The 57,671-nt window shown below is 42.0% G+C and carries 58 protein-coding genes (1 of these 58 only partly in view); 5 read left to right on the forward strand and 53 right to left on the reverse strand.

All coding sequences use genetic code 11. The features are described 5' to 3' along the window. Positions 1-6: 6 nt before the first annotated feature. The 3 genes from QNH29_RS29205 to QNH29_RS29215 form a co-directional block, all read right to left on the reverse strand. Positions 7-726: a GntR family transcriptional regulator gene (locus tag QNH29_RS29205; protein ID WP_283862728.1), complete on the reverse strand. Its 720-nt coding sequence runs from the start codon at positions 724-726 to the stop codon at positions 7-9. Between the two features lie 111 nt (positions 727-837). Then, positions 838-1,122, reverse strand: a complete 285-nt coding sequence (locus tag QNH29_RS29210; RefSeq protein WP_283862729.1) for a sugar phosphate isomerase/epimerase family protein — start codon at positions 1,120-1,122, stop codon at positions 838-840. 5 nt (positions 1,123-1,127) lie between these two features. Then, entirely contained in the window at positions 1,128-1,673 is a 546-nt protein-coding gene (locus tag QNH29_RS29215) for a TIM barrel protein (protein ID WP_283862730.1), read from the reverse strand. Between the two features lie 200 nt (positions 1,674-1,873). Here QNH29_RS29215 and QNH29_RS29220 point away from each other — a divergent pair, with 200 nt between their 5' ends. Further along, positions 1,874-2,860 (forward strand): SIS domain-containing protein, encoded by a 987-nt coding sequence (locus QNH29_RS29220; protein WP_283862731.1) that lies wholly within the window; start codon positions 1,874-1,876, stop codon positions 2,858-2,860. 485 nt (positions 2,861-3,345) lie between these two features. Here QNH29_RS29220 and QNH29_RS29225 read toward each other — a convergent pair whose 3' ends face one another. From QNH29_RS29225 to QNH29_RS29350, 26 genes are all read right to left on the reverse strand, one after another. Continuing rightward, a complete protein-coding gene (locus QNH29_RS29225; RefSeq protein WP_283862732.1) occupies positions 3,346-4,188 on the reverse strand; it encodes a PfkB family carbohydrate kinase in 843 nt (280 codons plus the stop codon). Positions 4,189-4,254: 66 nt separating this feature from the next. Beyond that, on the reverse strand, positions 4,255-5,268 hold the full coding sequence (locus tag QNH29_RS29230; RefSeq protein WP_283862733.1) for an SIS domain-containing protein: 1,014 nt from the start codon (positions 5,266-5,268) through the stop codon (positions 4,255-4,257). Between the two features lie 115 nt (positions 5,269-5,383). Next, a complete protein-coding gene (locus tag QNH29_RS29235; protein ID WP_283862734.1) occupies positions 5,384-6,286 on the reverse strand; it encodes a carbohydrate ABC transporter permease in 903 nt (300 codons plus the stop codon). Positions 6,287-6,288: 2 nt separating this feature from the next. Continuing rightward, positions 6,289-7,164, reverse strand: a complete 876-nt coding sequence (locus tag QNH29_RS29240) for a carbohydrate ABC transporter permease (protein WP_283862735.1) — start codon at positions 7,162-7,164, stop codon at positions 6,289-6,291. Positions 7,165-7,257: 93 nt separating this feature from the next. Beyond that, a complete protein-coding gene (locus QNH29_RS29245) occupies positions 7,258-8,532 on the reverse strand; it encodes an ABC transporter substrate-binding protein (RefSeq protein ID WP_283862736.1) in 1,275 nt (424 codons plus the stop codon). Between the two features lie 392 nt (positions 8,533-8,924). Then, positions 8,925-9,089 carry a hypothetical protein gene (locus tag QNH29_RS29250; protein WP_283862737.1) on the reverse strand — a complete coding sequence of 55 codons (165 nt, stop codon included), beginning with the start codon at positions 9,087-9,089 and terminating at the stop codon, positions 8,925-8,927. A gap of 16 nt (positions 9,090-9,105) precedes the next feature. Continuing rightward, entirely contained in the window at positions 9,106-10,251 is a 1,146-nt protein-coding gene (locus QNH29_RS29255) for a Ger(x)C family spore germination protein (RefSeq protein ID WP_283862738.1), read from the reverse strand. Positions 10,252-10,431: 180 nt separating this feature from the next. Beyond that, entirely contained in the window at positions 10,432-11,994 is a 1,563-nt protein-coding gene (locus tag QNH29_RS29260; RefSeq protein ID WP_283862739.1) for a spore germination protein, read from the reverse strand. Between the two features lie 34 nt (positions 11,995-12,028). After that, positions 12,029-13,120: a GerAB/ArcD/ProY family transporter gene (locus QNH29_RS29265; RefSeq protein WP_283862740.1), complete on the reverse strand. Its 1,092-nt coding sequence runs from the start codon at positions 13,118-13,120 to the stop codon at positions 12,029-12,031. A 145-nt stretch (positions 13,121-13,265) separates the two neighbouring features. Further along, on the reverse strand, positions 13,266-13,676 hold the full coding sequence (locus QNH29_RS29270) for a F0F1 ATP synthase subunit epsilon (protein WP_283862741.1): 411 nt from the start codon (positions 13,674-13,676) through the stop codon (positions 13,266-13,268). A 21-nt stretch (positions 13,677-13,697) separates the two neighbouring features. Beyond that, positions 13,698-15,119: a F0F1 ATP synthase subunit beta gene (gene atpD, locus QNH29_RS29275; RefSeq protein WP_283862742.1), complete on the reverse strand. Its 1,422-nt coding sequence runs from the start codon at positions 15,117-15,119 to the stop codon at positions 13,698-13,700. Between the two features lie 151 nt (positions 15,120-15,270). Further along, positions 15,271-16,128, reverse strand: coding sequence for an ATP synthase F1 subunit gamma (gene atpG, locus QNH29_RS29280; protein ID WP_283862743.1), 858 nt, complete (start codon positions 16,126-16,128; stop codon positions 15,271-15,273). Between the two features lie 155 nt (positions 16,129-16,283). Further along, positions 16,284-17,792, reverse strand: coding sequence for a F0F1 ATP synthase subunit alpha (gene atpA / locus QNH29_RS29285; RefSeq protein ID WP_283862744.1), 1,509 nt, complete (start codon positions 17,790-17,792; stop codon positions 16,284-16,286). 24 nt (positions 17,793-17,816) lie between these two features. Beyond that, positions 17,817-18,353: a F0F1 ATP synthase subunit delta gene (locus tag QNH29_RS29290; RefSeq protein ID WP_283862745.1), complete on the reverse strand. Its 537-nt coding sequence runs from the start codon at positions 18,351-18,353 to the stop codon at positions 17,817-17,819. Beyond that, entirely contained in the window at positions 18,350-18,877 is a 528-nt protein-coding gene (locus tag QNH29_RS29295) for a F0F1 ATP synthase subunit B (protein WP_283862746.1), read from the reverse strand. The genes QNH29_RS29290 and QNH29_RS29295 overlap by 4 nt, the downstream gene beginning before the upstream one ends. Positions 18,878-19,038: 161 nt before the next feature. Beyond that, positions 19,039-19,251: a F0F1 ATP synthase subunit C gene (gene atpE / locus QNH29_RS29300; RefSeq protein WP_283862747.1), complete on the reverse strand. Its 213-nt coding sequence runs from the start codon at positions 19,249-19,251 to the stop codon at positions 19,039-19,041. A 75-nt stretch (positions 19,252-19,326) separates the two neighbouring features. Then, positions 19,327-20,037 carry a F0F1 ATP synthase subunit A gene (gene atpB / locus QNH29_RS29305; protein WP_283862748.1) on the reverse strand — a complete coding sequence of 237 codons (711 nt, stop codon included), beginning with the start codon at positions 20,035-20,037 and terminating at the stop codon, positions 19,327-19,329. A 23-nt stretch (positions 20,038-20,060) separates the two neighbouring features. After that, positions 20,061-20,435, reverse strand: a complete 375-nt coding sequence (locus QNH29_RS29310; protein ID WP_283862749.1) for an ATP synthase subunit I — start codon at positions 20,433-20,435, stop codon at positions 20,061-20,063. A gap of 7 nt (positions 20,436-20,442) precedes the next feature. Beyond that, entirely contained in the window at positions 20,443-20,664 is a 222-nt protein-coding gene (locus QNH29_RS29315; protein WP_283862750.1) for an AtpZ/AtpI family protein, read from the reverse strand. 327 nt (positions 20,665-20,991) lie between these two features. Continuing rightward, entirely contained in the window at positions 20,992-23,178 is a 2,187-nt protein-coding gene (locus tag QNH29_RS29320) for a S8 family serine peptidase (RefSeq protein ID WP_283862751.1), read from the reverse strand. Between the two features lie 559 nt (positions 23,179-23,737). Then, positions 23,738-24,367 (reverse strand): uracil phosphoribosyltransferase, encoded by a 630-nt coding sequence (gene upp / locus QNH29_RS29325; protein ID WP_283862752.1) that lies wholly within the window; start codon positions 24,365-24,367, stop codon positions 23,738-23,740. Positions 24,368-24,480: 113 nt separating this feature from the next. Continuing rightward, positions 24,481-25,722 carry a serine hydroxymethyltransferase gene (gene glyA / locus QNH29_RS29330; RefSeq protein ID WP_283862753.1) on the reverse strand — a complete coding sequence of 414 codons (1,242 nt, stop codon included), beginning with the start codon at positions 25,720-25,722 and terminating at the stop codon, positions 24,481-24,483. A 197-nt stretch (positions 25,723-25,919) separates the two neighbouring features. Continuing rightward, positions 25,920-26,486 (reverse strand): TIGR01440 family protein, encoded by a 567-nt coding sequence (locus QNH29_RS29335; protein WP_283862754.1) that lies wholly within the window; start codon positions 26,484-26,486, stop codon positions 25,920-25,922. A gap of 9 nt (positions 26,487-26,495) precedes the next feature. Next, a complete protein-coding gene (gene rpiB / locus QNH29_RS29340; protein WP_283865780.1) occupies positions 26,496-26,936 on the reverse strand; it encodes a ribose 5-phosphate isomerase B in 441 nt (146 codons plus the stop codon). A 117-nt stretch (positions 26,937-27,053) separates the two neighbouring features. After that, positions 27,054-27,500 carry a low molecular weight protein arginine phosphatase gene (locus QNH29_RS29345; RefSeq protein ID WP_283862755.1) on the reverse strand — a complete coding sequence of 149 codons (447 nt, stop codon included), beginning with the start codon at positions 27,498-27,500 and terminating at the stop codon, positions 27,054-27,056. Between the two features lie 86 nt (positions 27,501-27,586). After that, complete coding sequence (locus QNH29_RS29350; RefSeq protein WP_283862756.1) at positions 27,587-28,144, reverse strand: manganese efflux pump MntP; 558 nt, start codon at positions 28,142-28,144, stop codon at positions 27,587-27,589. Positions 28,145-28,361: 217 nt separating this feature from the next. Here QNH29_RS29350 and QNH29_RS29355 point away from each other — a divergent pair, with 217 nt between their 5' ends. After that, positions 28,362-29,321: a processed acidic surface protein gene (locus QNH29_RS29355; protein ID WP_283862757.1), complete on the forward strand. Its 960-nt coding sequence runs from the start codon at positions 28,362-28,364 to the stop codon at positions 29,319-29,321. Beyond that, positions 29,321-29,923 (forward strand): class D sortase, encoded by a 603-nt coding sequence (locus QNH29_RS29360; RefSeq protein WP_283862758.1) that lies wholly within the window; start codon positions 29,321-29,323, stop codon positions 29,921-29,923. The genes QNH29_RS29355 and QNH29_RS29360 overlap by 1 nt, the downstream gene beginning before the upstream one ends. A gap of 12 nt (positions 29,924-29,935) precedes the next feature. Here QNH29_RS29360 and QNH29_RS29365 read toward each other — a convergent pair whose 3' ends face one another. The 4 genes from QNH29_RS29365 to QNH29_RS29380 form a co-directional block, all read right to left on the reverse strand. Then, entirely contained in the window at positions 29,936-30,979 is a 1,044-nt protein-coding gene (locus QNH29_RS29365) for an L-threonylcarbamoyladenylate synthase (protein ID WP_283862759.1), read from the reverse strand. A gap of 174 nt (positions 30,980-31,153) precedes the next feature. Beyond that, the gene (locus QNH29_RS29370; RefSeq protein WP_283862760.1) at positions 31,154-31,600 is read right to left on the reverse strand and encodes a GNAT family N-acetyltransferase; all 447 of its coding nucleotides are present in this window, start codon (positions 31,598-31,600) and stop codon (positions 31,154-31,156) included. 217 nt (positions 31,601-31,817) lie between these two features. After that, positions 31,818-32,696 (reverse strand): stage II sporulation protein R, encoded by an 879-nt coding sequence (spoIIR, locus tag QNH29_RS29375; RefSeq protein WP_283862761.1) that lies wholly within the window; start codon positions 32,694-32,696, stop codon positions 31,818-31,820. A gap of 138 nt (positions 32,697-32,834) precedes the next feature. Next, the gene (locus QNH29_RS29380) at positions 32,835-33,038 is read right to left on the reverse strand and encodes an alpha/beta-type small acid-soluble spore protein (protein ID WP_063254584.1); all 204 of its coding nucleotides are present in this window, start codon (positions 33,036-33,038) and stop codon (positions 32,835-32,837) included. Positions 33,039-33,201: 163 nt separating this feature from the next. On the opposite strand from QNH29_RS29380, the gene QNH29_RS29385 reads away from it, so the two are divergent. Continuing rightward, positions 33,202-33,327, forward strand: a complete 126-nt coding sequence (locus tag QNH29_RS29385; RefSeq protein ID WP_257029233.1) for a hypothetical protein — start codon at positions 33,202-33,204, stop codon at positions 33,325-33,327. 284 nt (positions 33,328-33,611) lie between these two features. Here the strand turns inward: QNH29_RS29385 and prmC are convergent, their stop codons facing one another. From prmC to QNH29_RS29435, 10 genes are all read right to left on the reverse strand, one after another. Beyond that, on the reverse strand, positions 33,612-34,457 hold the full coding sequence (prmC, locus tag QNH29_RS29390; RefSeq protein WP_283862762.1) for a peptide chain release factor N(5)-glutamine methyltransferase: 846 nt from the start codon (positions 34,455-34,457) through the stop codon (positions 33,612-33,614). Next, entirely contained in the window at positions 34,450-35,523 is a 1,074-nt protein-coding gene (prfA, locus tag QNH29_RS29395; RefSeq protein WP_283862763.1) for a peptide chain release factor 1, read from the reverse strand. The genes prmC and prfA overlap by 8 nt, the downstream gene beginning before the upstream one ends. A gap of 146 nt (positions 35,524-35,669) precedes the next feature. Next, positions 35,670-36,005 carry a hypothetical protein gene (locus tag QNH29_RS29400; protein ID WP_283862764.1) on the reverse strand — a complete coding sequence of 112 codons (336 nt, stop codon included), beginning with the start codon at positions 36,003-36,005 and terminating at the stop codon, positions 35,670-35,672. Between the two features lie 222 nt (positions 36,006-36,227). Beyond that, entirely contained in the window at positions 36,228-36,839 is a 612-nt protein-coding gene (locus QNH29_RS29405; RefSeq protein WP_283862765.1) for a thymidine kinase, read from the reverse strand. A gap of 118 nt (positions 36,840-36,957) precedes the next feature. Beyond that, positions 36,958-37,170, reverse strand: a complete 213-nt coding sequence (gene rpmE, locus QNH29_RS29410) for a 50S ribosomal protein L31 (protein WP_283862766.1) — start codon at positions 37,168-37,170, stop codon at positions 36,958-36,960. A gap of 460 nt (positions 37,171-37,630) precedes the next feature. Next, positions 37,631-38,896 carry a transcription termination factor Rho gene (gene rho, locus QNH29_RS29415; RefSeq protein WP_283862767.1) on the reverse strand — a complete coding sequence of 422 codons (1,266 nt, stop codon included), beginning with the start codon at positions 38,894-38,896 and terminating at the stop codon, positions 37,631-37,633. Positions 38,897-39,155: 259 nt separating this feature from the next. Next, positions 39,156-40,118: a class II fructose-bisphosphatase gene (glpX, locus tag QNH29_RS29420; protein WP_283862768.1), complete on the reverse strand. Its 963-nt coding sequence runs from the start codon at positions 40,116-40,118 to the stop codon at positions 39,156-39,158. Between the two features lie 80 nt (positions 40,119-40,198). Then, positions 40,199-41,488: a UDP-N-acetylglucosamine 1-carboxyvinyltransferase gene (locus QNH29_RS29425; protein ID WP_283862769.1), complete on the reverse strand. Its 1,290-nt coding sequence runs from the start codon at positions 41,486-41,488 to the stop codon at positions 40,199-40,201. A gap of 315 nt (positions 41,489-41,803) precedes the next feature. After that, positions 41,804-42,661, reverse strand: coding sequence for a class II fructose-bisphosphate aldolase (locus QNH29_RS29430; protein ID WP_283862770.1), 858 nt, complete (start codon positions 42,659-42,661; stop codon positions 41,804-41,806). A gap of 231 nt (positions 42,662-42,892) precedes the next feature. Beyond that, positions 42,893-43,264 (reverse strand): response regulator, encoded by a 372-nt coding sequence (locus tag QNH29_RS29435; RefSeq protein WP_283862771.1) that lies wholly within the window; start codon positions 43,262-43,264, stop codon positions 42,893-42,895. Positions 43,265-43,430: 166 nt separating this feature from the next. On the opposite strand from QNH29_RS29435, the gene QNH29_RS29440 reads away from it, so the two are divergent. Further along, a complete protein-coding gene (locus QNH29_RS29440) occupies positions 43,431-43,928 on the forward strand; it encodes a DUF2529 domain-containing protein (protein ID WP_283862772.1) in 498 nt (165 codons plus the stop codon). A 111-nt stretch (positions 43,929-44,039) separates the two neighbouring features. Here the strand turns inward: QNH29_RS29440 and QNH29_RS29445 are convergent, their stop codons facing one another. The 10 genes from QNH29_RS29445 to QNH29_RS29490 all read right to left on the reverse strand — a co-directional run. Further along, positions 44,040-45,635 (reverse strand): CTP synthase, encoded by a 1,596-nt coding sequence (locus tag QNH29_RS29445; protein WP_283862773.1) that lies wholly within the window; start codon positions 45,633-45,635, stop codon positions 44,040-44,042. A gap of 244 nt (positions 45,636-45,879) precedes the next feature. Beyond that, positions 45,880-46,464 carry a DNA-directed RNA polymerase subunit delta gene (gene rpoE / locus QNH29_RS29450; RefSeq protein ID WP_283862774.1) on the reverse strand — a complete coding sequence of 195 codons (585 nt, stop codon included), beginning with the start codon at positions 46,462-46,464 and terminating at the stop codon, positions 45,880-45,882. 173 nt (positions 46,465-46,637) lie between these two features. After that, complete coding sequence (locus QNH29_RS29455) at positions 46,638-46,931, reverse strand: hypothetical protein (RefSeq protein WP_283862775.1); 294 nt, start codon at positions 46,929-46,931, stop codon at positions 46,638-46,640. A gap of 298 nt (positions 46,932-47,229) precedes the next feature. Then, the gene (icmF, locus tag QNH29_RS29460) at positions 47,230-50,496 is read right to left on the reverse strand and encodes a fused isobutyryl-CoA mutase/GTPase IcmF (RefSeq protein WP_283862776.1); all 3,267 of its coding nucleotides are present in this window, start codon (positions 50,494-50,496) and stop codon (positions 47,230-47,232) included. A 27-nt stretch (positions 50,497-50,523) separates the two neighbouring features. Then, the gene (locus QNH29_RS29465; protein WP_283862777.1) at positions 50,524-51,180 is read right to left on the reverse strand and encodes a TetR/AcrR family transcriptional regulator; all 657 of its coding nucleotides are present in this window, start codon (positions 51,178-51,180) and stop codon (positions 50,524-50,526) included. Positions 51,181-51,240: 60 nt separating this feature from the next. Further along, the gene (locus tag QNH29_RS29470; protein ID WP_283862778.1) at positions 51,241-52,380 is read right to left on the reverse strand and encodes an acyl-CoA dehydrogenase; all 1,140 of its coding nucleotides are present in this window, start codon (positions 52,378-52,380) and stop codon (positions 51,241-51,243) included. 276 nt (positions 52,381-52,656) lie between these two features. Continuing rightward, the gene (locus tag QNH29_RS29475; protein WP_283862779.1) at positions 52,657-53,787 is read right to left on the reverse strand and encodes an acyl-CoA dehydrogenase; all 1,131 of its coding nucleotides are present in this window, start codon (positions 53,785-53,787) and stop codon (positions 52,657-52,659) included. A gap of 14 nt (positions 53,788-53,801) precedes the next feature. Beyond that, on the reverse strand, positions 53,802-54,653 hold the full coding sequence (locus QNH29_RS29480) for a 3-hydroxybutyryl-CoA dehydrogenase (protein WP_283862780.1): 852 nt from the start codon (positions 54,651-54,653) through the stop codon (positions 53,802-53,804). A gap of 159 nt (positions 54,654-54,812) precedes the next feature. After that, entirely contained in the window at positions 54,813-56,000 is a 1,188-nt protein-coding gene (locus QNH29_RS29485; protein WP_283862781.1) for an acetyl-CoA C-acetyltransferase, read from the reverse strand. 317 nt (positions 56,001-56,317) lie between these two features. Then, positions 56,318-57,671, reverse strand: partial view of a (Fe-S)-binding protein gene (locus tag QNH29_RS29490; RefSeq protein WP_283862782.1) — the 3' portion only. The gene runs 746 nt beyond the window's last position; 1,354 of the gene's 2,100 nt are visible here — the last part of the coding sequence; its start codon lies beyond the right edge, outside the window; it ends in the stop codon at positions 56,318-56,320.

Consider the following 57,671-nt stretch of genomic DNA (forward strand, 5'->3'; position numbering starts at 1 on the left):
ACCGTCCTATTGCTTTAAAATAAATTTATAACTATCGCCAACGATATACTGCTTTCCGATGTGAACCGGCTTGCCGTTTTCGTCATGTACCAAGGTTGCCATATAAAACAGCGGTTCACCGCTCGCAACGTTTAGCAATTGGACTTCTTCTTCACCAGCCCTGACAATCTCCAAGGAAGTTTCACTGGCACCCGTAGGTTTTACATTCAACTTTTCTTCCAAAACTTGATAGACCGATGCGTCCAAATCTTCATTTAATAAAGCATGAAACTCTTTATATGAAAAATAATTATTCTCGAGCATAATCGGTGAATCGCTGGCATATCTGACCCGTTGAATAAATAGAAGAGCGTCACCATCATCAAGTTGAAGCAGCTTTTGATCCCTTGGGGTTGGCTGGATAATTTCTCTTTTAATTACTTTACTGCTTGGTATCAGGCCATTTGCCTTGCAAGCGTCACTAAAGCTTAAGAAGTGAACAATCTTTCTCTCAATTTTTCGCTTGTTTACAAACGTACCCTTGCCTTGTTTTTTGACAAGATAGCCTTCTTCTACCAACTCAAGAATCGCTTTTCTGACCGTAATTCTACTAATTTTATACTCTTCGCTTAACTCTAATTCAGTCGGAATCTTATCTCCGAATTTTAATTGACCATTAACAATCGAGCTGCGAATCGATTCTTTCAATTGGATGTATAAAGGAATTTGGTCATCCTGTTTTAACATTATTATCACCTGCCTAATATTTGATAAAGTAAAGGCTTACATAGGTATTCAATTTACTTTATCCTTCGTACTACTAAGTATATAGTTTTTATTTCACACTATCAATTTGTTTCAACCATCTATCACACTTGAAAGAATCCTCAAAGACCGTTCCATCGCTTCATCCGGATTTTGAACATATTGATAGGAAGTATATTCCAAAGTTAGAAAGCCTTTATATCCAATTCCGTTTAATTGATGGATGTATTTTTCCAGAGGTAAAACGCCGTCTCCCCAAACCAAATGACCTTCTGGCTTACCGTCGATAAAATGAATATGAACTAAGTCATCACCTACTATACGATAGTAGTCCTCAAAGTCCTCACCCGCCAGCGCCATCGGAATCGTATCGATCATTCCTTTTAGATTTGGGTATTCACTTCATCTAACATCCTTTTTAAGGACTTAGCATTAAAAACTAAATTGGATTCCACTCTTGTTAAAGGTTCAAATGCAAGGGTTAGGTCTAAGTCGGCTGCCACTGTCGATAACCTCTCTAACGAATCCTTGGTTCTTTTCCAAGCTTCGTCCGGTTCTTCATTTTCATAGCCCCAGCCCGGGGTAACTAAAAGCATTGGTGCACCTAGCTCCTTAGCTGCCTCCGCTGACTTAATAAAGTACTGTATACTTTTCTCACGCAGCCTATCTTCTTTGGCAGCCAGATTGATTGGGTAAACACATTGCTCAGGTGTAAAGCAGACCACAGATAAGTCTCTTCTATTAATCTCTTTTTTTATATTTTGAATCTCGTGGAGACTCAAATCATCCACATAAAAATGAGGAGCCGCACCCCATAATTCAATATTTCTACATTCATAGCGAACCATAGCATCTAGAAAGTACTCCAAAGGGTAGTGCTTATAATGAAAATTCATCCCAGCTACCTGATCCATCGTAATTTTAGCCATCACTCCAACCCTTCCCCTTAAAAAAGCAAAATATTAGAGTAAATATAACATTATATTACGTTATATGTCAATGTGGTATAATTTAATAAATTAAATGTTCGAAAAAGATTGACAATTAAAAGGGTGTGAATTAATATAATGTTATATAATGTTATATTATATTTTAAACCTTTCAAAATGAATTTAAGGAGGAAACATGAATGGTAAATTCACAAGTAGTTGTAGATCCACAAGTTCAAAATGTATTAGAGGCTCTGAAAGGACGCACCATTAACCACGTATATTTTGTAGCTTGCGGTGGCTCTTCTGCGATTATGTACCCAAACAAGTACATACTTGACCGCGAGGCAAAAAATCTTACATCAGACGTTTATAGTTCCAATGAATTCATTCATCGTAATCCTAGAAAACTTGGCGAAAACTCACTTGTTGTCCTATGCTCAATGTCTGGTACAACACCTGAAACAGTCGCTGCAGCAACATTTGCCCGCCAAAAAGGCGCTTTAACCGTTGGATATACAAACCAGCCAACCTCACCTTTAGCTCAAGAAAGTGAGTTTGTTGTAAAATACGAATGGGGTACTGAATCTGTTGCCTTTAACACCAACTTAGGCCTGCTTTATCAATTAACATTCGGTGTCCTAAACGTGTTAGAAGGAAATGACAAGTTTGATAAGGTAATTAACAGCTTAACGAACCTCCAAGCTGTTTTTGATAAATCAGATGTACAATATAAAGACCAAGCATACCAATTCGGCCAGCAATACAAGGACGAAAAAGTTATTTACACAATGGCAAGCGGAGCAAACTACGGAATTGCTTATTCCTATGCGATTTGTATCCTAATGGAAATGCAGTGGATCCACTCCAATGCTGTTCACGCTGGTGAATACTTCCATGGACCATTCGAAATCATTGATAAAGATGTACCTTTCATTATCCTGCTTGGCCTAGATGAAACACGCCCGCTAGATGAAAGAGCTTTAGACTTCTCGAAAAAGTACGGCGAGAAATTGGTTGTACTAGATGCCAAGGATCTTGATCTAACTGGTGTCGACGAAGAGTTAAAGGGCTACATTGCACCGCTCGTATTAAACAACGTACTGCGCCGATACGCAGAACAATTAGCAGATGCCCGCAACCACCCGCTCTCAAAAAGACGTTACATGTGGAAAGTAGAATACTAAAAGCAAGAGCTCCTCGAGTTTCGACTCAGGAGCTTTTTTTTTAGAATCCAAACCTGAAAAGCCAGGCGAATGCCTGACTCTCGTCATTGTCTTAATCTTTTTGTTGTTTACCTTTTCATAGTGACCTAAACACTTCATCAATCACATTTACGATCATTATAAACCCTCTATAGTTACCCAAACCTCTTCTCTATCTCCACTTCGGTCACTATAAACCATCTATAGTTACCCAAACTGCTCACCTACCTCCACTTCGGTCACTATAAACCCTCTATAGTTACCCAAGCCGCTCACCTTCCACCACTTCGGTCACTATAAACCCTCTATAGTTACCCAAACCGCTCACCTACCTCCACTTCGGTCACTATAAACCCCCTATAGCTACCCAAACCGCTCACCTTCCACCACTTCGGTCACTATAACTTCAAAATTTCAACAACAAAAAAACCTGCTCTCTACTAGAACAGGTCCCTTCGATATAAATACTAACAAAGCACAATCTTCCTAGCTCTCTTCTTCCCGTGGCCAAAGGCGCCATATCGCTGGCAGGTTTCAGCTGCCGCTGCAGCTCCTTTTGCCATCGCTTCCTGCGCATCATGATTTACGATGAATTCCTTTAAGAACACAGCAACAAAGGTATCTCCGGCTCCGAGTGTATCAATAACCTCCGTTTCGACAATCCCTTGTTTAAACAACTGGTTACCATCGGAAAATAACGATCCTTCAGAGCCTCTCGTCACAATCACATTTGGTGTTCCCGCCTCATGTACCTTTTTAATAAAAGCCTCACATTCCGCTGCCGATAAATCTCCACCAGAGAAGATCGCAAACTTCACATGCGGACAGACAAGCTGCAAATAGTCGTCATCTCGGTTAGTTGAAAAGTCAAACGAGATATTAATGTACTTTTTTAATACGGGCAGTTCTTTTTCGATATGGCTAAATACGCTCGTATGGAGCAGTGAATAGGTGCCAATACTCTCTAGTTCTTCTTTTGTAAAATTAAGTTTTAGGTGCTTTTGAATGCCGCCTTTATTAGAGCCGACAAAGATCCGATCGCCATGCTCGTCCAAAGACACAACCGCCTCCCCAGATGGTCCAAACGCACGGCGGACCTGGGAAACATCGATATCCTCTTCCTGCAGGGAGTTGATAATATGCTCGCCTTCTTCATCGTTCCCAATGATGCCTACGTAAGAAACCTCCTCCATACCATAGCGTTTCCAGAAGACTGCTACATTTAATGCGTTTCCGCCCGGGAACATCTCCTGGCGATCATCGTAATAATCCACTACATTATCTCCAACCGCTATCAGCCTCATCCTCAAAACCCTCCCAATAAATGAATAAGAGAAAGATACAATAAGTTTATTGTATCTTTCCAAGTTTCTTTTTTAATAAGCCACTGTTCGATAGTATCTTCTAATCTCTAAATTATGATTTCGCTTATCTTCTAAGTGAACGCTCAATCTTTGCAGTAAAGTGGACGTGACAATCGGTGATAGATATTTTCTAAACTCTTCACTGATACCTTCTAACTCATAATCGGCAGTATCGATCACGGTTAATTTCTTTGTATAATTTTCAGCAAAGCGCTCAACACGCTCCATCAGCGGTCGCGTATCATCCTGACCCTTTAGTAATAACATGCTCGTATCTTCTTCGACAATCTCCAATGTCCCATGGAAAAATTCCGCTGCATGGATGGATTTTGTCTTAATCCATTGCATTTCCTCTAAAACACACATCGCGTAGGAGTAAGCGCGGCCCCAAGTTGTGCCGGAACCCACTACCAAATGATAAGGCTCATCTTTGTAAGTAACTGCAAAGTTCTCTGCTTTAGGCTCGAACTGTTCCTTTGCCTGTATTAACTTCTCAGGTAAAATTTCTAATTGAGCCGCAAACTCCTCATAGCGAGGGAAATCACCATTTTTATTCATCAGTTTAAAAATGAGGTGAAATAGCACTAATTGGTTAGAATCGCTGGCAAAGTCATTTTCTGCAAAATTAACCAAAGGATAATCAACTGTATCTGCAAGCGGCTGATTGTACTCTCCCGTTAAACCAATTGTTGTTGCCCCAAGCTGTTTACAATATTTGGCCGCTGCTACTGTCTCTTCTGTTGTACCTGACAACGAAGATAAGATGACTAGTGATTCGTCACTTAATTGCTTGTGATTTTGCAAAACAAGCTCTGCGGCAATTTCAGCGTAAGCTGGAATCGTTGATGTTGAGTTAATCATGTATTCGAACGGATAAAAGGTTGCTACTGCTCCGCCTGATCCAATTAGAAAAATATTTTTAAAGCCCTTCTCAAAAACTTTGTCTGCAACTTTTTCAATTTCTTCTCGTAATCCTATCGCTCCACCGGTTACTTTCAAATACTTTTCCCTGCTAAAATTCAACATCGATTCCACTCCTTTTTAATAATACATTATATAACGTTATATCAATAATAGAATGATTATCCAATTTAGTCAATATAAGTAATTAATTTTTAAAGAAGGGGGAGAACCCCCACTATTAGCCTTTCACACTGCCCTCCGCTAAACCGCGGACAAAGTATTTCTGCATTAACATAAAGACCACTATCAATGGCAGCGCTGAAATTACCAAGCCAGCCATTAATACTCCCCAATTCGTATTAAGCGCATCTTTAAACACTAACAACCCAGACGTGATTGGCTTAATCTCTTCTGTTTGAATAAAGATCAGTGAGAATAAAAACTCATTCCAAGCGTAATAAGCCGTTAAAATCACACCTGTGAAAAGAATTGGTTTACTCATCGGTAAAAATATTCTTCCAAATACATCTAAACTTGTTGCTCCGTCCAGATACGCTGACTCTTCCAGCTCCTTAGGAATTGATAGGAAAAAGGAGCGGATTAACAAGACGGTTAACGGAATTCGGTACGCGGTAAAGGTTAAAATCAACGCCCAATGCGTATCAAAAATCCCCATTTGCTGAATTAATTCATAAAGCGGAATTAAACTGCTCTGCGGTGAAAACATCAAACCTGCTGAAACAAATAGCAACAGAAATTTTCCGCCTTTGATTTGAAAGCGCGTCAACCCAAACGCACACAATGCACTAATTAACACCGTTAACAAACAGGTTCCTACCGTAATAATCACGCTATTAACAAAGTAGCTCGAAACACCCTGTTCCCATGCGGTTGCATAATTGGAAAACAACCATTCCTTCGGCAGTCCCCAGCTGTCATTAAAAATGTCTGCCGTGTTTTTAAAAGAATTGATTACCATCCAAAATAACGGATAGGCAATCGCTATAAAATAAAGGAGGAGGAAAACAAAGATTAGTCCGACCACAACTGGTGTGCCTGGTTTACGTACTTTTGACTTCAACCTGATATTTGCTAGCTTTACATCCGGGCTGCTCGCAGCCTCTGACTCTACCGGCTTCATTTTTACTCCTCCCCCGTTTTTAAGACCTTATTCTGAACAAAATAAAAGATTAGCGTAATCCCCAAGATCACATTGGCAATCGCTGAGGCAAATCCTGGTTCACTATCAATAAACGCTTTCTGATAGAGATATGTACTAAAGACTTGTGATGAGTTAGCAGGACCACCACTCGTTAATACATATACTTCACTAAACACTAAAAACGATCCTGTAACCGTATAGATTAATAACACAAAGGTCATTTCTTTTACCTGCGGCACCGTTATGTTAAAAAAGGTTCGAAGTTTCCCAGCTCCATCAATCGTAGCTGCTTCATATAACTCGCCAGGAACTTTTTGGACGGCCAACACAAACAACATGACGGCATATCCGATACTTTGCCACTGCGATACAAATATGACGGCGAAGATTGCTGTTTTTGGATTTCCGAGCCAGCCTTCTGCCCATTCTCCTAAACCGATGGCCCGTAGAAAACTATTAAGTAAACCTACTTCTGGGTTATAGATAAAACTAAAGAGAATCCCAATGACCGTCATCGAAATCAAAACCGGAATAAAAAAGGTTGTCCGGAAGAAAGTGGAAAATCTCCTAAATATTTTATCTTCCAAGATGGCAGCAATCACTAAACCAAGCCCAACTTGAAGAATGACGGAGATCACGGCATAAAATAGATTGTTCTTGAGCACCGTGAAAAAGACGGGATCTTTAAAGAGGCGTGTGTAATTTTCGATTGATACAAAGCTTCTATCTAAAGTAAATGGATTCCACTCATAAAAACCATTTACTAAATTTCGAACTAATGGATAATACACAAATAAGGACAGCATAATTAAAGCTGGTGCAATATACAGTATTGGGATGATTCTTGTTCTGCGCATTTTATACCCCTCCCATCAAACATCTATTAAAAGCCGGTTTATAGTAAACTATTTATCTAATAAACCGACCTTTTAATAGACTTCATCTTTCCGCTATTTTTTCACTTGTTTTGCAGCTTCTTGAACACTCTTCATTACTTCTTCTGGTGTCATCGTACCGCCTAGCATTGCTTGAACACCGTCGCCATATGGTTTAAACACTCGGCTGTCTAATGCGCTATCGGCCCAGATTAACATATCTCCTGCTTCAATAATCATATCCATTGCCTTCACTTCTTGTTCACTAGCTGTATTTTCATTTACTGCACCATTAACGGTACTAGCAAAACCAGTATCCTTGATTAGTTTTTCACCATTTTCTTTTGAAGTTAAAAACTTCAAGAATTTCATTGCCTCTTCAGGATGTGCTGATTTCTTTGTTACCATAAATCCTTCAGGTGCACCAATAATTCCTTCTTGGTCACCCTTAGCTCCCTCAATCGTTGGAACTTTGAATGAACTCCATTCAAACGGAGCATCATCTAAGAAAGAAATTTCAAGCGTTTCTAAGAAGATTACTCCTGCTTTACCGCCAATAAATAAGTTTCTTGTTTCATCATGTGCAGACGCATTTGGATTTTCATTTAAATAAGGTTTTAATTCGTTCAGTTTCTCTAATGCTTCCACATAACCAGGATCTGTAAACTCTGCGCCTTGATAACTAAAATCTTTATCCAATACTTCACCAGGCACCGTTCTTTGGTTTAGTGCAGTTACATAGTGTGCAGCTGCCCAAGGAGATTTATTACCTAGAATTAATGGAGTTGTACCACTTTTCTTTAGTGTTTCAAGAACTGTGATGAACTCCTCCCAAGTCGTTGGAGCCTTAAGATTTAACTTATCAAAAACCTCTTTGTTGTAGAAAAATAACTTACTGTCCGTAAAAAGTGGTACACCGTATACTTTTCCATCCTTTTTGAAATGCTCCACTTGTGACTCGATTAACTGGCTAGACCACTCAGTATCGGCTGCATAGTATTCGGATAGATCTAACGCTACACCATCACGGATAAACTTCTCGCCATATTCGCCTACCCAGCTGAAGAAAATATCTGGTGGATTCTTACTGCCAAGGATGACATTCGCTTTTTGCTTGTAATCATCATTTAACGCCGTTACTTCTTCAATATTAATATCAGGATTCTGTTTTTCAAACTCTGCAATAATTTGTTTGTAATAAGACTTATACGGCTCATTTGGCCAACGGTGGAAAAAGGTTATCGTTGTTTTCCCATTTTCTGATTTTGAATTAGAGCTCTTCGATGAACATCCTATTAATAATGACATTACTACTAAAATACTGATTGCTAGAGTAAACCATCGTTTCATAAACATACCCCCCAATATTTCTTCTGTTTTGATAGAAAATTGTAAAGCGCTTACAAGTCAATATTGTACCTATCAACCTCCAGACTGTTCTTAAGGATGTAATCTTAGATGTGATGTTGTATTATAATATGATATTACATTATATAACCTTTGGAGTCAATATCAAAATTGGGGGAACTTTCAAACAATTTTTGTTATACTTAGATAAACACCCGGATGTCCCACACTCTTTTCTATATAGGTATTCTACAATAATTCATTATTAGCCTAAAATACCATAAATTCTATCATTGGAACAGATGAAATATTATCTATTTAATAATTTTATTTTAAGAAACAAAAAACCCCCGCCAGTCCGTAGACCAGCAGGGGGTTGATTGATAAAATATTACCTAAATAAACGACCGTATCACCATCAAAATACTTAACGCCAATCCGATTAGGGCTAGAAGTGAAAACACCACTAATTCTTTCATTTCTCTTTTTCTTACTAACTGTGGAATTTCCCCTGCAAAAATTATCCCGAAAATGAGGGTCATAAATATAATCTTAAGCATTTTTCACTCCTCTTTGTCATTTCACTAAACCAATTCTTCTTACCAAGGCTTTAGAATGGATGGTAACCTTTGTTTGTGGAAATTCCTTTTCCCAAATCTCCTTATACTGTGTATTCCATACCTTTGGATATTTCTTGTAGATTGATTGTCCAAAACCCAAAATGTCCGAACCGAACCCCTTTTGTGCCTTATCTACGGTCAGCTCAACCTTTTTTCTGATTTTCTCCTCAGCATATTTTTGAATCTCCTCGATGGATTTTGTTTCGAAGAGTTGTAATTTGGAATCATTTTCAATCACATTCAATTCTGTGACCACATCCACATCTAGTGTGACTTTGCCTCCTTTTAGTATGGGAACAATCTTCGTTTCTGTTCGCACAATCTCCATACTAATGGTACCCCCACCTTTTTCACGAGGGATTTTGATACTAATTACACCCTCTTTGACTTCATTACGGAGCCATAATAGGCCCCTGGTTTCCCTCCCATCCAGCCAGCCTGCCAGCTTGTCTCCTTTAAACACAGCAATTCCATTTATTGCCTGAGTTTCCCCTGGTTTATTTGAATATACCTCTAATGGTTCCAAGGTAAACTGAGAGGCAAATGGTTCTAACCCATCCGTCAGAAGCATATTCATAAAATCCCTGACATACACTTTTATCCCCACGCTCATTTTGGCTAACTCTCTCGTTTCCTCCGCCGAAATATTTTCAAAGTTTGGCATACTATTGATGATTTTAGAGGCTTTGCCCTTCGTAAACATAATAAAACTGTTGATCCGGGGCTCCGAGTACCGTGTATGGAAATCAACAACATGAAAAATTCCCTTTTTAGCTAAATCCTCTCCAATTAAGAGAACACGGCTTTGAGAAAAAAATATTCGCCTTGGCAGCTTACCTTGGATATTACGGTAAGCTTCTGAAACTGTTGCACCTGTTTCCGAAATCATAAGGGTACTTTTCCCTCCGCTGCCGCCTGTACCTCCGGTAACTAACTTTGAGGGAATAGCCACTTGAAGGGTTAAGCGGAGTTGATCTTCCTCGACAAGATCTAAGCCAATGGCTGTCACAATGGCAATATCGTTTATTTCAACTCGGTTCCAACAACCTGATAAAAAAATCAGAGTGATTCCCCAAATTAAAAGCAATCTCAGCATTTTCATTATGACCATCCTGTCCTGTTTAAAGGGCTTTTTTTCATATATTGTTGTTAAAATCTTAAAGCCGATTTTAACGTGGAAATATCTATTTTGTTCTTTAGAATTTAGTTTACTGGCTCTTTTCTTAATAAATTTTTGTTCTTAAGAAGCAGCAAAGTTTAAGAAAAGAGCCTTTACAGCGAACTAATACTTTCGATTTCGCGAGTTTAACCGTTTCAAATTCCCTTTTCCGGTTTCGTGTGGTCGTTCATTAATCTTCCACCATGGAACCCGAATAAATAGATCTTTAAGATTATTAAAATGAAAGGGAGCAATTGGAGACAAATAGGGCACACCAAATGACCGAAGTTGAACGAGGTGAACCAGTATAAAGAAAATCCCAAGCAGGATACCATAAAACCCTAGCGTTGCCGCTAAAAAAATCATAAAAAAGCGAAGGAGGCGAATCGCACCGGTTAAAGGGTAGTTCGGAAACATAAAAGAAGCAATCCCTGTCGTTGCGACCACAATGACCAATGGAGCCGAAACAATACCAGCCTCAACTGCTGCCTGCCCTACCACCAAGGCACCCACAATACTGACGGTTGAACCAATTGGTCTGGGCAATCTGAGCCCTGCTTCACGCAGCGCCTCAAAGGTAATTTCCATTAACAAGGCTTCTATCACCGCGGGAAAAGGCACCTTTTCTCTTGAGGCCGCGACACTAAATATTAGATTGGTTGGAAGTAATTCATGGTGAAAGGTGGTCACCGCAATATAAATGGCTGGAAACAATAAAGCAACCGCTAAGAATAAATAGCGGATACACCGAATAAACGAAGTCATGATAAACCTTCCATAGTAGTCCTCAGGTGAATTCATCATGGCGAAAAACGTCACCGGAACAAGAAGAGCAAATGGGCTGTTTGCCACCAAAATCCCGACCTTTCCTTCGAGAAGATTACCCACCACTCGGTCCGGCCGTTCCGTCTGCAGCACCTGAGGAAACAGTGAAAAGGGCTGGTCCTCAATAAATTCGACAATGTAGCCACTATCCTCAATGGCGTCAATTTCAATTCGTTTTAATCGGCTCCGAACTTCCTCTACAATCGAAGGCTGGGCAATATCTTCAAGATAGGTAATCATCACTTCCGTTTGAGAAAGGCTACCGAGCTTCATATATTCAAACTTTAGTTTTGTCGTTTTTAGCCGTCTGCGAATCATACTTCCATTCGTTCGGATATTTTCCGTAAAACCTTCTCTCGGACCTAAGACAACCGCTTCCGAAACGGGTTCATCAACCGAGCGCTGCTCCCATGACTGCTCGCTAATGAATAGTGCGCGTTTAGAACCATTCATGAGCAAAATCGTTCCGCCTGCTAAAATTTGATCAATCACCTCTTGGAAAGTTGCCCCTTGACTTATTTGTGCTGAACTAAGAATGCCTTTCAAGTCATCTACAGTGATATCAACATGTTTCGGTAATTTCTCGTTAGCCTGTACTAATGGATGAAAGACATGTATTTCTAATCTTTCCATACTGACTAACCCGTTAAGGTATGAAATAATCACCGAATAATTATTATTAATCTTAATTTCCCGATAGGAAAAATCAGCTGCTCCTTCAAAAAGCTGTTTGAGCCGGTGGAAGTCATTCTCCAGGCTGCCCGTTAATTCCTCATTGTTACCCTGCTCTTGAACGCTTCCGTCCAGCAAATAAGATTTCGTTTTAGCAGTTAATCTTTTTATCTGCCGAAAAATTTTCAATGGAAGCACCACCTATCGTTAAATGAACCTACAGTTAAGTTAATTTTTTTTGAATAAAAGCAATGCACAGGAAAAGAATAGGCAAAATGATTTGTAAAATAGTATGTACATAAGGAACATAAAACTTAAATCCAAATTCGATATGTTCTACATAACTGGAAGCAGATACGAGTGCCAGCGGGGGGATGATGGTCCCCAGCCCAAGAAGTACTGAGCGATATTGTTTTAACTTCATTAATTGGGAAATACCAACGGCTGCAGCAAAGGTAAACACCCCTACTTTAAAAAACACTCCTGCAACCATCATTAAAATGACAAGTGCATCAAAGCGCTCGAGAAAATCGGCAACCGAAACCATCTGCGTAGCAGCTAGGAGGGAGAAAACATCCCTGCTATAAAATTCCGGTCCTAATACAGAAATCATCATAATCGAATTCACCGTTAATAGCAGACCGCCGATGAGAATCATTGACATTCCTATCCTTCTCGTATACCTTTTATTGTTCAAAAAAGGAAACAACATCATGATAGCCACAGTTTCACCAAAGGGAAAATTAATCGCATTAGGAATAGCCGCTTTTAAAACGGGTGTTACTCCCATTCCAAGAATAGGCGTAAGATTTTTGATACTAAATTGATCTACACTTAAGAGTAGGATCCAAATTAGAATGAGAGAAAAAATATAAACAGGGAATACGATTTCCGCCATGCGGGCGAACGTTTCCACTCCACCTCGCAGGCAATAGATCATCAGCACCATAAAGCTTGCAATTACTACTAATATGGGAGTTTCAGATAATATCGTAGTTACAATAAGATCACCCAATTCCCTGCTAGCTCTGGCCGCAGAATAAGTGAAATGGGAAATATATAGCAAAATGACAGGATAGGATAGGAACTTCCCGATAACTTTAGGAAGTAACTCAACCAATGAATCCCCTGGATAATAAATCGCTAATTGGGTAAAAACAGCCACTATGACTAAACTGCCTGACATACCAACTAATATAAAAATCCATGCATCCTGCTTTGTTTCTAAGCCTAACCCTAAAATAATTGCCGTCCCTAAAACATAACCAGTCATTAAATAAAAAAGTTGGAGTCCACTTATATTTTCCGTCTTCATCCGTATTCATCCTCGAAGCAGGCTGACCTATAATTTGGTAAAAAACCTTCCAACACTTACTATTTTCAATTAGGTGGAAATTTATGCATACGACACAAAAACCCCCGCTAGTCTCGTGGACCAGCAGGGGTTTCAATGATATCTATTATTGTTTTCCTGTAACCGTTAAACGGTTGATGGCGCGCTGCAGGGCTAGTTCAGCACGACGGAAGTCGATGTCTTCCGCTTTCTGATCTCGTATACGCTGCTCGGCACGTTCTTTTGCTCGCAGTGCACGTTCCACGTCGATATCCTCTGATTTTTCAGCGGCTTGGGCAAGGATTGTTACTTTGTCAGGACGAACTTCTAAAAAGCCGCCGCTTACTGCAACAAGTTCCTCTTCTTTGCTGCCGGGCTTTATCAGGCGAACAACGCCAATTTCAAGAGGAGCAACCGTTGGAATATGTCCAGCTAAAATACCTAATTCACCACTTTGAGCCTTGGTAATAACCATTTCCACATCTGACTCATACACCGGGCCATCGGGAGTAACAACACTGACTTTAAACGTCTCCATTTTTTACCCTCCTGGTCGGTATTAGGCCTCTACACCCATACGTTTTGCATTTTCCACTACGTCCTCAATACGGCCGACTAAGCGGAATGCATCTTCTGGAAGGTGGTCATACTTACCTTCAAGGACTTCTTTGAAACCACGAACCGTTTCTTTTACAGGTACATATGATCCTGGCTGTCCAGTAAACTGTTCAGCAACGTGGAAATTCTGTGATAAGAAGTTCTGGATACGACGCGCACGAAGTACCACTAGCTTATCATCATCAGAAAGTTCATCCATACCTAGGATGGCAATGATATCCTGTAATTCACGGTAACGTTGTAATGTTGATTGTACTTGACGAGCTACATTGTAGTGCTCTTCACCAACGATTTCAGGTGACAATGCACGAGAAGTTGATGCAAGTGGATCCACCGCAGGGTAGATACCCATCTCAGAAAGCTTACGCTCAAGGTTTGTTGTCGCATCTAAGTGAGCGAATGTTGTAGCAGGAGCCGGATCCGTATAGTCATCGGCTGGTACATAAATCGCTTGGATTGATGTTACAGAACCTTTATTTGTAGATGTAATACGTTCTTGTAATTTACCCATCTCAGTAGCAAGCGTTGGCTGGTAACCTACGGCAGAAGGCATACGGCCTAATAGTGCAGAAACCTCAGAACCTGCTTGCGTGAAACGGAAGATGTTATCCATGAAGAAAAGAACGTCCTGTCCTTGCTCATCACGGAAATATTCAGCCATTGTCAAACCAGTCAGTGCAACACGCATACGTGCTCCTGGCGGCTCGTTCATTTGTCCGAATACCATCGCTGTTTGCTTGATAACGCCTGAATCCGTCATTTCATGGAAAAGGTCATTACCTTCACGTGTACGCTCACCAACACCAGCGAATACCGAAATACCGCTGTGCTCTTGCGCGATGTTATTGATTAATTCCTGGATTAATACGGTTTTACCTACACCGGCACCACCGAATAGACCGATCTTACCACCCTTGATATAAGGAGCAAGTAAGTCTACTACTTTAATACCAGTCTCAAGAATTTCTACTTCCGTAGAAAGGTTTTCAAATGTTGGAGCTTCGCGGTGAATCGAATCACGGCGCTCACTCGCTGGAATTTCCTCGTTAAGGTCAATTACTTCACCTAGTACGTTAAATACACGGCCTAGAGTTACGTTCCCAACCGGTACAGAAATAGGTGCTCCTGTATCAACAACTTCCATTCCACGCATTACACCATCAGTAGAAGCCATTGCAATTGTACGAACAGTATCATCACCTAAATGAAGGGCTACTTCAAGAGTTAAGTGAATGTCAACTTCAGATTGATTTTGCGCTTTATATTCGATTCTTAAAGCATTATAAATCTCAGGAAGCTGACCGTTTTCGAACTTAACGTCGATAACCGGACCCAAAATCTGAAGAACGCGTCCTTTGTTCATTTTTTTCCCTCCTATCTTACTTTTTCACAACCTTCTCTTAAAAAAAGAACGATGTGAATCACACTTTACTAGTTATCGTCCTGAACGATGAATTCATTTCCACAGACAGGACTTATCAAGACCCCCAAACGGGGTTTATTTTAATAAAAATTTATTCTAATGCTGCCGCTCCGCCGACAATTTCCGCAATTTCTTGTGTAATCGCTGCTTGACGTGCACGGTTGTAGATTAGTGAATAATTCTTGATCATTTCTTTCGCATTATCAGTAGCGTTTCTCATTGCAGTCATCCGGGCTGCATGCTCACTCGCTTTACTGTCTAAAAGAGCACCGTAAATTAAGCTCTCAGCATATTGAGGCAGGAGAACGTCTAAAATTTCTTCTGCAGATGGCTCAAATTCATAAGAGGTAAGCTCTGAAGAAGTTGATAAATCCGTAAGCGGAAGCAATTTCTTCTCGGTTACTTCTTGAGTAATGGCACTTTTATAATGAGTGTAATATAAGTAAAGTTCATCGAAGGTTCCATCGGAGAACATACCTACTGTACTACTAGTAATGTCTTTCACGCTTTCGAAGCTCGGTTGATCGGAAAGTCCAATAATTTCGAGATCAACATTGATACCGCGTTTCGCAAAAAAGTCACGGGCTACACGACCGATTGCAATGATCGAATATTCATCTTTCGATTTGTGACGACTTTGGATTGTTTGAAATACACGACGGATCACGTTACTGTTAAAAGCACCTGCTAGACCACGATCGGATGTCATAACAATATAGCCAGTTTTCTTGACAGGACGAGATTCAAGCATTGGATGATTTACTCCGTTACTGCCCATTGCGACAGCTACCGTAACTTCCTGGATTTTCTCCATGTAAGGAACAAATGCCTTTGCATTCATAACTCCACGGTTCCATTTAGCAGCGGAAGTCATCTCCATTGCTTTTGTAATCTGACTCATCTTTTTAGTCGAATTAATACTATTTTTTATATCGCGTAATGATGCCATAGGTTCTCACCACCCTCTTACAAAGAATGTTTGATTAGGTTAGTTAGGTTAAGGGGTAGCAGTAGAGGGTGACAGGCACGGTTTTGTAGTGCCTGTTTCCCTTTACTGCCCTTAACCATCCCTTTCCTAACCCTTTACAAATTGTCAGACCCTACTTATTCGGAAACTGCGAACGTCTTTTTGAAGGCGTTAAGTGCAGCAGCCATATCGTCATCAGAAGGAAGATCCTTCGTTTTTGTAATATGGTCTAACAAGTCTTTGCGATTGTGGTCTAACCAATTAAGGAATTCTGATTCAAAACGACGGACGTCTTCTAATGGAATATCATCAAGGAATCCGCGTGTTAATGCATAAAGGATTGCTACTTGCTTTTCAACAGAAAGCGGTCTGTGAAGATCTTGTTTAAGAACTTCAACGGTGCGGGCACCGCGGTTAAGCTTCGCTTGTGTAGCTTTATCTAAGTCAGAACCGAACTGAGCAAATGCTTCTAGCTCACGGTATGAAGCAAGGTCAAGACGCAGTGTACCTGCTACCTTCTTCATCGCTTTGATTTGCGCGGATCCACCTACACGAGATACGGATAGACCAGCGTTGATCGCAGGACGAACACCGGAGAAGAATAGGTCTGATTGTAAGAAAATTTGTCCATCAGTGATGGAGATAACGTTTGTTGGGATATAAGCAGAAACGTCACCGGCTTGTGTTTCGATAAATGGCAATGCAGTGATCGAACCAGCACCAAGTGTGTCGTTCAATTTCGCTGCACGCTCTAATAAACGGCTGTGCAAGTAGAATACATCCCCTGGATATGCTTCACGACCTGGAGGACGGCGAAGTAATAGGGAAAGCTCACGGTATGCAGCCGCTTGTTTTGATAAATCATCATATACGATTAAGACGTGCTTGCCAGCATACATAAATTCTTCCGCCATCGCAACACCTGCATATGGAGCTAAGAATAACAATGGAGCTGGTTGTGAAGCAGATGCAGTTACAACGATTGAGTAATCTAACGCACCATGCTTACGAAGGGTTTCAACGGCACCACGTACTGTTGATTCCTTTTGACCGATTGCAACGTAGATACAAATCATATCTTGACCTTTTTGGTTCAAGATTGTATCGATTGCAACAGATGTTTTACCTGTTTGACGGTCCCCGATAATTAACTCACGCTGACCGCGGCCGATTGGCACAAGCGCGTCAATCGCTTTAATACCTGTTTGTAATGGCTCATGAACGGATTTACGAGCCATAACGCCTGAAGCTACTGCTTCAATCGGGCGAGTTTTTGTTGTATTGATTGGACCCATACCATCAACTGGCTGTCCTAAAGAGTTAACAACACGACCAATTAGTTCCTCACCTACTGGAACCTCCATGATGCGTCCTGTACGACGAACCTCGTCACCTTCTTTAATGTCAGTGAAAGGTCCAAGAATGATAATACCAACGTTATTAGCCTCAAGGTTTTGAGCCATACCCATAACGCCATTTGAAAATTCAACAAGTTCTCCAGCCATGACATTGTCGAGGCCATGAACACGTGCGATACCGTCACCTACGGAGATAACTGTACCTACATCACTCACTTGAATTTCTGCCTGATAGTTTTCAATTTGCTGTTTTATCAGGGCACTAATTTCTTCAGCTTTGATGCTCATGAGTTTCACCCCTATCTACGAATCTTAGCTTAACAATTTACGTTCTAAACGGTCTAGCTTTCCGCGCAAAGAGCCGTCGTATATACGGTTTCCGATTCGGAGCTTAACGCCGCCGAGCAATTCGGAATCCACGATATTTTCAATTCTTAATGACTTCTTGCCAACCTTCGCCGCAAATGTTGCAGAGATTGCTTCACGTTCTGCTTCTGTAAGCTCACGCGTGCTGTAAACTTCAGCCTCAGCAACTCCCTTTTCATCATTTGCCAGTTCAAAGAATTGGTTAGCTACTTCAACGATCTCGTCTTCGCGGTGGCGATCAATCAAGATCAATAGTGTATTCAGTACATATGGATTTACCGTTGAAAAAGCTGCTCTTAAAATCTCTTTTTTCTTATCAAGTGTAAGTTTTAAAGACTTTAAAACTGCTTTTAAGTCAGTATTGTAAACCATAACTTCCTTTACTACACGAAGTTCTTCTTCTATTACTTCAAGAAGCTGTTGTTCTTTTGCGATTTGAAAAAGAGCCAACGCGTAGCGTTTTGCTACCATGGAGTTGCTCATCGCTTTTCTCCTGCCTCATGAATATATTCGTTAATCAGTTTATCTTGGTCTGCTGCATTCAATTCTTTTTCAATTACTTTAGAAGCAATTAATACAGACAAGGAAGCAACTTGTTCACGAATAGCGGCAACCGCTTTTTCTTTCTGCTGCTCAATTTCAAGCTTCGCAGATTCTTTCATGCGGTCAGCTTCAGTACGAGCGACAGCAATGATTTCTTCGCGCTGAATATCGCCTTGCTTTTTCGCATTTTCAATTAAAACTTGTGCTTCTGAACGAGCTTCTTTTAAAAGAGAACGCTGCTCTTCTAATAGTTTCTTTGCTTCAACGCGGCTTTGCTCTGCTGCTGTAATTTCTCCAGCTACATGCTCTTCACGTTGTTTCATAATGCCCATTAAAGGACCCCAAGCAAATTTCTTCAACAGCGCCATTAGTACGATAAACATAGCAAGCTGGAAAATAATATCTCCCCAGTTTACACCAGAATGGGCTGCTGCTGCTCCTAATACAAAACTATTTGTTAACACCTGCGATTCACTCCCTTCAAGGTCTTTCCTTAAAACAACCTATATATCAGTCGAAATAATTGTCGAAATCAATCGTTTATGTATACGAATGAACATAAACGAATGGCGAAGGTTCTCACGAATGATCTTCGCCATTTATATGAACACTTTTAGGTGTTCGATTATTGACCTTGAACCATGAACGCGATAACAACCGCGATGATAGGAATCGCCTCAACTAACGCAACCCCGATGAACATTGTAGTTTGAAGCATACCACGAGCTTGTGGCTGACGAGCCATACCTTCTACTGTTTTTGAAACGATAAGACCGTTACCAATACCAGCACCTAGTGCTGCTAAACCAATTGCGATTGCTGCTGCTAAAAGACCCATTTGAATATTTCCTCCTTTAATGTATAAAAAAATGAATTCTTATTTTTTGTTCTTATGATAAGAACGGTTTTTATGCTAATGGTCGCTGCTCACTTTGTGAGCTAAGTACACCATTGTTAACATACAGAAAATAAATGATTGGATGGCACCGACAAAGATTGAGAATCCTTGCCATACTAACATCGGCAGTGCAGCGGCGATTGTTCCGCCTACACCGGTTGCTAAACCAGCTGCGAGTAAGCTTAATAAAATTTCCCCCGCATAAATGTTTCCGTAAAGACGGAGACCGAGAGTCAGAGTATTTGCAAACTCTTCAATAATTTTGATTGGGAACATAAACCAGAAAGGTTTAAAGAATTCCTTCCCATATGCTCCAGCGCCTTTCATCTTGACACCGTAGTAGTGAGATAATCCCACAACCAATGTGGCTAATGTCAACGTAACAGCCGGATCTGCTGTTGGTGATTTCCACCAAAGTTGTCCGTCCACCACGACTGAGAATGGAAGTCCAAGCATATTGGATACAAAGATATACATGATGATGGTAATTCCAAAAATGTGGAATCGTCCGCCATCTTTCCAATCCATCGTACTGTTAATTATGTTTTTAACAAAATCCATGACCCATTCCATAAAATTTTGCATTCCGGTCGGTTTCATGGCCAGTCTACGAGTAGATAGGACGGCTAACAAAAAGACAACTGCACTTGCGATGGTAATCATCAAAATGTTCGCCAGATTAAATTGGAGCCCAAGAAACGTAACTATTGGAGCTTCGTGATGCAACAGTATTCACCTCGCTTCCCCCGCTATTTATGTAAAAATAAATTTTGCGTAAAAAAATCTATCATAATGACAATGTAGGATGTCATTAATCCTATAACCACACTAATGAGATGAAATTGCTCGGGATATCTCATTGTGATGACAATCGCAAGAGCACCGGTTGCCATTCGTGAAAATGATCCAAGTGAACGAACCGTTCTTCCTTCAGCTGCCGCTTGTCCAAATTTGTCGATTTTACGAGCCATCAACCACAAATTAAAGAGGCTCAAACTTGTCCCAAGAATCAATCCCAGAAAGATTGATTGATGCGCAGTGAACCCCCAGCCAAGCACATAAAAAGACAATAAAAAAAACATCCACTTTCGCTGTCGGGCAAACATTGTTTGAAATTCTGGCATGGTTGGTTTAATCTCCTGAATAGAACTTGCGAATTGAAATGAGCATTGAGTAAATACCGGCCGCTAAACCTATAAACAGTCCAATTATTAAGAAAATTGGCTCTGTACCCCATTGTTTATCGAGCCATCTCCCTGCAAAAATACCGATTAGAATAGATCCAACCAGGGATGCCAAAATTGCTGACATTAGGGCATAAGCTTTAAATGGATTGCGGTTTTCCTTACGCATACTATCGCATCCTCACTATAAGAGAATACATCAAAAATCGAGGCTTATGTACAAAAGGCAGATAGGTAGAATTCCTGAGAATTCTGTCGAATTATATGAAAACCCTCTCATTCTACATCCTTTGTTAGCATACCTCAGCCTTTTTCCAATGTCAATGGATTTAGGTGAATTAATACACAAACTATTATGCGTAATTTCTTCCATTTGGAAGTTTTAGTTAACACTATAATTGTAGTGTAATTACCCCTTATTTTTGTGTCGTAATTGTGTCTATTTTGTGAACATATTTGACAAAGAGTGGGTCCGTATGTCCCACTCCCATTTGTACTATCGAACTACCGCTCCGATTACCAGCATCGTTTCTATAAAGTCTTCTTTTCCAGCCTTTTTGGCGAAGACTTTAGCAAGATAAACTCCATCTGGCGGAAGATTTTCTTCTGTTATTAGTTTGCTGACCAAACCTTTCTTCACATTCTGATTGGTGTCTAAGAAGCCGACAAACCGGAAATCATCGGGATTAAAAAGAGCTATACCAAATTCTTCGGCGCCGCCAGGCAGGTAAACCTCATATCTGTAGGTTCCCTGCTGATCGCCGTCCTTAAAGTCAAACCCCATGACTCTTGGGTAATTCGGTTCCTCAAGAACATAGATATAAGGAATTTGAATCGGATTGGCCCCTGCATGGATGGTAAGAAAACCATCATGAATTTTCCCCTTCAGTTCTGCTGGATTAACTTCCAATTCAACCTTGACATCCTTAGACGCACCCGGCTGCAGTGTAAAGGCAAGCGGGAATCGCCAGTTCAGTCCGTCCGCCTGTTTCGGTATGTCGAACGTGTAGCGCACAGGTTTATCACTTAAGTTCTCAACATGTAAAAAGGCCTTGTGGTTATCCCCTTGACTCTCAAATTTTCCGAACCGCAGTGAACTTGGACTAACAAGTGAGGAAGCCTGCACTGCTTCATTCACCTGAATTCTCCCTGCTCCCTGCTCGTAGGTCCTGTACAGTTTCCCGTTTTTAACCAACGGCTTGGCTGTATTCATTAAGGCTGCCTTAATTTGCTCCGGTGTCCACTCTGGATGTGCCTGTTTAATAAGAGCACACGCCCCCGCAACATGCGGTGCCGCCATACTCGTACCCTGCAGAGTAAGATAGCCGCCTGGAATGGTAGAGTTAATCGCTACACCAGGTGCTACAATATCAGGCTTTACCTCCCATGTGTCTGTGACCGGGCCCCTCGAACTGAAGTCAGCAAGCAAATCCTTCTCTTGGATGATCTCTACTCTCGCTAATGAGTTGGCTTTCCTTTTTAAACGTTCCCCATCTTTCTTTGAAAGTGAACCAACCGGGATGTCCAACCCCTCTTCAAGATTTCCCAAAAAGCCGCCGCTTAAGTTATTGTAGATGATCACTGCCTTAGCGCCCGCCTCACGAGCATTTTTTGCTTTTTCCGTGAAGGTTAATTTTCCTCGTTTAATGAGAACGATTTTGCCCGTAACCTCTTTTAACTCTGCTTTCGTTCCAATACCGCCATCTACAATAGGAAAGGAACGATCCAGGCCCCAATTCGCAGACCCCTCCAGCGGTTGAATCCGTAATTTTTCCCGCATTCCTTCTATTAATAGAAACGGAACCTCGATCGTTGGGGTGGAAGCCCCAACCGATATCGCCTTTGAGGCTGTTCCAGGTGATCCCACCGTCCAAACATTCGGCCCAGAATTCCCCGAAGCTGCTATGGCGACAATTCCCTTATCGACAGCTCTGTTCAATGCGAGGCTGATCGGCAAGTCTGGTCCGTTGATATCATTTCCCAGTGAGAGGTTCATAATATCGACTTTATCCTTAATTGCCTGCTCAATCGCTGACAGGACATTTTCGGTCGTCCCCCCGCCGCCTGGTCCAAGGGCACGATACGCAAGAATTTTGGCATCCGGTGCCACACCCTTTAATTTTCCGTTCGCAGCGATAATCCCAGCAACATGAGTGCCATGAACGGTTGCTCTTCCTAAGGTTTTTGTTTCCATCGGGTCAGTGTCATTATCAACAAGATCACGCCCGCCGGCGTAATTTCTTTTCAGGTCAGGATGGGTGTAATCGACACCCGTATCAATTACTCCGACTGTTATACCTTTCCCCGTCAAGCGGCGGTTTTTTTTATCAAAGAGCCCTCGAATCTCTTCGCCGCCGATAATCTTAACGTTCTCCTCGGCTTGAGCTTTATATTGGTTTACTGGTGAGACGCTAATGATTTGCTTGCTGTTTTGCGCAAGTTTCTCTATTGATTCAGGGTTTCCTTCGACAGAGAAACCATAAATCGCTTCTTGAAAAACACGCCTTAATTGGATGTCTTTAAAGGGTTTGATAAGCTGTTGAATATCCTGCGGGGATTGCGGCTGATCAAGAACCACAATGGCAATCCGTTCTCTTGGCATTGGAGGTGTCTCAAGTGAACGAGCAGAAGTCGTCGTTTGGAGGGAGAAAACAATTACGAATAAAAGTGTCCATTTCTTCATGTGAAAAATTCCCCTTTTTTCATATCGTTTTCATTTAACGGGGAAAGTATGCAGTTTTTTGGGAGATAGTATTTGGTGCTGCGATTTTTGCTGGTGAGTGGTAGGTTTGTTCGGCTCAATATCCCCCTTGTGGAGGGAAAATTCCCCCTTCTCAATCCTGTGTTTTGTCCTCACGATGTCTTATTGAAGATAAATCTATCTTCCTTCTCCATGGGATTTGTCCCCAAGACCCCCTATTGAAGACTAATCTCTCTTCCTCTTCCTTGCGATTTGTCCTCAAGACCCCCTATTGAAGACTAATCTCTCTTACCCTTCCTTGCGATTTGTCCTCAAGACCCCCTATTGAAGACTAATCTCTCTTCCTCTTCCTTGCGATTTGTCCTCAAGACCTCCTATTAAGGACAAATCTCTCTTACCCTTCCTTGCAATTTGTCCTCAAGACCCCTTATTGAAGACAAATCTCTCTTCCTCTTCCATGCGTTTTGTCCTCAAGACCCCCTATTTAAATACAAAAACAAAAAAACTGAGCAGAAAAATTATCTGCTCAGCTCTAAATATCTTATTTCGTCCCAAACAATCTATCCCCAGCGTCCCCTAATCCAGGTACGATATATCCATGATCATTCAACTTCTCATCTAACGCCGCAATGTAGATATCCACATCCGGGTGTGCAGCCTTAACAGCGTCCACGCCCTCAGGTGCCGCAATTAAACACATAAATTTAATATGCTTAGCGCCGCGCTTTTTCAAGCTATCGATTGCTACATTTGCTGAACCGCCTGTTGCGAGCATTGGGTCAACGACGATGAATTCACGCTCTTCCACGTCACTTGGCAGCTTGATGTAGTATTCCACAGGCATTAATGTTTCTGGGTCACGGTATAACCCGACATGGCCAACCTTTGCAGCCGGAATTAATTTCAAGATCCCATCAACCATACCAATCCCCGCACGCAAAATCGGTACGATCCCGATTTTCTTACCAGACAATACCTTTGATTTCGCCGGGCAGACTGGCGTTTCAATTTCAATATCTTCAAGCGACATATCTCTTGTGATTTCAAATGCCATGAGTGTTGCGACTTCGTCTACCAACTCACGAAACTCTTTTGTTCCTGTATTTTTATCACGAATGTATGTAAGTTTATGCTGAATAAGTGGATGGTCGAAGACGTATACCTTTGCCACAATGATCGCCCCTTTAATAAAATTTAACTCCGTCTCATTTTACAGAAAAATAATATAGAGAGCAAATAAAATCAAAAAGAAATCGACCCATTTCGAGCCGATTTCACAGTTGTTTAATATTCAGGATAAAGTGTGAATTTACCTGTTAAAGCTTCAACACGAGCAGCAGCCTCTTTCAGCTTTGCTTCGTCTTCATGATTCTTTAAGGTAAACGCGATAATTGACGCGATTTCATCCATTTCTTCTAAACCAAAGCCGCGGCTCGTAACAGCAGCTGTACCAATACGGATACCGCTCGTTACAAATGGGCTTTGCGGGTCAAATGGAATCGTATTTTTGTTAACAGTGATACCAACTTCATCAAGAACCTTTTCAGCAACTTTACCAGTTAAACCAAGTGTCTGCATATCTAATAACAGCAAGTGGTTGTCTGTACCGCCAGAAACAAGTCTGATGCCTTCTTTTTGCAAACCATCTGCTAAACGCTGTGCGTTTGCAATAATCTGTCCTGCATACTCTTTAAAGCTGTCTTGAAGAGCTTCTCCAAACGCTACCGCTTTTGCAGAGATTACGTGCATTAATGGACCGCCTTGAATTCCTGGGAAGATTGATTTATCAATCTTCTTACCCCATTCTTCCTTAGTGAGGATCATTCCGCCGCGAGGTCCGCGAAGTGTTTTATGTGTAGTTGTTGTAACAAAGTCAGCGTAAGGAACTGGATTTTGATGAAGTCCAGCTGCTACTAACCCGGCAATATGAGCCATATCAACCATTAAGTATGCGCCCACTTCATCTGCGATTTCACGGAACTTTGCAAAATCGATCTCACGTGGATATGCACTTGCTCCAGCAACGATCATCTTTGGCTTGTGCTCACGTGCTTTTGCTAAAACATCATCATAATTAATGCGATGCGTGGTTTCATCTACACCATATTCTACGAAGTTATATTGAACACCACTAAAGTTTACCGGGCTTCCGTGTGTTAAGTGACCGCCATGTGAAAGGTTCATACCAAGCACTGTGTCGCCTTGTTCAAGGACCGTAAAGTAAACGGCCATGTTTGCCTGCGCGCCAGAATGCGGCTGTACGTTTACATACTCAGCACCAAAAATCTCTTTCGCACGATTGCGAGCAAGGTCTTCAACAATATCCACGTATTCACAACCGCCATAATAACGGCGGCCTGGATAGCCTTCTGCATATTTGTTGGTTAACACAGATCCCTGTGCTTCCATTACCGCTTCACTTACAAAGTTTTCTGAGGCAATTAATTCGATTTTTCCGCGCTGGCGTCCTAATTCCTGTTGAATCGCTTCAAATACCTGCTTGTCCTGATTAGACAAATGCTTCATGGTAATCCCCCCTGTATATATGAACCTGAATTAATCTTTTGAAAATTCCTTCTATATAATAGCACGTTTCTCTCTAAAAGAGAAATGGGGATTCGTAAAATCCCCGTTTTTTTTATTTTACACTATTAAAATGATAAAGAAAACAACCTATACACGAACGTTAAATAAAATTAATCGGATAATGTTCGTGATTTTACTCAAGTACAACTAGCGTTCCCCGCTGTTTTTTCATACACCGCTCTGGCCCCGCCAATTAGTTTCGGACGTGTTTTCGCCAACGTTACAGGTGCGTGTCCTACTTTTTTCTGCGTTACCCTTATTGGTACAGCAACATGTTTCAAGTGCATGCCAATTAAGGTTTGGCCAATATCAATTCCAGCATCACCTTTTAAAAATTCAACAACAACACCATCCGAAAATGCTTCAAATGCATATGTAGCCATCGCTCCGCCAGCGGTTCTAACAGGAACAACCGATACTTCTTCCAACCCGCGTTTAACAGCTTCCGAACGTTCAATCACCAATGCCCGATTTAGGTGCTCACAGCATTGGAACGCCAGCGCAGCACCTGTTTCCTCTGCAAACTGACTTAACTGACGGAAAATCATCTCAGCCACTTCACTTGTACCAGCTGTTCCGATTTTCTCACCAACTACCTCACTCGTACTGCAGCCAACAACCACCAGCTGCCCCGGCTTTAAGGAAGACTGGTTTCGAAATTCCAAAAGAATGGTTTCAAGTTCTTTTTCCCACTGTTGAATCATTGTCTCATCCTACTTATTTTCATATTCGCTGATTTTTCCAACGCGAGTGGCATGACGGCCGCCTTCAAATTCCTCTGTCAGCCAGATTTTTGCAATATCACGGGCAAGGCCAGGGCCAATCACACGTTCCCCCATCGTAAGCATATTGGTATCATTGTGGGCGCGTGTTGCCTTTGCACTAAATGTATCGTGAACAAGCGCACAGCGAATTCCCTTTACCTTATTTGCAGCAATGCTCATCCCAATTCCTGTACCACAAATTAAAATTCCTCTATCAAACTCACCGCTAGCAACCTTTTCAGCGACAGGCAAAGCATAATCCGGATAATCTACAGACCCTTCACACTCACAGCCGAAATCTTGGTACTCAATGCCAAGCTCATCCATCAAACTAGCGATTTCCCTGCGGATATTAACCCCGCCATGATCTGACGCTAATGCTACTTTCATCATAAAAACCTCCCTATTATCTTACTATTACTGTCCAGCTCCAGCCGCCGATCAACAGGCGCCTTCTGCTTTTCTGATTTAATATTGACATACCCGTAAAAAAATATAAAGCCCCCATCACTGGGAGCTTTGTATTTTTTCGATTGCTTTCGCAATCAATTTGTCCAGTTCTCGATACGTTTCTTGATAGATGGCTAAGTTGCCGCCAAATGGATCGACTACATCAACATCAAATTCCTCACCTGTAAACTCCTTTAAGGTGAAAACTTTACCCGTTGTTTCAGGATACTGTTGAAGAATCGCACTTTTGTGAGAAAACGTCATTGTTAAAATTAAATCTGCCCAATGAACAGATTCGAACGTCAGCATATTGGATAAATGATTATGTTCAATACGATTATCATCCATGACTTTTTTGGCATGAGCAGATGCCTCACTTCCCGTTGCTGCATAAATTCCCGCAGACTTCACTTCAAGACCGTCAATCTTTTTACTTTTTAAAATCGCTTCAGCCATAGGGCTCCTGCAAGTATTACCCGTACAAACAAATAAAATGCGCTTCATGCGGCATGCCCTCCTTTTTATTTATGTATATAGTATCATTTCTCCATCAGCAATGAAAAAACCTTTCACCGTTATAAGGAAAGGTTTTATAAAAAAGGATAAAGTAATTTAATCCCAAATGCGAGCAGGATGCTTCCGCCAAGTGCTTCGCTATAAGAGCCAATCCAGCCTTGAACTTTTCTTCCAAGCAGCAAGCCAGCCCAAGTTAATAGCGTTGCCACAACCCCAAAGCAAATAATCACCAAAACCGTTTTTGCTCCATATATCCCTAACGTAAGCCCAAGCGAAAAACTATCAAGGCTCACACTTGTTGCAAAGATTAACAATCCAAAACCGACCGGCGTCATCACTGATTCCTCACCCTTGCGGAGGCTTGACCAAATCATTTGCACTCCGAGCACAATCAGCAGCAATCCACCGATAACCGATGCAAAGGTTCCAAATTTTTCGGATAAAAATTTGCCTGCCAGCATGCCCACAAGCGGCATCCATACATGAAATAACCCAATTGTAATTCCAATTTTAAAAATTTGCCTCATCCTTAGCTTGAACATGCCCATCCCCAAACCAACAGAAAAGGCATCCATTCCTAGTGCAAACGCCATTAAAACAAGCGTCACCAGTTCCCCAATCAACCCATACACCTAACTCAACCCCCTCGGACTTGCCCTGATTTAACATATGCACGTCCAAATGCTTTTAGAAGTCAGAAGAATGGACAGAAATTATTTATGGATAAACCTCCCTATACGGAATAAAATTTCCAGTCAGAAAAATAATATCTTTGGACCCTGCTATTCGTTGCGAAAATTCAACTTTTATCAGGTGAGGCTTTTAACTTATTTTATAGGAGGAATACCCTTGAAGATCCTTATGCATTCAATCCTTGCCATTTTACTTTTGCTCACAGTTTCCCCCCCTATGGTTTCAGCTGCAGTGCAACAGGAAGAAATTGACCAGCTATTAGCTGAAATGAACTGGAGTATGGAGGAATTACAAGATTACTTAGCTTACTATGAAACAACAGTAGCAGATTTCGAAACGATTGAAGATTTAAGAGGGATGCTCGGTACCCCAATCACAGATGAAAACCTCAATGATCTACTTCAAAAGTATGATCTAACGAAAGAAGGTCTCGAAGCTTTGTTAGGGGAATTCGGTGAAAGTATTGAGGATTATCATTTTATTGAAGATTTAGATGTAACGGTAGACTTTTATTCCAACCACGATCAGGAAATGCTGGAGTCGGAACAATTCCTTGCTCAAATCGGTTTACTGGAAGAAGAGGTTGATAAGCTCTTCACTCATTTAATGTCTCTTGACGAACTCGTTTTAGAACAAGAAATGGAACGAATAATGGCTCAACTTGAACCATTTATGGAGATTGAAGACCCCTCACAGCTTACAGAAGCCCAGCAGCAACAATTACTAACTATTTGGGCTGAAATGTTGAATGCCTTCCACGTGAAAGCAAACTTTTTCTTAGTGGATAAAGCGAAAACAGCGATTAGTTTTCCGGAGTTGATGAAACTAGAGACGTTAGATGGCCGCAGTCTTCTAGTTGAACTTACCGATTTGCAAGGAAATTTACTGGCTGATTTTCAAGTTTCAGAGGAAATGCTTGGATCAGAATTCATCTTGCAAACTGGCGAAAATTTAATCGATGTTGGTGATATCGCCGGTGAATTAACCAAAGAATTACATGAACACAAATTACCAAATACCGCTTCTCCTTTCTCTTTAAATATTATCCTAGGTATACTGTTAACCTTTGCAGGGCTTGCTTTTTACCGTTACTCTAGGAAAATCGAGAATGTATAATGTGGAGAAAGATAATATCTGTTGTTCTGATCTTTGCTGGTGTTACGATTACGAGCTATAATCTATACTGGCTGAATAAAGGATTTTCGGCTTCTTCGCAGCCAGACATTCGTCCCAGTGACTTTAAAGTATCAGTCGAAACAATCCAAACAGAGGAAATAGACAAAGGTAAACCTGTACTAGGTGAAAAAATCGGGGTCCTAACCATTCCAAAGTTAAATCGGTCGCTTCCCATCTTTGAAGGAACGAATGCTGAGATACTAAAACAGGGAGTTGGGCATTTTACACACAGCGCACTTCCTGGTGAAAAGAACAATTCCGTATTATCAGGGCATCGGGATACGGTTTTTCGAGGACTAGGAAATGTAGGAATCAACGATAATTTAATTGTCACAACAGATGATGGTGAATATCTATATAAAATAAGAAAAGTCAGGATTGTTGATCAACATGACCGGACGGTACTAGTACCGAAACCGAAAAGCACACTAACCGTGACCACTTGTTATCCATTTGGTTTCATCGGAAACGCTCCAAAACGGTATATTCTTGTCGCTGACTTACTATCACAGCAGCAGCCAAAAAAGCACCAGGCCCATTAAGGGAACTGGTGCTTATTGATGTATAATTTTATTCCCAGCTGCTTTTTGCAGACGATTCATGATCGCATGTCCAACACCGGTATTCGGGAACATCTCACTAAAAATGATATCCACTTTTTCTAGATTAAAGGCCCGCAATGTTTCATAAAGCGCAGTCGCAACTGTTTCCAGCTCGGCCCTTCTTCCACAAGCAATTGCAACATCACATTGATAGGATTCCACACTTTCCTCGGTTGCCAGCACCCCAACACGAAGCCCTTCCTGCTGCTTCTCTTCTATTAAATCTTGCAAGAATGACTGACTGCCATTCACTAAATAGAGCGGGGCATTCGGCGCATAATGCTGATATTTCATTCCCGGCGCCTTCGGCTTTGCAGCTTCATCAAGCAGCGCAGAATCAAGTTTAACCTCACCAATAACAGCCGCTATCTGCTCCTTCGTGACGCCGCCCGGCCGTAAAATAACAGGAACTTCCTCCGTACAATCCAATACCGTTGATTCTACCCCAACACCCGTAGATCCGCCATCTAGTACACCGGCAATTTTTCCATTCAAATCCTCAATAACATGCTGAGCATTTGTCGGACTTGGCTTCCCTGAGCTATTTGCACTAGGTGCTGCAATCGGCAGCTGACATATTTTCAAAAGCGCCAATGCTACAGGATGATCCGGCATTCTAACAGCGACCGTCTCTAAGCCGGCGGTCGCCTTATCTGAAAGAACACCGTCTTTCTTTTTAAAAATAAGCGTCAACGGTCCTGGCCAGAATCTTTCCATTAGTATTTCTGCTTTTTCCGGAATTTCCATAACAAACGCATTGAGCTGCTTTTTCTCCGCAATGTGGATAATCAGTGGATTATCACTCGGTCTGCCTTTTGCAGCAAAAATCTTTTCCACAGCTGCATCACTTTCTGCATTTCCCCCCAAGCCATAAACCGTTTCCGTAGGAAGTGCCACCACTTCATTTTGTTGTAAAAATCGTGCCGCATCCACAACTTGTGGATTATTTTCAAGGTTATCCACATACTTATCCACTTTCCAAACTTTTGTGTTCATAATTATCCACCTTTATGAATTACGCAAATGATATCGAAATTTGCCGAATTTAGGCTCTTTGCCTCATATTCCATTTGAAAGTATAGTAGAAGGTGGGGATAAACACAACCCTTTGTCCACAATTTGTGTATAACTATTCTGAAAAAGTGGATAACTTTGTGGATTAATCCACAATTATAGCGAAAATTTCAAAAATAATGAGTTATCCACATTCAATACATGTCGAATATGCTCTAAGTTATACATTTCAGCAGGTAATTGGTCCCGCGCCACCTTCTCAAATCCCAGAAGCTCAAAAAACGGCAATGCTGCGCCTTTATTTGTTGCCAAAAACAAATTTTTTAACCCTTTCGTTTTCGCAACTTGCATCATCTGAGTGATCAACAGAACAATATCCTTTTCAGCTTGTCCTGGTGAAACAACCAGTGAGCGCAATAATCCACACTCTGTGAATACTTCCATTCCAAGTGTACCCTTAATCAACCCATCCTCATCCTCTAGCAATAAAAAGAATTCTACGGTTTCCTCTGATAGTCCATCACACCCAAGGTTTGCCCTCGTCAGAAACTCTCTTAATCCGTTCAAATCCTCTTTGTTCGCGCCACGAATCACTGCTTGCATTCCGATCACCTCTTTTATTTGATACTCTATTACTATGAAAAATTGAGAGAGTTAGAACTAGATTTAGAAAAAATAAATAGCCAGCCCCTGATTTCGGAACTGGCTGACTACTTTTTATTAGACTGCGTAGATTTCATTTTATCTGCGATAAATCAAATTTATCCGCGTTAATTCTGTAATATCTGCTTTTATCCAATTATATCTGCGATAACCATTCCTATTTAAAAATACTCTCAAACATTTCTACCACAAAGAACTTAACTTTAACTGGCTCTTCGTCTTCCGCCGTATAAACTGGAGCTTCTTTTGCCTTCTCTGATTTCTTTTTCACTACTGTTTGTTTTTCCTCTACTTCTGCCTCAACCGGCTCTTCTACTTTAACTTGCTTTTTTACCACAACTTGCTCTACTTCTTCAACTTCTACTTCTTCGTCGAACTGCTCTTCAACTTCAATCTGCCCTTTCTTAGTATCCACATTTGCAATAGGATTCGTTACTTCCGCTTCTGCCTTTTCTAGTTCTTGCGCTGCTTCTGCTACTTGGTCTTCCTTTTCAGCTGCATAAGCTTTATCTTCAAAACCATCACTTTGAACCGCTACTCCATTAGAGAAATCCAAGAAACATAATGGCGGATAAAGTACGCACCACCAGTTAGCGCCTGTCCCTTCGCCCAATGTAATTAAAATCGCCTGGTACTCACCTGCTGGATATAGAAACTCACCATACAATTTCGTTGGAAACTGAACTTTCCCAAACTCTACTTTAACATTTTGAGTCGACCCTTGCTCTGCAACAACCTTTTCAGCGATTGCTTGAACTTCTGGAAGCTTTGAGTTAATCACTGTTTTTGCTTTATCCAAAGACGTTAGATCCTGAACCCACACCGTAATTTGTGAATTTACTGCGTCACGGACCTTACGTTTAATCTCCTGATCCTGGGCACTATCACTATTTGCTAGAATTCGAAGACGAATCGCCTCTGCTGGAATCACAATCGAATCCTTGGCCACCGCTTCTGTTTTCGGCATATATAAGTTTAAAATCGTTCCTAACGATAAAATGATTAAATAAGACCACACTAATACTTTACTGTTCATATTCCCGCACCATCCCTTCACTATCCTCATTGTGGACAAATGCAAAGAATCTTAAACTAGTAAATTTAAAAAAACTAGATTTCTTTTCATGGAAAGAAAAAAATAAAACCCGCTGCTCAGAGCGGGTTATTATTTGTATTAACGGAAAGATCCGCCTAATTGCTGCTCAGCCATACTCACTAAACGCTTTGTGATTTCGCCCCCGACAGATCCATTAGCGCGTGAAGATGTATCGGCTCCAAGCTGTACTCCAAATTCTTGTGCAATTTCATACTTCATTTGTTCAAGTGCCTGTTCTACTCCTGAAACCAAAAGCTGATTGCTGTTGTTGCTTCTTGCCATTTTGTATCATCTCCTATAGTGTAATTGTTTTACACTTATAGTTTGGAAGCGGATAGCTTAGATTATTCGTAATATCAACTTGGTAAGTTTTGGATTCATAGCCTTTAGAAAAGAATGCAAACTAACAGAGATGTTGGCATCTTTTTTAGAAGGTGGTGAAAACATGTCTAAACAGAAGAATAAAAAAGTGCAGCATAATCCTGCTATGCCAAAAACAGATGTGGAATTTGCGCATACAGGACTTGAAAAAGTTGCATTAAAAGCTCAGGAACGACAACACAATAAGTAATCACCAAAAATGCGATGCTTCGATTACGAAGGATCGCTTTTTTCAAGAGGCTTTGTTTTTCTTACCCAAAAATGCTTATGAAGGACTAATCTCTCTAGGGACTCTCCTGATTTGTCCTTCATCAACCTTGTGAAGGACTAATCTCCCTCGGAACTCTCCTGATTTGTCCTTCATCAACCTTATGAAAGACTAATCTTTCTAGAGACTCTCCTGATTTACCTTCATCAACCTTTTAGAAATTCAACAAAGCTTCCCAATAAAAAAACAGAGCAATTCGTTTAGAATCACTCTGCCTCGATTTCCGCAAACACCATCCGGTCCTTACCGTTAATATCATTCAGAACTTCTACTTTCACATTCGCAAACGCATTTTTAAAAAGGTCGGCTACCGCCTCCCCCTGACCGGCCCCAATTTCAAAGCCAACCAGCGCGCTTGGAGCTATCACTTCGGGCAGCTCCACCATAAAGCGGCGGTAAAAATCGAGTCCATCCTCGCCCGCAAACAGTGCGCGGTGCGGCTCATGCTCGGTTACTACTTCAGACATGGTTTCTATATCACTAACTGGGATATACGGCGGGTTTGAAATGACCACATCGAACTTTTGCCCACGGAATGGCTGCAGTAAGTCCCCTTGAACGAAGGTAACCTCAGCACCTAACACGCCGGCATTTTCTCGAGCTACCTTCAATGACTCTTCTGCAATATCCGAGGCATACACCGATAATGAAGGCTGCTCAAGTTTGAGGCTAATTGCAATCGCCCCGCTGCCCGTTCCAATGTCGACAACCTTTAATTCACGCTTATTGATACGTTTTAATGTTTCATAAACAAGCTCTTCAGTTTCTGGCCGCGGAATCAGAACCTCTTCATTGACGATAAACTTCCGGCCATAGAACTCCTCTGAGCCGATGATGTATTGTACCGGCGTCCCCTTTACATGTTCATGGACCGCTTTTTCAAACACTTCCCATTGGGCCTGCGGCAGGTCATCACGGACATTCGCAAATAGCTGTGCCCGCGACATACCAGTGAAATGACGCAGCAGCAGCTCGCCGGCGTTTTCATCCCTATTTGCTTTTTTTAAAAAAGAAGAAGCCCATTGCAGAGCTTCATACACTTTCTTACTCATCTGAACCACTTTCAAGCTTGCTCGTTTGATCTTCTAGCGTTAATGCGTCGATGATTTCATCAAGCTTACCTTCGATGATTTGATCAAGCTTTTGAAGAGTTAAGCCGATACGGTGGTCTGTCACACGGTTTTGCGGGAAGTTGTAAGTACGAATACGTTCAGAACGGTCACCTGTACCAACCGCAGATTTACGGACCTGATCATACTCTGCCTGTGCTTCCTGCTGAAACTTGTCATAGACACGCGCACGTAATACCTTCATCGCTTTGTCTTTGTTTTTATGCTGAGATTTTTCATCCTGGATAGATACCACGATACCAGTCGGAATATGCGTTAAACGAACGGCTGACATCGTTGTATTAACCGACTGTCCGCCGGCGCCGCTTGAAGCAAACGCATCAAAACGGATATCCTTATCATGAATTTCTACTTCAACATCTTCTGCCTCTGGTAAGCAAACAACGGTAGCCGTTGAAGTATGAATGCGTCCGCCTGATTCTGTTTCCGGTACACGTTGAACACGGTGGGCGCCATTTTCAAATTTCAATTTGGAATAGGCACCTTGACCATTGATCATAAAGCTGATTTCTTTGTAACCACCAAGACCTGTTGGGTTGGCATCAATTAATTCCGTTTTCCAGCCCTGCGCTTCTGCATAACGGCTGTACATACGGTAAAGCGTACCAGCAAATAACGCAGCTTCCTCGCCGCCTGCTGCTCCGCGGATTTCAAAGATAACGTTTTTGTCATCATTCGGATCCTTCGGAATCATCAGGAACTTCATTTTTGCTTCTAGTTCCTCGATTTGCTTTTCAAGCTCATTGACTTCTTCTTTGACCATTTCACGCATTTCGTTGTCGAGTTTCTCCTCAAGCATTGCCTTGGCATCCTTGAGTTGTTCGCGAACCTCTTTGTATTCACGATACGTTTGTACAGTCTCTTGTATATCAGATTGTTCTTTTGAATATTCACGAAGTTTTTTTGAATCATTAATAATGGTCGGATCGCTCAAAAGTTCATTTAGTCTCTCATAGCGATCTTCAACGGATTGAAGACGATCAAACACAGTTATTCACCTCTATTTTTGTCCATAACATTCTAATTATAGTATAGGTGAAAACCCCCGTCAAAACCAAATTCATCCGGAAAAAAATTCAGACGGTGGTTTGGAGGCACATAAACGAAAAAAACATGCCCTGAAGCCAGAGCATGTTATCGTTCTCTTATGTCGAAGGAATAACGCGGCAGTGCTTGTACAAGTTTTTGGCGAAGGCGATCGATCGCCTTATCGCGTTCTTTGCCATTAAGACTTCCCCGAGTATCAACGGTTACAGTCATACGATCCCCTGCATTATTAATCCAAATGGATTCGGATCTAAACTCATGGGTGCCATTTACAACGTCTCTCGCAACGTCTATATCCCTTCCGAAATCATTTCTGTTCGAGGCATCATTCAAGCCCGTTCCTGTCAAATTGAGGAAGTTTGGATTTTGGTCAGACATTGGACCCATGTCACGGTCTGGCATTTTATTAGCCCTGTTGGCCATATAATTCGGGTTCATCGTGTCTTTACGCAAGTCGTAGGCGGTATTGTTCGTGTCGTTTCCTTTCATACAAGCCGTCAGCATGAGAACAGAAAACAACGAAGGAATTATCCACTTTTTCAACGCTTACACCTCCTACAACTATCTTTCCCAAGCACCTGAAGGAACGTCCTAGTAAGATTATGCCAAATAAAAAAAGTGCAAGAAGGCAGTGCCTCTTACACTTTATTTTACCAAAGGTTCTTGCGTTCGGTAGGATGCAGTTTTAGGTACTTCATGATGATGACGGCAGCGCGGCTCATAGGCTTCTGAAGCACCGACTAAAATCACAGGATCATGATAAGAAGCGGGTCTTCCATCAATTAAGCGCTGTGTCCGGCTTGACGGTGATCCACATACACTGCAGACAGCTTGAAGCTTTGTTACCGTTTCAGCAACCGCCATCAATGCCGGCATTTGCCCAAAAGGTTCGCCTCGGAAGTCCATGTCTAACCCTGCAACCACGACACGGTGACCGCTGTCAGCAAGCTGCTGAACTACTCTTACAATCCCTTCATCGAAAAATTGCACTTCATCAATGGCAATAATGTCGATATCCGCCTCTACATGGTGTAAAATCTCTATCGAATGGGAAATCGGCTTCGCATGAAAAGAGTTGCCATTATGGGATACGACAGAATGTTCGCTATAGCGATTGTCAATTTTCGGCTTGAAAACAGCTATTTTTTGTTTAGCAAATTCAGCCCGTCTGACACGGCGAATCAATTCCTCTGATTTTCCTGAAAACATACTGCCGCAGATAACCTCAACCCATCCGAGTTGCTTCATTAAATACATAAATCGGCGTCTCCTTCCTATGTACGAAACCTATTACGTCTATATTTTTGTAATTTAACATGTTTTATTCAATTAAAAAACAGGCAAGTAAGTGTTTCTGCTTGCCTGTTTTGTGAAATTATTGTTGTTGGTTCTTAAGGCCGTATTTTTTGTTGAAACGGTCTACACGTCCACCAGCTTCAGCGAATTTTTGACGACCAGTATAGAATGGATGACATTCTGAACAAGTTTCAACGCGAATTTCTTTTTTAACTGATCCAGTTTCAAAAGTGTTTCCGCATGCACAAGTCACCTGTACCATTTTATAATTTGGATGAATTCCTGCTTTCATTCTTTTCATCTCCTTCCGCCCTGAATCCTTCGAAACAGAGTTATATAAATGCCTGTCTTAAAAACAAGCATCAAATACTAAAAACACACTGTTCACATTATAACAAGATGAGTCTATTTTGGCAAGCTGGGTTTTAATGGATTTAGATAATTCTGCATAGATGGGTCTGTTGATTTTCGCTCCACTAAGGAATGCTTCCTCGAATAATCACCGCAGGGACAGGCGGTCTTTGCCTGTCCGAGGCACTTCGCTTTCCGCAGGCGTTGCGGTGAGCCTCCTCGGCGCTAGCGCCTGTGGGGTCTCACCTGCTCCGTACTCCTGCAGGACATTGAAGGGCTTCTCTGAATCCGCCCACGCACGAAGAAAATGCGATAGCATTTTCGAGGAGTCTCCGTGCCTTCCGCGAAAATCAACAGAGTTTAAAATCATCTAAACTTGTATACAGACTAGATATTAATAATTAAGATCTTCTTCCCTTTAACTCTTCCCCAATTTGTGCGAAGAATTCTTCGTTGGATTTAGTTTGTTTTAGTTTTTTCAGGAAGCGTTCGGCGAAGTCTGGTGAGTCGGACATGGATTTTCTGATTGCCCATAGCTTGTCCAGATGGTCTTTAGGAAGAAGCAATTCTTCTTTTCTTGTACCGGAGCGGCGAATATCCATTGCTGGGAAGATACGGCGCTCTGCAAGTGCACGGTCAAGATGCAGTTCCATATTACCAGTTCCTTTAAATTCTTCATAAATGACATCATCCATACGTGATCCTGTATCCACCAACGCTGTTGCCAGGATTGTTAAGCTGCCGCCCTCTTCAATGTTTCGGGCTGCACCAAAGAAACGCTTTGGACGGTGGAATGCTGCTGGGTCGATACCACCGGAAAGTGTCCGGCCGCTTGGCGGAATGACAAGGTTATAGGCCCGCGCCAAACGTGTGATACTGTCCATCAAAATGACAACATCGCGTTTATGCTCCACTAGGCGCATTGCACGGTCCAATACAAGCTCAGCGACTTTAATATGGTTCTCAGGGACCTCATCAAACGTAGAGCTGACAACATCACCCGCAACCGAGCGCTCGATGTCGGTAACCTCTTCAGGACGCTCATCGATTAAGAGTACGATTAATTCCACTTCAGGGTGATTGGTGGTAATGCTGTTAGCGATTTCTTTTAACAGCATCGTTTTCCCTGCCTTTGGAGGCGCGACAATTAAGCCCCTTTGCCCAAATCCAACTGGAGCAACTACATCCATAATTCTTGTCGAGATATATTTTGGAGTGGTTTCAAGTTTCATATGTCGATTCGGATAGAGAGGAGTTAATGCTGGGAAGTGAACGCGTTCTTTTGCTGATTCTGGATCTTCACCGTTAACTGCTTCTACATGTAAAAGTCCATAGTAACGTTCGTTTTCTTTTGGCGGACGAACCTTACCAGATACTTTATCCCCATTCCTTAAATCGAAGCGGCGGATTTGTGATGCAGAGATATAAATGTCTTCCGAACTTGGTGAATAGTTGATCGGACGTAAAAAACCAAATCCTTCTGACTGGATAATTTCGAGTACGCCTTCCATGAAAAAATAACCTTGCTGTTCCGCACGTGATTTTAAGATAGCAAAAATAAGTTCTTTTTTCGATAACTTGCTGTAATACGTCACCTTGTATTCGCGCGCAAGCTCATAAAGCTCTTTCAGCTTCATGTTTTCTAAACTTGATATAGTTAATTCCATAGTACACCACACTTTAAAATTTTTACTCTATTCCGTTCCCGGAGTTACAAAAGTATAATAGAGGGTCTCAAAATTGAGGAAATAGTAGAAATGAATAGAATAGCAGAATCTTTATTTTTTATAAAACACTATCTATTGTACCCTTTGTTTTAAAAAATAATCAACTGGAATTTTTCAATTGGAGGGGGTAATAGATTCTGGATGGAGATAAGAGACTAGAGTCGATTCTAGTCTCTTACTAAGTATTTGTTATAAAGGATTATCTAATCACTAAATTTGGTTTCTTTTTCAAGCTATGACGGCCTTCCACAAAACGAACCGTACCTGATTTCGCACGCATAACGATTGAATGGGTAGAACCATAAGATCCCTTAAACTGAACGCCGCGCAGCAATTCACCATCGGTTACACCGGTGGCTGCAAAAATAGCGTCGTCTCCTTTAACAAGGTCTTCCATACGAAGCACCTTATTGACATCTAGTCCCATTTTTACACAGCGCGCTAATTCTTCATCTGTTTGAGGAAGCAATTTCCCAATGATTTCACCGCCAAGGCACTTTAAGGCAACGGCTGAGAGTACGCCTTCCGGAGCACCGCCAGAGCCGAATAAAATATCAACACCCGTGTCGTCAAAAGCCGTATTGATTGCACCTGCTACATCGCCATCATTAATTAGTTTAATCCTTGCTCCTGCTTCACGAAGCTGGGAAATAATATGCTGGTGTCGTGGACGGTTTAATACGGTCGCAACCACATCTTCAATATCTTTATTTTTCGCTTTCGCTACTGCTTTAAGATTATCGAAGACGGAAGCGTTGATATCGACAAGGCCTACTGCTTCAGGACCAACTGCAATTTTCTCCATATACATATCTGGTGCATGAAGTAAATTGCCATGGTCTGCCACTGCTAGTACAGCAAGGGCGTTCCAGCTCCCTGACGCTAGAATATTCGTACCTTCAAGCGGATCAACCGCAACATCCACTCGCGGACCGTAACCATTTCCTAGTTTCTCACCAATATAAAGCATCGGAGCCTCGTCCATCTCGCCTTCACCAATGACAACAGTTCCCTTCATTGGGATTGTGTCAAACACATCACGCATCGCTGATGTTGCAGCTCCATCCGCTTCATCTTTTTTCCCGCGTCCCATCCAGCGTGCAGAAGCAAGTGCAGCAGCTTCCGTTACGCGGACAAGCTCCATTGAAAGACTTCTCTCCATGTTCTCCGGTCCCCCCAAGTTTTCTATTATACTGATCAATATCATTAGTATAACATATTTAGAGGATTAGTATAGCTTATTTAAGTGTTCTTTAGTTGTTCCACTTCTTCTTTTGTTAAAGCTTCCCGCCAAACGGTTGCACCTAAGCCATTTAGTTTTTCAACCAGCTGGCTGTAACCGCGGTCAATATGATCAAGACCTGTGACTTCAGTAATACCCTCGGCCATAAGACCGGCAATAAACAGCGACGCCCCTGCTCTTAGATCACTCGCCTTCACCTTCGCACCTTGAAGCTTTACAGGTCCGCTAATGATCGCTGAGCGGCCTTCCACTTTAATGTTGGCATTCATTCTTCTTAATTCATCAATATGTTTAAAACGGGCACCATAAATAGTATCCGTTACTACACTAGATCCGGCTGCTTTTGTTAACAGCGTCGTAAACGGCTGCTGCAGATCCGTTGGAAAACCAGGATAAACGAGTGTTTTAATATCAACAGCTTTCAACTTTTCCGAACTGCTGACAAACACTTGATCATCGCCTGTTTCAATTGTTACACCCATTTCTCTCAGCTTGGCAATCAATGATTCTAAGTGCTGCGGAATAACATTATCAATTAAAACGCCTTCCCCCATGGCTGCACCTAAAATCATATAAGTGCCGGCTTCAATCCGGTCAGGGATAATGGTATGACGACAGCCATGCAGCGTATCGACACCATCAATTCGGATAACATCAGTTCCAGCACCTTTTATCTTGGCACCCATATTGGTTAGAAGGGTTGCGACATCAATAATTTCCGGTTCTTTTGCAGCGTTTTCAATTATGGTCCTGCCTTTAGCTCTGACGGCCGCCAACATAATATTAATGGTAGCACCAACACTGACGACATCGAGATAAATACGTGCGCCGCGAAGCTCGTCCGCACGCAAATAAATCGCTCCCTGCTCATTTGTTACCTGAGCGCCGAGTGCTTCAAAGCCTTTAATATGCTGATCAATTGGGCGTGGACCAAGATGACATCCACCAGGTAAACCAATGACAGCCTTTTTAAAACGACCGAGCATCGCCCCCATGAGATAGTAGGAGGCACGAAGCTTCTTTACCTTCCCGTTTGGCAATGGCATTGAAATCATCGTCGATGGGTCAACCGTCATATCAAAATCATTCGAAAGTTCAACTTTCCCGCCAATTTCTTCGAGTAAGTCCTTCAAAATTTCCACATCGGAAATATCCGGCAGCCCTTCGATTGTTACCGGTGATTCTGCTAAAATGGTCGCTGGTATCAACGCAACTGCACTGTTTTTTGCACCACTTATTCTTACGGTTCCTTTAAGCGGATATCCGCCCGCAATTTTAAGTTTTTCCATTTTCGACTCCCTTCTATGCCATTGGGATGGAATGTGACCTTTTATTAAACAACTAAATTGATAATCCACTTGTCTTTTAGGTAATTATTTCCAACAGCAAATTACATAATCCGACAGTTTGTCTATCATCTAGTTTACACCAATATTTAATTTTCATGTATCAATATCAGAAAAAGTTTTAAAAAATGGAAAATTTTTCGTTTCAATCCTTAACTAGCCTTTTCGACAAATTTAGCCAAAATTCAGACTACTTATTATAATTTGAAACCGCCCATTTTAAAAATGGGCGGTTTCTTTGTTGAGTCTTGTTGTATATTAAGCTTTACCTGAAGAACCGAATTCGCGCATTTTGCCAATAACAGTTGCTTTGATCGCATCACGAGCTGGGCCTAAGTATTTACGTGGATCATACTCTTCTGGCTTCGCTGCTAATGTTTCGCGAACTGCTTTTGCAGATGCAATTTGGTTTTCAGTGTTTACGTTAATTTTCGCTGTTCCAAGTGAAATAGACTTTTGGATATCGTGTGTTGGAATCCCAGTTCCACCATGTAATACAAGTGGAAGACCAGTTGCTTGACCGATTGCTTCCATTTCTGGGTAACCAAGCTTTGGCTCACCTTTGTAAGGTCCATGTACAGAACCTAGTGCAGGTGCTAGACAGTCAATACCTGTGCGCTTAACAAGCTCTTCACACTCTTTAGGATCTGCGTAAATAACGCCTTCAGCAACAACATCGTCTTCTTGTCCGCCAACAGTTCCTAATTCAGCTTCAACAGAAACACCTTTTGAATGAGCGTACTCAACCACTTTTGAAGTAGTTGCTACGTTTTCTTCAAACGGATGGTGAGAAGCATCAATCATAACAGAAGTGAAGCCTGCATCGATTGCTTCTTTACACTTTTCGAAGCTTGAACCGTGATCCAAGTGGATCGCAACAGGAACAGTAATTTTGTAATCTTCTAATAAACCTTCTACCATTTTTACAACAGTCTTGAAACCGCCCATGTAACGAGCAGCGCCTTCAGAAACACCAAGAATAACAGGTGATTTTTCAGCTTCTGCTGCTTGTAAAATAGCTTGTGTAAACTCAAGGTTATTTAAGTTGAACTGCCCAACTGCATAGCCTTCCGCTTTCGCTTTGATGAGCATTTCTTTCATTGAAACTAAAGGCATTTTGTTTCCTCCTTGGTATAGGTGTATATCTCCTCGAATTAGGGCTTTCCTATTAAGGATTTCCTACCATTTTACTGATTATGTACGCTCGAGTAAGATAAGTGACCAGTAAAAGTTCATAAGTAATCATACCAAACAGATTCGTAAAATTCCATTAATGTAGACGAGTTTTTTAAATGTTCACAATGAAAGCGGCAACAGTTTTCGACAATTATCTTTTATTAAAAATGACTAATTTGTTTTTTGAGGAATGTGCTTTCTTACCGCTGCACGTATATCATCAATATCAAACGGCTTCGCAAAATGTGTGATTGCTCCAAGATCCCGCGCTTCCTGAATCATATCCAGCTCCCCGTAAGCGGTCATAATAATCACGCGGATATCTGGGTCAATGACCTTCATTCTTTTTAAAATTTCAATACCATCCATACCCGGTATTTTCATATCCAATAGGACGAGATCTGGGTCATGCTTCGTAACAATATCAAGTGCCTGTATTCCATTTGCTGCCTGAAAGGTTTGATACCCTTCCTTTGAGAATACCTCATTTAATAAAATGCGGATCCCAAATTGGTCGTCAACAATTAAAATTTTCTCTTTCATAACTCCACCTCTTCCACCCTAATTTTATCTATAAATGATTCCTAATTCTTCCACTAAATAATCTTCGACATTTCTATTAAAAATCCTCTATTTTGTTTGAGGTATTTTATGGTAATTGTCTTTTGATTTCAAAAGGCTATAATAACCTTGTGAAGGAGGGCTTTACTTGTTAAAAATGTTTACAACCCAATTAACCGGTTTATTTAAACGAATTGAAGAGAAAGGAGAATTTTCCTTGGAGGACGGTGCCCGCCTGCTAGCCCAGGGACAAAATATTTATGTTGTCGGCTTCAAGGAAATGAAGGGCATTGAATTTGAAGCATTAGAGGGTGCAGAACCATTAAAAGGTGCTTTAACAAATGTTGACGAAGCGACCAGTGCTGACAGGGTGCTTCTGTTTTCACGGACATCCGCTGACCAAGAAGCAGCTGAATTGGCTGGTAAGCTTCATCAAAAAGGAATTCCCTTTGTAGCCGTATCTACATCAATTGAGGACGGAAAACTTGAAGAGTTAGCTGATGTTTATATTAATTTACAGCTGAAAAAGGGGTTACTTCCCGATGATTTCGGAAATCGGTATGGTTATCCGTCTTTAATGGCAGCATTGTATGTTTATTATGGCTTAAAATTTACAATTGATGAGATTTTAGCAGAATATGAATGATGGGGAACGGCCTTGGTGTGGCCGTTTTTTGTTTTGTACATTTAGACAATATATGGAAACTAACCTCATAAAAAAACCAGTCCCCCAACACAGAGAACTGGCCCAATTATCTTATTTTTGCAAAGAAGCTTTAATAAAGTCACGGAAAAGCGGCTGTGGACGAGTTGGTCTTGACACAAATTCCGGATGGAACTGAGACGCAACAAACCATGGATGGTCTTTAAGTTCAATAATCTCCACCAAACGGCCATCTGGGCTAGTACCAGAGAAAACAAAGCCTGCTTCTTCCATTTCTTGACGGAAATGATTGTTAAATTCATAACGGTGACGGTGACGCTCATACACCACTTCATCCTCATAGGCAGCGAACGCTTTTGTTCCCTCCACCACACGGCATGGATACAGACCAAGTCTTAATGTTCCCCCTAGGTCTTCAACATCCTTTTGTTCAGGAAGTAAATCGATAATCGGATGCTTCGTATCAGGTACAAACTCCGCAGAATGGGCATCTGAGTAACCAAGAACGTGGCGCGCATATTCAATCGTAGCCAGCTGCATTCCTAAACAGATACCAAAGAAAGGCTTTTTCGTTTCACGCGCATAGCGGGTTGCCTGGATTTTTCCTTCGATTCCGCGGTCACCAAAGCCGCCAGGAACAAGGATTCCATCAACATCTTGAAGAAGTTCTGCAACGTTTTCTGCCGTAACATCTTCCGAATTAATCCATTTAATTTCGACATCAGCGTCAAATGCATAACCTGCATGTTTCAACGCTTCAACAACGGAAATATACGCATCTTGAAGTTCCACATATTTTCCAACGAGACCAATGCGTGTTTTACTTGAAAGGTTAAGAACCTTTTCAACTAGAGCTTTCCATTCTGTCATCTCTGGTTCCGGTGTTGTCAGCTTCAAGTGATCACAAACAATTTGATCCATATGCTGTTCTTGAAGAGCCAATGGAATCGAATAAAGTGTATCGGCATCACGGCATTCAATTACCGCTTTAGAATCGATATCACAGAATAAAGCAATTTTCTCCTTCATATCCTGAGAAACTGGCATTTCTGTACGTACAACGATGATATTTGGCTGAATACCTAGACTGCGAAGCTCTTTAACACTATGTTGTGTCGGCTTTGTCTTCATTTCGCCCGCTGCTTTAATATACGGAATTAATGTACAGTGAATGTACATGACATTAGAGCTGCCGATATCGCTCTTGATTTGGCGAATTGCTTCTAGGAATGGAAGTGATTCAATATCCCCTACTGTTCCGCCAATTTCAGTGATGACAACATCTGCATTTGTTTCATTGCCCGCACGGAAAACACGTTCCTTAATTTCATTCGTAATGTGGGGAATAACCTGAACCGTACCGCCTAAGTAATCACCGCGGCGTTCCTTACGTAAAACGGTAGAATAGATTTTCCCTGTCGTTACGTTGCTGTACTTATTTAAATTAATATCGATAAAACGCTCATAGTGCCCTAAGTCTAAATCCGTTTCCGCGCCATCACCGGTTACGAATACTTCACCGTGCTGATACGGACTCATCGTTCCTGGGTCCACGTTAATATATGGATCAAACTTTTGAATCGTAACGTTTAATCCGCGATTTTTTAACAACCGTCCTAAAGAGGCTGCGGTAATTCCTTTTCCTAACGATGAAACCACACCGCCAGTTACAAAAATATACTTAGTCATAAAATAATCCTCCTCTAATTCAGTTTGTGCAATCTTCTTGCTGTTTAAGGCTTCTTTTATAAATTTTTTTATTCGTAAAGAAGTCTCGGTCATTGCCGAAAGAGCTATGTATCATTTATTGAAAAAATAAAAAAGCACTCCGCTTACGCAATGTAAGGGGAGCGCTCTATAAGCAAATTATGATCCGTTCCTTTTTAAAGGAGCCCAAAAAAGATTCTACAAGTGCAGAGATAAAAAGTCAAGCCTATAATAGGTCGTCGTCTTCATCTTCTACTTCGTCTAACTCTTCGTCTTCATCCTCGAGGACCTCATCAAGTTCTTCTTCTTCGTCAAGATCGAATTCGTCGTCATCATCGATGACATCATCATCATCGTCTAAATCATCGACATCATCAAGGTCATCTAGTAAATCATCGTCTTCGTCGTCAAGGAGATCATCCTCATCAGCAAAGTCATCCAGTTCATCGTAATCTTCGTCAATATCATCGAAATCTTCAAGTTCGTCTTCATCGACAACCTTCTTCGCCTTTTTCTTCTTAGGTTTAATAACAGTAACCACTTCTTCTTCCTGAGTATCCACTGGATACCAAACGCGAAGACCCCAGCGGTTCTCACCTAGTGAAAGAAAGCGGCCATCAATATTTATGTCAGTATAAAATTGTGCAATTCTTGATCTAATTTGATCCTCTGTGAGCTCAGTAGCTGCCGCAATTTCATTGATTAAATCATTGAAGGCAATGGGCTGTTTACTGTTTTTTAGAAATTCGTACGCTAGCTCAATGAGGGAAAACTCTTTTAATTGCTCTTTTGAGTAACCTTGTAAACTCAATATCGGCACTTCCTTTCTCTATTTAACACTCTATGTATGAGTGATAACGGGCAAAATGTTCGCACCAAAGTGCTAGTTTTTTGACATATTCTTCATTATAAACAATATTCTCCCGTTTATGCTAGTTCTATCTACTGTTTTACTTGATTTTTTCCCGTTTAGGCTTGTTATCATCAGGTTTTTCCTCGCTCTTTATCATTTTCAGCTCTTTCATTGCCTTTATCAAGAAGAAAATAGCCAATACTAGAAAGGAAATGGCACCTAATTGGTGTTGATAGAGATAGTATAATGGCCAGGCTAATATTATTAATACCAAAAACATATAGTTTATCTTCATTTTCAACACCCGCCTCGGGATCCTTTAATGTTCGCTCATCTATTATATAAGAAAAATGGCTAAGATTAGTACTTGTCAAAAAAATAATTTTGTTGGCCGTTTCAATCTGGGCTGTTGATTTGCGCTCCACTAAGGAATGCTTCTTGGAATAATCATCGCAGAGACAAGCGGGTCTTTGCCTGTCTCGAGGCACTTCGCTTTCCGCAGGCGTTGCGGTGAGCCTCCTCGGCGCTAGCGCCTGTGGGGTCTCACCTGCTCCGTACTCCTGCAGGAGTCTTCGTGCCTTCCGCGCAAATCAACAGGTGCCAATATCAATATTACTTTTGACATATTATAAATAAAAAACAATGGCTTACAAGCTGTTGCTTATTAAGCCATTGTAATATGTTATGTCTAGCTTCAGCGCCTAGGGGCTTCAGCTTTTCGTTTTACATATTTCTTCTATATTGCCCGCCGACTTCGTATAGTGCTTTTGTGATTTGGCCGAGGCTGGCGACTTTTACGGTTTCCATTAGTTCGGCAAAAATATTTTTATTGTTGACTGCTGCTGCTTTCAATTTTTCTAATGCTTTGCCTGTTTGTGCAGCGTGTGCTTGTTGGAAAGCACGTAAGTTAGTGATTTGTAGTTCTTTTTCTTCATAGGACGCTCGTGCCAGCTCCATGCTGTCGATGTCTTCCTCGGATGGCGGATTTGGATTTAAATACGTATTTACGCCAATAATAGGAAGCTCGCCCGTATGTTTTTTCATTTCGTAATACATGGATTCGTCCTGAATTTTTCCGCGTTGATACTGGGTTTCCATTGAACCGAGAACACCGCCGCGGTCATTTAAGCGTTCGAATTCTTGCAGTACCGCTTCCTCCACAAGGTCGGTCAGTTCCTCCACAATAAATGAACCTTGAAGTGGATTTTCATTTTTCGTTAACCCATGCTCTTTTGTGATAATCATTTGAATCGCCATCGCGCGGCGAACCGATTCTTCTGTTGGTGTCGTAATCGCTTCATCGTAGGCATTGGTATGAAGCGAATTACAGTTATCGTGCAGCGCCATCAACGCCTGCAAAGTCGTACGAATATCGTTAAAGTCAATTTCCTGAGCGTGCAGTGAGCGGCCAGAAGTTTGAACATGGTACTTTAGCTTTTGGCTTCGTTCAGCTGCACCATATTTGTCACGCATAACGGTTGCCCAAATACGGCGCGCCACTCGGCCAATAACGGTATATTCCGGATCCAAGCCATTGGAGAAGAAGAATGATAGGTTTGGTGCAAAGTCATCAATTTTCATTCCGCGGCTTAAATAATACTCGACATAGGTAAAGCCGTTTGAAAGTGTAAATGCCAGCTGTGAAATCGGGTTGGCCCCTGCCTCGGCAATATGATAGCCAGAAATCGAAACAGAATAATAGTTACGTACCTGCTGGTCAATGAAATACTGTTGAATATCACCCATCATTCGTAAGGCAAACTCGGTTGAAAAAATACAAGTGTTTTGACCTTGATCTTCTTTTAAAATATCTGCCTGCACCGTACCGCGGACAGTTTTTAACGTAAATGCCTTCACTTGGGCAAATTCCTCAACCGTCAATACGCGCCCCAGCTCTGCTTCTTTTTTCTTCACCTGCTGGTCAATCGCGGTATTCATAAACATCGCTAAAATAATCGGCGCCGGCCCATTGATGGTCATTGAAACTGATGTTGATGGGTGGCATAAATCAAAGCCATCATAAAGCTTTTTCATATCATCAAGTGTACAAACATTGACGCCACTTTCGCCAATTTTCCCAAAAATGTCAGGGCGATAGTCCGGGTCTTCACCATACAATGTCACTGAGTCAAAGGCGGTGCTTAAACGTTTTGCACTATCATCCTTTGATAGATAGTGGAAGCGGCGATTCGTTCTCTCCGGAGTTCCTTCTCCGGCAAATTGACGTTTCGGGTCTTCACCTTCGCGTTTGAACGGAAACACTCCGGCTGTAAACGGATAGGAACCTGGTACATTCTCGCGATACACCCAGCGGAGGATTTCGCCGTAATCCTTATACCTCGGTAAAACGACCTTTGGAATATCAATGCCTGAAAGGCTCTTTGTTTTTAGCACCGTGATAATTTCTTTGTCACGAATTCTCGTTACAAACTTATCCGCTTTATAAGCAGCCTTTGTTTTCTCCCAGCCGTCGAGTATTTTTTTCGACTCTGGTGTTAATTTCTCTTCTGTTGTTTGCTTAATAGCTTCTAAGGAAGCAAGAACTTCTGCGTTTGCTTCTGTTTCTTTAACTGCAGCAATGGCGCCTTCAAGCTGAAATATTTTTCGGGCAATATTTGCCTGTTCCTCAGCCTTTTGGTGATAGCGGCGGACTGTTTCTGATATTTCCCGAAGATAATAGCGACGGTCCGTTGGAATGATGACATTTTGCTTTTCGACCAATGCAGATTTTGTAAAGGAGGTAACCCAATTGGTACCCATTTTTCCATTTACTTTTTCAATTAACGCCGCAAATAACGCATTGGTGCCTTGATCATTAAACTGACTCGCAATCGTACCGTATACAGGCATTTCACTTATGTCTTTTTCAAACAGCATATGACTGCGCTGGTACTGTTTTTGAACCTGACGAAGTGCATCCTCTGAGCCTTTGCGCTCAAATTTATTGATGACAATTAAGTCAGCAAAATCAATCATATCAATTTTTTCAAGCTGTGAAGGCGCACCGAATTCACTCGTCATGACGTAAAGAGAAACATCACAGATTTCCGTAATCTCAGCATCGCCCTGGCCAATTCCACTTGTTTCAACAATTACAAGGTCAAAGCCAGCTGCCTTCACTACTGAAACTGCGTCTTTAATCGCAAGAGAGAGTTCTGTTTTTGACGAGCGGGTGGCCAGGCTTCGCATATAAACGTTTGAATTGAAGATGGAATTCATCCGGATACGGTCGCCTAATAGTGCACCGCCTGTTTTTTGCTTGGTCGGGTCAACGGATAGAATCGCTATTTTCTCGTCCGGCAATTCATTGATAAAACGACGAATTAATTCATCCGTTAAGGAACTTTTACCAGCACCACCTGTACCGGTGATTCCAACAACGGGAATTTCCTTTGTTAACGATTTAACTTTTTCAAGCAGGCTTTCCGCAGCAGCCGCAGCTTCCCGGTTGCTATCAACATGAAGCTCGGCAAGGGTAATCAATTTTGAAATCGCATTGACATCCCCGCTTGGCAGCTTTTCGATATGCTCAGCATGATCGGACGTAACGGTTGGGAAGTCGCATTCCTCAAGCATTCGGTTAATCATTCCCTGAAGCCCCATCGTGCGGCCGTCCTCTGGCGAGAATATCCAGGCAATCCCGTAATCATGTAGCTCCTTAATCTCACGCGGGATAATGACACCGCCGCCGCCGCCATAAATGCGGATGTTCGGTGCACCCTTCTCCTTCAGCAGGTCGTACATATACTTAAAATATTCCACGTGGCCGCCTTGATAGGATGAAATCGCAATGCCCTGCGCGTCCTCTTGAATTGCCGCATTGACAACTTCCTCGACCGAACGATTATGACCAAGATGGATGACCTCTGCTCCGCTCGCCTGAAGAATTCTCCTCATGATATTAATCGAAGCATCGTGACCATCAAACAAACTAGACGCCGTTACAAAACGAATATGATGCTTCGGCTGATAAACCTCCGTCGTACCCATTTGTCTCCCCCTTTGTTTTGGAAAAATTTACTTCGGAACCGTCCCTTTTTTCAGTGACTGACTTACCCCGTTAATTCCTAAAAACAAATACTCCGTTTGCATTTCAATGTATTCTTCTAACGTAAACAATTTTTGCAGTGTCCAGCGGCGGAAGCTCCACATTTGTCCCTCGACGATAATCGTCTGCGAAAGGATTTTAATTTGTTTTTCTTCTAAATGTAGTTCGCCGTTTTCTACACACAGTGTGATGAGTTTTTCGAACATCGCCGCCATTTCATTTTCCTTTTTTAACACGTATGGAAGTGCATCCTTGGTAAGTGATTTTGCCTCTTGATACATGACCAGGATTTCTTCCTGCATTTCATCAATAACCCTGAAATAATTGGCAATCCCATGCTTCAGACTATCCAATGTACCCTGCTTATGCTCTAGGTCCTCCTGAAGCCGCTCGCTTACATGGTCATAGATACTATCACAAACAAGGTAAAGAACATCTTCCTTTGAACGAATATATTCATATAAGGTCCCGATGCTAAAACCTGCCGCTTTCGCAATTTCTCTTGTCGTCGTCCGATGGAACCCTTTTTCTTTAAAAAGTGATACCGCCCCTTTGATCATCTGATCCCGTCTTCTTTTTACAAGACGTTCATCTTTCACCGAAGCCTGCACTTCCCGCTTTTTCATCCCTTTTTACCGCCTTTTATCTAGTCTCACGCCCCTAGGCAAGGCGCTTCCGCTTTTTCATTACTTAGTGATCATTCTCGAGATAACGAGCCGCTGGATTTCTTGTGTGCCCTCGTAGATTTGGGTGATTTTTGCGTCGCGCATGAATCTCTCTACTGGGTAATCCTTTGTATAACCGTACCCGCCAAATACCTGCACCGCTTCTATCGTTACCTTCATCGCAGTGTCACCAGCGAATAATTTTGACATCGCTGATTCTTTACCGTAAGGCAGGCCTTGCGACTCAAGCCACGCTGCTTGATAGGTTAATAGTCTTGCTGCTTCAATGTTTGTCGCCATATCCGCAAGCTTGAAGGCGATCCCTTGGTTTGCTGCAATGGGCTTGCCGAACTGCTGACGCTCTTTTGAATAGTCGACCGCAGCGTCAAGCGCACCCTGCGCAATTCCAACCGCCTGAGCCGCAATGCCATTACGACCGCCATCAAGTGTCATCATCGCAATTTTGAATCCTTCGCCTTCTTCACCCAATCTGTTGGTGACAGGCACCTTACACTCTTCAAAAATGATTTCCGTTGTAGGTGAAGAACGAATGCCAAGTTTCTTTTCTTTTTTCCCTACTGAGAAGCCTGGGAAGTCGCTTTCGATGATGAATGCGGTCGTTCCTTTTTGTTTGCTGGACGGATCGGTTAACGCAAACACGACATAAATATCAGCGATACCGCCGTTAGTAATGAAAATTTTCGAACCATTGAGGATGTAATGGTCACCTTCACGTCTAGCGGTCGTTCTCATACCGCCGGCGTCCGAGCCGCTTCCTGGCTCTGTTAAACCGTACCCTCCGATTTTTTTACCTTCTGCCATCGGACGAAGGTATTGTTGTTTTTGTTCCTCGGAGCCGAATTTATAAATGGGCCATCCTGCTAATGAGGTGTGTGCGGATAAGGTTACACCTGTTGATGCGCAAACTCTTGATAGCTCTTCAACCGCAATACAATAGGCAAGATAATCACTGCCGATGCCGCCGTACTCTTCCGGCCACGGAATCCCTGTTAAGCCAAGCTCGGCCATTTTATCAAAAATCTCGCGGTCAAAACGCTCTTCCTCATCACGTTCAGCCGCTGTCGGAGCAACCTCATTTTTAGCAAAATCGCGAACCATTTTCCGAATCATTTCATGCTCTTCTGATAAGCGAAAATTCATTTTTACGTCCTCCTTAGGGTAACTACTCTCTTTAACCGTACAGTTATTACGAGAAGGCATATAGTTTCTGCAATGAACCATACAGGTTCTACAAGAAAGCGTACAGTTTCTGCAAAAAACCATACAGTTTCTACACAAAACCGTACAGTTTCTACAAAAATCCATACAGCTTCTACATAAAACCGTACAGCTTCTACAATTAACTAGAGAACCTATATGTTCCAATGCGATATCTACACATAATGACCGTATATCCACAAACTACTAATCTACCAACTAAAGATATTTACTAATCACAATCCGCTGAATCTCACTGGTACCCTCATAAATCTCGGTAACTTTTGCATCGCGGAAGTAGCGCTCAACTGGATAATCCTCTGTATAACCATATCCGCCAAACACCTGAATCGCTTCTGTCGCCGTCTCTACAGCTGTTTTTGATGCAAATAACTTCGCAATCGAAGCTTCCATGCCGCATTTCATACCCTGTGCCCGTAAATCCGCTGCGCGATAGAGTAATAGTCTAGCAGCTTCCACATTCGTCGCCATGTCGGCCAATTTAAAACCAATTCCTTGTTGTGCCGCAATAGGTTTTCCAAATTGTTGCCGTTGTTTTGCATAGTCTACAGCCGCAGCTAATGCCGCTTCTGCAATTCCTAACGCCTGGGCGGCAATGCCAATTCGTCCGACATCAAGGTTTGCCATCGCAATTTTAAAGCCTTCTCCTTCTTGCCCCAATAGATTTTCCACAGGCACGCGCATATCCTCAAAAGAAAGCTGTACCGTTCTTGAGCCATGAAGCCCCATTTTATGTTCATCCTTGCCAATCACGAGGCCAGGTGAGTTTTTTTCTACAATAAATGCCGATATTCCTTTGCTGCCGAGTTCCGGATTGGTCGAAGCAAAGACGATGTAAACATCCGCTTCACCGCCATTGGTGATAAACATCTTCGAACCATTAATCACATAATGGTCATCCTTGCGTACCGCGCGGGATTTCATGCTTTTTGCGTCCGATCCTGACCCCGCCTCCGTTAAACAAAATGCGGCCAAATACTCGCCTGACGCTAGCTTAGGAAGAAATCTTTGCTTTTGTTCATCCGAGCCAAAATACAAGATTGGGTTGGTTCCCACCGATGTATGAACAGACAGAATAACGCCTACAGTCGCACTGACCCGAGAAATCTCGTTAATCGCAATGATATAAGAGACAAAATCCATCTCTGCACCGCCGTATTGTTCCGGAACGGGAATACCCATCAAACCAAGTTCACCCATTTTACGAAGAATTTCACGCGGAAATTCTCCCTGTTCCATGCGCTCAACAAACGGGGCTATTTCGTGCTCAGCAAAGTCGCGAACCATTTTCCGCATCATTTCCTGCTCTTCTGTAAATCTTAGATTCATAGTTTCATCTCCACCTATTCGTATGTGTAGAAGCCTCGACCTGATTTCTTGCCAAGCCAGCCAGCTTTTACATACTTACGCAGCAGCGGGCATGGACGGTATTTGGTATCTCCAAAGCCTTCATGCAGGGTTTCCATAATATATAAGCATGTATCAAGTCCGATAAAATCGGCTAACGTCAACGGACCCATCGGGTGGTTCATCCCAAGCTTCATCACTTCATCAATCGCTTCTTTCGTGGCCACACCTTCATATAGTGTATAAATCGCTTCATTGATCATTGGCATGAGAATGCGGTTTGAAACAAATCCTGGGAAGTCATTTACTTCTACTGGAACCTTGCTTAATGTCTTCGTCATATCCTCAATGACTTGGTAGACTTCATCGGCTGTTGCTAAGCCGCGAATGATTTCCACAAGCTTCATAACCGGCACTGGATTCATAAAGTGCATTCCGATTACTTGTTCCGGGCGTTTCGTTGCCGCCGCAATTTCTGTAATCGGCAGTGATGACGTATTACTGGCCAGTATGGCGTGTGCCGGGGCCAGTTCATCTAGCTGCGCAAAGAGTTTTGTTTTGATTTCCATATTTTCAACCGCTGCTTCAATGACGAGGTCGACATTGCGGGCATCATTTAGATCCGTTGAGGCTGTAATATGATTGAGAACGTCCTGTTTTTGCTCCTCTGTCATTCTCCCTTTATCCACATTGCGAGATAAATTTTTACTGATGACTCCAAGCCCTCGCTCCACAAATTCCGGCTTTAAATCATTAAGGAACACAGTGTAGCCAGCCTGGGCACAAACCTGAGCAATCCCAGACCCCATTTGCCCCGCTCCGATGACCATTACCTTTTCAACTTTCATTACTTCCCCTCCTATTAAGTTTTATTAAAATAACCTCTAGTTGGTTTTTAGACTATTTGAATTTTGTACATTTTTATCAGTGTTTTGGACAAATACTCTGCAATTTTGTACACTTTTCCACTCGTTTTGTACATTTAGGCATTTTCTGCCAAACCCACACTACCCTCTCGGAACCTCAATCATCACCGCATCACCCTGGCCGCCGCCGCTGCAAATAGCCGCAATTCCAATTCCGCCGCCGCGGCGTTTCAGTTCGTGCATTAACGTGATAATAATCCGTGCACCGCTCGCCCCAATTGGATGGCCCAATGCGACCGCACCGCCATTGACATTGACTTTTTCCGGATCAAGGTTGGCAATTTTTCCACTTGCTAGTGCCACCGCTGCAAATGCCTCATTGATTTCAAATAAGTCAATTTCCTCTACGGTTTTTCCTGTCTTTTTCAATAAGCTGTTGATGACCAATCCTGGAGTTTGTGGAAAATCCTTTGCGGGAGCGGCCACGGCTGCATGCCCTAAGATGATTGCTTCCGGCTTTCGGCCTTCGAGTAACGCTCTTTCTTCACTCATTAAAGTAAGGGCTGCCGCACCGTCATTGATTCCAGGGGCATTTCCTGCTGTGATGGTACCGTCAGAGTTAAAGACGGATGCTAATTTTGCAAGTTTTTCGATAGAGGTGTCTTTTCGTGGTGATTCATCATGCTGGACGACAACCGGTGCACCTTTACGCTGTGGGACGGTGACAGGCACGATTTCTTCTGCTAATAATCCGCCTTCGATCGCGGCAATCGCTCTTTGGTGACTTCTTAATGCCCATTCATCTTGAGCTTCGCGGCTGATTTCCATTTCCTTTGCCGTTGAATTTCCGTAGGTTCCCATATGAACGCCTGTGAAGCTGCAGCTTAAGCCGTCATGAATCATTAAATCCTTCACAGATGAATCGCCCATTTTTAAGCCCCAGCGTGCTTTTGGTAAAATATATGGGGCATTGCTCATCGATTCCATGCCGCCTGCCACAATGACATCTTCATCACCTGCACGGATAATCTGATCCGCTAACGTGACACTGCGCATACCTGAAGCGCAAACTTTATTGATCGTTTCTGTTTTGACTTCCCAAGAAAGACCAGCCTCTCTTGCTGCCTGACGTGAAGGAATTTGTCCTTGACCGCCTTGTAACACTGTTCCTAAAATCACTTCCTGGACATCATCAGGATTCACTCCAGCGCGTGTGATTGCCTCTTTCACTGCAATACCGCCCAACTGTGCTGCTGTCAGACTGCTCAGTGCTCCGCCAAATTTTCCAAATGGTGTTCTAACCCCGCTCAAAATAACTGTTTTCCCCATTCCAAGCACACTCCCTATTCTTTAATCCTTTAATTGACTGAACGCTCGCTCGGCTATTGTTCAAAAAAAATGTAAGCGTTTTACTCCCACTATCTATTTTACATAAAAAAGAGCAGAAGTTGAAATATTTTACGCAAAATTCCTAAGATTTTATGAATTCAGGTAACAAAGCAACTTCTGCCGTTAAATTTTTTCTGTCTAGCTCCGGCACCTAGCACCTCGAGGTCGCTTCGGTCCAACAGGTGAAGTCAAAGTTCGCGACTTCACCTGCTGGCCCTCCAGCGCTTGTCGGGGCTGAGCAAGGTGCCTCCGCTTTTCTATGCTACGTTTCCACAAACAGCTTTTTCTAAAAGTTCTGCCACATCATAGGTAGATATCTTTTCTTCTACTTCTTTCGCCTTTGTTCCGTCAGATAACATGGTTAAGCAGTATGGACATCCAGAACTGATAACAGATGGATTCACAGCAAGAGCCTGTTCCGTTCTTGCTACGTTAATGCGGTGTCCTGTTTCTTCCTCCATCCACATTAAGCCGCCGCCTGCACCACAGCACATTCCTGTATCTCTGTTTCTTTCCATCTCTACAAGCTGTACACCAGGGATTGCTTTTAAAATCTCCCGCGGTGGATCGTACACATCGTTGTAGCGCCCTAAGTAACATGAATCATGGAAGGTAATTTTTTCGTTGACCGCATGTTTTGGCACTAGCTTTCCATCACGAACTAACTGATAAAGTACCTCTGTATGATGGTAAACCTCTGCCTCTAAACCAAAATCAGGGTATTCATTTTTGAAAATATTGTAGGCATGCGGGTCAATCGTAACAATCTTCTTAACCTCAGCCTTTTCAAATTCTTCGATATTCTTAGCGGCAAGCTCTTGGAACAAGAACTCATTGCCAAGACGGCGCGGTGTATCACCTGAGTTTTTCTCTTTGTTTCCTAAAATTGCAAACTTCACTCCTGCTTCATTTAAAAGCTTTGCAAAAGAAAGAGCGATTTTCTGGCTGCGGTTATCGTAGGATCCCATTGAACCAACCCAGAATAAGTATTCAAACTCTTCGCCTTTTTTGTTCATTTCTTTTACTGTAGGGATTTCAACATCCTCGCGAACTTCACGCCAAGTTTCGCGCTCTTTTCTGTTTAAGCCCCATGGATTCCCCTGACGCTCGATGTTGGTCATGGCGCGCTGTGCGTCTGCGTCTAACTTTCCTTCTGTTAAAACAAGATAACGGCGAAGGTCAATAATTTTATCAACATGCTCGTTCATTACTGGACATTGGTCTTCACAGTTACGGCAAGTCGTACATGCCCAAATCTCCTCTTCGGTGATGACATCGCCAATCAAGCTTGGATTATAAGCAAGTGTGGCTGCCGTTTCTTGGGCACCTTGACCACTTGCAGCAAGTGCAATTTGATTCCCTTTGGTGTTGCCGAACGCAAAAGTGGGCACCCATGGTTGTTTAGAGGTAACGGCCGCACCATGATTCGTCAGATGATCACGCATTTTTACAATTAAATCCATCGGTGACAGCATTTTTCCTGTACCTGTTGCAGGACACATATTCGTACAGCGCCCACACTCCACACAAGCGTAAAAATCAATCATTTGGTGCTGCGTAAAGTCCTCAATTTTTCCAACACCGAAGGATTCTTGAGACTCGTCCTCAAAA

This window comes from Neobacillus sp. DY30 (assembly GCF_030123065.1).
GTDB lineage: Bacteria > Bacillota > Bacilli > Bacillales > Cytobacillaceae > Neobacillus.

What these genes read in the sequence shown, in the direction of transcription:
- QNH29_RS29205 (WP_283862728.1), bottom strand. Translation starts at nt 726, where the DNA reads ATGTTAAAACAGGATGACCAAATTCCTTTATACATCCAATTGAAAGAA.
- QNH29_RS29210 (WP_283862729.1), bottom strand. Translation starts at nt 1,122, where the DNA reads ATGATCGATACGATTCCGATGGCGCTGGCGGGTGAGGACTTTGAGGAC.
- QNH29_RS29215 (WP_283862730.1), bottom strand. Translation starts at nt 1,673, where the DNA reads ATGGCTAAAATTACGATGGATCAGGTAGCTGGGATGAATTTTCATTAT.
- QNH29_RS29220 (WP_283862731.1), top strand. Translation starts at nt 1,874, where the DNA reads ATGGTAAATTCACAAGTAGTTGTAGATCCACAAGTTCAAAATGTATTA.
- QNH29_RS29230 (WP_283862733.1), bottom strand. Translation starts at nt 5,268, where the DNA reads ATGTTGAATTTTAGCAGGGAAAAGTATTTGAAAGTAACCGGTGGAGCG.
- QNH29_RS29235 (WP_283862734.1), bottom strand. Translation starts at nt 6,286, where the DNA reads ATGAAGCCGGTAGAGTCAGAGGCTGCGAGCAGCCCGGATGTAAAGCTA.
- QNH29_RS29240 (WP_283862735.1), bottom strand. Translation starts at nt 7,164, where the DNA reads ATGCGCAGAACAAGAATCATCCCAATACTGTATATTGCACCAGCTTTA.
- QNH29_RS29245 (WP_283862736.1), bottom strand. Translation starts at nt 8,532, where the DNA reads ATGAAACGATGGTTTACTCTAGCAATCAGTATTTTAGTAGTAATGTCA.
- QNH29_RS29250 (WP_283862737.1), bottom strand. Translation starts at nt 9,089, where the DNA reads ATGCTTAAGATTATATTTATGACCCTCATTTTCGGGATAATTTTTGCA.
- QNH29_RS29255 (WP_283862738.1), bottom strand. Translation starts at nt 10,251, where the DNA reads ATGAAAATGCTGAGATTGCTTTTAATTTGGGGAATCACTCTGATTTTT.
- QNH29_RS29265 (WP_283862740.1), bottom strand. Translation starts at nt 13,120, where the DNA reads ATGAAGACGGAAAATATAAGTGGACTCCAACTTTTTTATTTAATGACT.
- QNH29_RS29270 (WP_283862741.1), bottom strand. Translation starts at nt 13,676, where the DNA reads ATGGAGACGTTTAAAGTCAGTGTTGTTACTCCCGATGGCCCGGTGTAT.
- atpD (WP_283862742.1), bottom strand. Translation starts at nt 15,119, where the DNA reads ATGAACAAAGGACGCGTTCTTCAGATTTTGGGTCCGGTTATCGACGTT.
- atpG (WP_283862743.1), bottom strand. Translation starts at nt 16,128, where the DNA reads ATGGCATCATTACGCGATATAAAAAATAGTATTAATTCGACTAAAAAG.
- atpA (WP_283862744.1), bottom strand. Translation starts at nt 17,792, where the DNA reads ATGAGCATCAAAGCTGAAGAAATTAGTGCCCTGATAAAACAGCAAATT.
- QNH29_RS29290 (WP_283862745.1), bottom strand. Translation starts at nt 18,353, where the DNA reads ATGAGCAACTCCATGGTAGCAAAACGCTACGCGTTGGCTCTTTTTCAA.
- atpE (WP_283862747.1), bottom strand. Translation starts at nt 19,251, where the DNA reads ATGGGTCTTTTAGCAGCAGCAATCGCAATTGGTTTAGCAGCACTAGGT.
- QNH29_RS29310 (WP_283862749.1), bottom strand. Translation starts at nt 20,435, where the DNA reads ATGCCAGAATTTCAAACAATGTTTGCCCGACAGCGAAAGTGGATGTTT.
- QNH29_RS29315 (WP_283862750.1), bottom strand. Translation starts at nt 20,664, where the DNA reads ATGCGTAAGGAAAACCGCAATCCATTTAAAGCTTATGCCCTAATGTCA.
- QNH29_RS29320 (WP_283862751.1), bottom strand. Translation starts at nt 23,178, where the DNA reads ATGAAGAAATGGACACTTTTATTCGTAATTGTTTTCTCCCTCCAAACG.
- glyA (WP_283862753.1), bottom strand. Translation starts at nt 25,722, where the DNA reads ATGAAGCATTTGTCTAATCAGGACAAGCAGGTATTTGAAGCGATTCAA.
- QNH29_RS29335 (WP_283862754.1), bottom strand. Translation starts at nt 26,486, where the DNA reads ATGATTCAACAGTGGGAAAAAGAACTTGAAACCATTCTTTTGGAATTT.
- rpiB (WP_283865780.1), bottom strand. Translation starts at nt 26,936, where the DNA reads ATGAAAGTAGCATTAGCGTCAGATCATGGCGGGGTTAATATCCGCAGG.
- QNH29_RS29345 (WP_283862755.1), bottom strand. Translation starts at nt 27,500, where the DNA reads ATGAAGCGCATTTTATTTGTTTGTACGGGTAATACTTGCAGGAGCCCT.
- QNH29_RS29360 (WP_283862758.1), top strand. Translation starts at nt 29,321, where the DNA reads ATGTGGAGAAAGATAATATCTGTTGTTCTGATCTTTGCTGGTGTTACG.
- QNH29_RS29365 (WP_283862759.1), bottom strand. Translation starts at nt 30,979, where the DNA reads ATGAACACAAAAGTTTGGAAAGTGGATAAGTATGTGGATAACCTTGAA.
- QNH29_RS29370 (WP_283862760.1), bottom strand. Translation starts at nt 31,600, where the DNA reads ATGCAAGCAGTGATTCGTGGCGCGAACAAAGAGGATTTGAACGGATTA.
- spoIIR (WP_283862761.1), bottom strand. Translation starts at nt 32,696, where the DNA reads ATGAACAGTAAAGTATTAGTGTGGTCTTATTTAATCATTTTATCGTTA.
- QNH29_RS29380 (WP_063254584.1), bottom strand. Translation starts at nt 33,038, where the DNA reads ATGGCAAGAAGCAACAACAGCAATCAGCTTTTGGTTTCAGGAGTAGAA.
- QNH29_RS29385 (WP_257029233.1), top strand. Translation starts at nt 33,202, where the DNA reads ATGTCTAAACAGAAGAATAAAAAAGTGCAGCATAATCCTGCTATGCCA.
- prmC (WP_283862762.1), bottom strand. Translation starts at nt 34,457, where the DNA reads ATGAGTAAGAAAGTGTATGAAGCTCTGCAATGGGCTTCTTCTTTTTTA.
- QNH29_RS29400 (WP_283862764.1), bottom strand. Translation starts at nt 36,005, where the DNA reads ATGGCCAACAGGGCTAATAAAATGCCAGACCGTGACATGGGTCCAATG.
- QNH29_RS29405 (WP_283862765.1), bottom strand. Translation starts at nt 36,839, where the DNA reads ATGTATTTAATGAAGCAACTCGGATGGGTTGAGGTTATCTGCGGCAGT.
- rpmE (WP_283862766.1), bottom strand. Translation starts at nt 37,170, where the DNA reads ATGAAAGCAGGAATTCATCCAAATTATAAAATGGTACAGGTGACTTGT.
- rho (WP_283862767.1), bottom strand. Translation starts at nt 38,896, where the DNA reads ATGGAATTAACTATATCAAGTTTAGAAAACATGAAGCTGAAAGAGCTT.
- glpX (WP_283862768.1), bottom strand. Translation starts at nt 40,118, where the DNA reads ATGGAGAGAAGTCTTTCAATGGAGCTTGTCCGCGTAACGGAAGCTGCT.
- QNH29_RS29425 (WP_283862769.1), bottom strand. Translation starts at nt 41,488, where the DNA reads ATGGAAAAACTTAAAATTGCGGGCGGATATCCGCTTAAAGGAACCGTA.
- QNH29_RS29430 (WP_283862770.1), bottom strand. Translation starts at nt 42,661, where the DNA reads ATGCCTTTAGTTTCAATGAAAGAAATGCTCATCAAAGCGAAAGCGGAA.
- QNH29_RS29435 (WP_283862771.1), bottom strand. Translation starts at nt 43,264, where the DNA reads ATGAAAGAGAAAATTTTAATTGTTGACGACCAATTTGGGATCCGCATT.
- QNH29_RS29445 (WP_283862773.1), bottom strand. Translation starts at nt 45,635, where the DNA reads ATGACTAAGTATATTTTTGTAACTGGCGGTGTGGTTTCATCGTTAGGA.
- icmF (WP_283862776.1), bottom strand. Translation starts at nt 50,496, where the DNA reads ATGGGTACGACGGAGGTTTATCAGCCGAAGCATCATATTCGTTTTGTA.
- QNH29_RS29465 (WP_283862777.1), bottom strand. Translation starts at nt 51,180, where the DNA reads ATGAAAAAGCGGGAAGTGCAGGCTTCGGTGAAAGATGAACGTCTTGTA.
- QNH29_RS29470 (WP_283862778.1), bottom strand. Translation starts at nt 52,380, where the DNA reads ATGAATTTTCGCTTATCAGAAGAGCATGAAATGATTCGGAAAATGGTT.
- QNH29_RS29475 (WP_283862779.1), bottom strand. Translation starts at nt 53,787, where the DNA reads ATGAATCTAAGATTTACAGAAGAGCAGGAAATGATGCGGAAAATGGTT.
- QNH29_RS29480 (WP_283862780.1), bottom strand. Translation starts at nt 54,653, where the DNA reads ATGAAAGTTGAAAAGGTAATGGTCATCGGAGCGGGGCAAATGGGGTCT.
- QNH29_RS29485 (WP_283862781.1), bottom strand. Translation starts at nt 56,000, where the DNA reads ATGGGGAAAACAGTTATTTTGAGCGGGGTTAGAACACCATTTGGAAAA.